This window comes from Celerinatantimonas yamalensis, from assembly GCF_046054155.1.
In the GTDB taxonomy this organism is placed as follows: Bacteria; Pseudomonadota; Gammaproteobacteria; order Enterobacterales; family Celerinatantimonadaceae; genus Celerinatantimonas; species Celerinatantimonas yamalensis.
In genome coordinates, this window is sequence record NZ_JBEQCT010000005.1 from 57,672 (window position 1) to 115,342 (window position 57,671).

General features: G+C 44.6%; 51 protein-coding genes and 1 pseudogene (2 of these 52 cut by a window edge). 36 read left to right on the forward strand and 16 right to left on the reverse strand.

What is annotated here, in order from left to right:
• The 5 genes from csy2 to ABUE30_RS11465 form a co-directional block, all read right to left on the reverse strand.
• Positions 1 to 608, reverse strand: the 5' portion of a protein-coding gene (csy2, locus tag ABUE30_RS11445) for a type I-F CRISPR-associated protein Csy2 (protein WP_408623914.1). It extends 373 nt beyond the left edge of the window; only the first 608 of its 981 coding nucleotides appear in the window; the start codon lies at positions 606 to 608; the stop codon falls past the left edge of the window.
• A complete protein-coding gene (gene csy1, locus ABUE30_RS11450) occupies positions 605 to 1,900 on the reverse strand; it encodes a type I-F CRISPR-associated protein Csy1 (protein ID WP_408623915.1) in 1,296 nt (431 codons plus the stop codon). Before csy1 ends, csy2 begins: the two co-directional genes overlap by 4 nt.
• A 12-nt stretch (positions 1,901 to 1,912) precedes the next feature.
• The gene (cas3f, locus tag ABUE30_RS11455; RefSeq protein ID WP_408623916.1) at positions 1,913 to 5,314 is read right to left on the reverse strand and encodes a type I-F CRISPR-associated helicase Cas3f; all 3,402 of its coding nucleotides are present in this window, start codon (positions 5,312 to 5,314) and stop codon (positions 1,913 to 1,915) included.
• Positions 5,311 to 6,363 (reverse strand): type I-F CRISPR-associated endonuclease Cas1f, encoded by a 1,053-nt coding sequence (gene cas1f / locus ABUE30_RS11460; RefSeq protein ID WP_408623917.1) that lies wholly within the window; start codon positions 6,361 to 6,363, stop codon positions 5,311 to 5,313. The genes cas3f and cas1f overlap by 4 nt, the downstream gene beginning before the upstream one ends.
• Before the next feature lie 120 nt (positions 6,364 to 6,483).
• A complete protein-coding gene (locus ABUE30_RS11465) occupies positions 6,484 to 7,284 on the reverse strand; it encodes a helix-turn-helix transcriptional regulator (protein WP_408623918.1) in 801 nt (266 codons plus the stop codon).
• Positions 7,285 to 7,770: 486 nt separating this feature from the next.
• On the opposite strand from ABUE30_RS11465, the gene ABUE30_RS11470 reads away from it, so the two are divergent.
• The gene (locus tag ABUE30_RS11470) at positions 7,771 to 9,396 is read left to right on the forward strand and encodes a methyl-accepting chemotaxis protein (RefSeq protein ID WP_408623920.1); all 1,626 of its coding nucleotides are present in this window, start codon (positions 7,771 to 7,773) and stop codon (positions 9,394 to 9,396) included.
• Between the two features lie 290 nt (positions 9,397 to 9,686).
• Here the strand turns inward: ABUE30_RS11470 and hutC are convergent, their stop codons facing one another.
• A complete protein-coding gene (gene hutC, locus ABUE30_RS11475; RefSeq protein ID WP_408623921.1) occupies positions 9,687 to 10,427 on the reverse strand; it encodes a histidine utilization repressor in 741 nt (246 codons plus the stop codon).
• 113 nt (positions 10,428 to 10,540) lie between these two features.
• Positions 10,541 to 12,073: a histidine ammonia-lyase gene (gene hutH / locus ABUE30_RS11480; protein ID WP_408623922.1), complete on the reverse strand. Its 1,533-nt coding sequence runs from the start codon at positions 12,071 to 12,073 to the stop codon at positions 10,541 to 10,543.
• 280 nt (positions 12,074 to 12,353) lie between these two features.
• On the opposite strand from hutH, the gene ABUE30_RS11485 reads away from it, so the two are divergent.
• Positions 12,354 to 12,989: an RpiB/LacA/LacB family sugar-phosphate isomerase gene (locus ABUE30_RS11485; RefSeq protein WP_408623923.1), complete on the forward strand. Its 636-nt coding sequence runs from the start codon at positions 12,354 to 12,356 to the stop codon at positions 12,987 to 12,989.
• A gap of 225 nt (positions 12,990 to 13,214) precedes the next feature.
• On the opposite strand, the gene ABUE30_RS11490 is transcribed toward ABUE30_RS11485, so the two are convergent.
• Positions 13,215 to 13,745 carry a lipocalin family protein gene (locus ABUE30_RS11490; RefSeq protein ID WP_408623924.1) on the reverse strand — a complete coding sequence of 177 codons (531 nt, stop codon included), beginning with the start codon at positions 13,743 to 13,745 and terminating at the stop codon, positions 13,215 to 13,217.
• Positions 13,746 to 13,974: 229 nt separating this feature from the next.
• On the opposite strand from ABUE30_RS11490, the gene ABUE30_RS11495 reads away from it, so the two are divergent.
• The 9 genes from ABUE30_RS11495 (at position 13,975) to ABUE30_RS11535 (ending at position 21,276) form a co-directional block, all read left to right on the forward strand.
• On the forward strand, positions 13,975 to 14,673 hold the full coding sequence (locus ABUE30_RS11495; protein WP_408623925.1) for a GntR family transcriptional regulator: 699 nt from the start codon (positions 13,975 to 13,977) through the stop codon (positions 14,671 to 14,673).
• A 104-nt stretch (positions 14,674 to 14,777) separates the two neighbouring features.
• A complete protein-coding gene (gene phnG / locus ABUE30_RS11500; protein WP_408623927.1) occupies positions 14,778 to 15,227 on the forward strand; it encodes a phosphonate C-P lyase system protein PhnG in 450 nt (149 codons plus the stop codon).
• Positions 15,227 to 15,841 carry a phosphonate C-P lyase system protein PhnH gene (gene phnH, locus ABUE30_RS11505; RefSeq protein ID WP_408623928.1) on the forward strand — a complete coding sequence of 205 codons (615 nt, stop codon included), beginning with the start codon at positions 15,227 to 15,229 and terminating at the stop codon, positions 15,839 to 15,841. The genes phnG and phnH overlap by 1 nt, the downstream gene beginning before the upstream one ends.
• Positions 15,826 to 16,947 (forward strand): carbon-phosphorus lyase complex subunit PhnI, encoded by a 1,122-nt coding sequence (locus ABUE30_RS11510; protein ID WP_408623929.1) that lies wholly within the window; start codon positions 15,826 to 15,828, stop codon positions 16,945 to 16,947. The genes phnH and ABUE30_RS11510 overlap by 16 nt, the downstream gene beginning before the upstream one ends.
• The gene (locus ABUE30_RS11515) at positions 16,940 to 17,794 is read left to right on the forward strand and encodes an alpha-D-ribose 1-methylphosphonate 5-phosphate C-P-lyase PhnJ (protein ID WP_408623930.1); all 855 of its coding nucleotides are present in this window, start codon (positions 16,940 to 16,942) and stop codon (positions 17,792 to 17,794) included. Before ABUE30_RS11510 ends, ABUE30_RS11515 begins: the two co-directional genes overlap by 8 nt.
• Positions 17,787 to 18,563, forward strand: a complete 777-nt coding sequence (phnK, locus tag ABUE30_RS11520) for a phosphonate C-P lyase system protein PhnK (RefSeq protein ID WP_408623931.1) — start codon at positions 17,787 to 17,789, stop codon at positions 18,561 to 18,563. Before ABUE30_RS11515 ends, phnK begins: the two co-directional genes overlap by 8 nt.
• Before the next feature lie 11 nt (positions 18,564 to 18,574).
• Positions 18,575 to 19,270 carry a phosphonate C-P lyase system protein PhnL gene (phnL, locus tag ABUE30_RS11525; RefSeq protein ID WP_408623932.1) on the forward strand — a complete coding sequence of 232 codons (696 nt, stop codon included), beginning with the start codon at positions 18,575 to 18,577 and terminating at the stop codon, positions 19,268 to 19,270.
• A 16-nt stretch (positions 19,271 to 19,286) separates the two neighbouring features.
• Positions 19,287 to 20,423, forward strand: a complete 1,137-nt coding sequence (gene phnM, locus ABUE30_RS11530; RefSeq protein WP_408623933.1) for an alpha-D-ribose 1-methylphosphonate 5-triphosphate diphosphatase — start codon at positions 19,287 to 19,289, stop codon at positions 20,421 to 20,423.
• 157 nt (positions 20,424 to 20,580) lie between these two features.
• On the forward strand, positions 20,581 to 21,276 hold the full coding sequence (locus ABUE30_RS11535) for a pirin family protein (RefSeq protein ID WP_408623934.1): 696 nt from the start codon (positions 20,581 to 20,583) through the stop codon (positions 21,274 to 21,276).
• 73 nt (positions 21,277 to 21,349) lie between these two features.
• On the opposite strand, the gene mtnA is transcribed toward ABUE30_RS11535, so the two are convergent.
• Positions 21,350 to 22,375, reverse strand: a complete 1,026-nt coding sequence (gene mtnA / locus ABUE30_RS11540; RefSeq protein ID WP_408623935.1) for an S-methyl-5-thioribose-1-phosphate isomerase — start codon at positions 22,373 to 22,375, stop codon at positions 21,350 to 21,352.
• A gap of 118 nt (positions 22,376 to 22,493) precedes the next feature.
• Here mtnA and mtnK point away from each other — a divergent pair, with 118 nt between their 5' ends.
• From mtnK to ABUE30_RS11565, 5 genes are all read left to right on the forward strand, one after another.
• On the forward strand, positions 22,494 to 23,693 hold the full coding sequence (gene mtnK, locus ABUE30_RS11545; RefSeq protein ID WP_408623936.1) for an S-methyl-5-thioribose kinase: 1,200 nt from the start codon (positions 22,494 to 22,496) through the stop codon (positions 23,691 to 23,693).
• 526 nt (positions 23,694 to 24,219) lie between these two features.
• The gene (locus ABUE30_RS11550; protein ID WP_408623937.1) at positions 24,220 to 24,633 is read left to right on the forward strand and encodes an ExbD/TolR family protein; all 414 of its coding nucleotides are present in this window, start codon (positions 24,220 to 24,222) and stop codon (positions 24,631 to 24,633) included.
• A gap of 4 nt (positions 24,634 to 24,637) precedes the next feature.
• A complete protein-coding gene (locus ABUE30_RS11555; protein WP_408623938.1) occupies positions 24,638 to 25,546 on the forward strand; it encodes an energy transducer TonB family protein in 909 nt (302 codons plus the stop codon).
• A gap of 34 nt (positions 25,547 to 25,580) precedes the next feature.
• Positions 25,581 to 27,881 (forward strand): TonB-dependent receptor, encoded by a 2,301-nt coding sequence (locus ABUE30_RS11560; protein WP_408623939.1) that lies wholly within the window; start codon positions 25,581 to 25,583, stop codon positions 27,879 to 27,881.
• Positions 27,882 to 27,947: 66 nt separating this feature from the next.
• Complete coding sequence (locus ABUE30_RS11565; RefSeq protein WP_408623940.1) at positions 27,948 to 28,628, forward strand: MotA/TolQ/ExbB proton channel family protein; 681 nt, start codon at positions 27,948 to 27,950, stop codon at positions 28,626 to 28,628.
• Between the two features lie 127 nt (positions 28,629 to 28,755).
• Here ABUE30_RS11565 and ABUE30_RS11570 read toward each other — a convergent pair whose 3' ends face one another.
• The 3 genes from ABUE30_RS11570 to ABUE30_RS11580 are packed head-to-tail and all read right to left on the reverse strand — an operon-like array spanning position 28,756 to position 30,594.
• Positions 28,756 to 29,307 (reverse strand): 1,2-dihydroxy-3-keto-5-methylthiopentene dioxygenase, encoded by a 552-nt coding sequence (locus ABUE30_RS11570; RefSeq protein ID WP_408623941.1) that lies wholly within the window; start codon positions 29,305 to 29,307, stop codon positions 28,756 to 28,758.
• Between the two features lie 13 nt (positions 29,308 to 29,320).
• On the reverse strand, positions 29,321 to 29,989 hold the full coding sequence (mtnC, locus tag ABUE30_RS11575) for an acireductone synthase (protein ID WP_408623942.1): 669 nt from the start codon (positions 29,987 to 29,989) through the stop codon (positions 29,321 to 29,323).
• A complete protein-coding gene (locus ABUE30_RS11580) occupies positions 29,986 to 30,594 on the reverse strand; it encodes a methylthioribulose 1-phosphate dehydratase (RefSeq protein WP_408623943.1) in 609 nt (202 codons plus the stop codon). The genes mtnC and ABUE30_RS11580 overlap by 4 nt, the downstream gene beginning before the upstream one ends.
• Before the next feature lie 136 nt (positions 30,595 to 30,730).
• On the opposite strand from ABUE30_RS11580, the gene ABUE30_RS11585 reads away from it, so the two are divergent.
• The 4 genes from ABUE30_RS11585 (at position 30,731) to ABUE30_RS11600 (ending at position 35,331) form a co-directional block, all read left to right on the forward strand.
• Positions 30,731 to 31,888 carry a pyridoxal phosphate-dependent aminotransferase gene (locus ABUE30_RS11585; RefSeq protein ID WP_408623944.1) on the forward strand — a complete coding sequence of 386 codons (1,158 nt, stop codon included), beginning with the start codon at positions 30,731 to 30,733 and terminating at the stop codon, positions 31,886 to 31,888.
• 425 nt (positions 31,889 to 32,313) lie between these two features.
• Positions 32,314 to 32,922 (forward strand): sigma-70 family RNA polymerase sigma factor, encoded by a 609-nt coding sequence (locus ABUE30_RS11590; protein ID WP_408623945.1) that lies wholly within the window; start codon positions 32,314 to 32,316, stop codon positions 32,920 to 32,922.
• A complete protein-coding gene (locus ABUE30_RS11595; protein ID WP_408623946.1) occupies positions 32,922 to 33,101 on the forward strand; it encodes a zf-HC2 domain-containing protein in 180 nt (59 codons plus the stop codon). Before ABUE30_RS11590 ends, ABUE30_RS11595 begins: the two co-directional genes overlap by 1 nt.
• Positions 33,102 to 33,603: 502 nt before the next feature.
• A complete protein-coding gene (locus tag ABUE30_RS11600) occupies positions 33,604 to 35,331 on the forward strand; it encodes an ABC-F family ATP-binding cassette domain-containing protein (RefSeq protein WP_408623947.1) in 1,728 nt (575 codons plus the stop codon).
• A 134-nt stretch (positions 35,332 to 35,465) separates the two neighbouring features.
• Here the strand turns inward: ABUE30_RS11600 and ABUE30_RS11605 are convergent, their stop codons facing one another.
• Complete coding sequence (locus tag ABUE30_RS11605) at positions 35,466 to 36,821, reverse strand: sigma-54 interaction domain-containing protein (RefSeq protein ID WP_408624124.1); 1,356 nt, start codon at positions 36,819 to 36,821, stop codon at positions 35,466 to 35,468.
• A 234-nt stretch (positions 36,822 to 37,055) separates the two neighbouring features.
• On the opposite strand from ABUE30_RS11605, the gene ABUE30_RS11610 reads away from it, so the two are divergent.
• The 6 genes from ABUE30_RS11610 to ABUE30_RS11635 all read left to right on the forward strand — a co-directional run bounded on the left by ABUE30_RS11610 (position 37,056) and on the right by ABUE30_RS11635 (position 42,644).
• Positions 37,056 to 37,937, forward strand: coding sequence for an MBL fold metallo-hydrolase (locus tag ABUE30_RS11610; RefSeq protein ID WP_408623948.1), 882 nt, complete (start codon positions 37,056 to 37,058; stop codon positions 37,935 to 37,937).
• Between the two features lie 74 nt (positions 37,938 to 38,011).
• Entirely contained in the window at positions 38,012 to 39,595 is a 1,584-nt protein-coding gene (locus tag ABUE30_RS11615) for a TIGR01244 family sulfur transferase (RefSeq protein WP_408623949.1), read from the forward strand.
• Positions 39,596 to 40,014: 419 nt separating this feature from the next.
• Positions 40,015 to 40,614, forward strand: coding sequence for a pentapeptide repeat-containing protein (locus tag ABUE30_RS11620; RefSeq protein ID WP_408623950.1), 600 nt, complete (start codon positions 40,015 to 40,017; stop codon positions 40,612 to 40,614).
• Between the two features lie 68 nt (positions 40,615 to 40,682).
• Positions 40,683 to 41,156, forward strand: coding sequence for a GNAT family N-acetyltransferase (locus ABUE30_RS11625; protein WP_408623951.1), 474 nt, complete (start codon positions 40,683 to 40,685; stop codon positions 41,154 to 41,156).
• A 145-nt stretch (positions 41,157 to 41,301) separates the two neighbouring features.
• On the forward strand, positions 41,302 to 41,778 hold the full coding sequence (locus tag ABUE30_RS11630; RefSeq protein ID WP_408623952.1) for a LabA-like NYN domain-containing protein: 477 nt from the start codon (positions 41,302 to 41,304) through the stop codon (positions 41,776 to 41,778).
• 506 nt (positions 41,779 to 42,284) lie between these two features.
• Positions 42,285 to 42,644 carry a TfoX/Sxy family protein gene (locus tag ABUE30_RS11635; RefSeq protein ID WP_408623953.1) on the forward strand — a complete coding sequence of 120 codons (360 nt, stop codon included), beginning with the start codon at positions 42,285 to 42,287 and terminating at the stop codon, positions 42,642 to 42,644.
• 113 nt (positions 42,645 to 42,757) lie between these two features.
• Here ABUE30_RS11635 and ABUE30_RS11640 read toward each other — a convergent pair whose 3' ends face one another.
• Positions 42,758 to 44,224 (reverse strand): leucyl aminopeptidase, encoded by a 1,467-nt coding sequence (locus ABUE30_RS11640; protein WP_408623954.1) that lies wholly within the window; start codon positions 44,222 to 44,224, stop codon positions 42,758 to 42,760.
• A gap of 1,046 nt (positions 44,225 to 45,270) precedes the next feature.
• On the opposite strand from ABUE30_RS11640, the gene ABUE30_RS11645 reads away from it, so the two are divergent.
• From ABUE30_RS11645 to ABUE30_RS11690, 10 genes are all read left to right on the forward strand, one after another.
• Positions 45,271 to 45,891, forward strand: a complete 621-nt coding sequence (locus ABUE30_RS11645) for an FMN-binding negative transcriptional regulator (protein WP_408623955.1) — start codon at positions 45,271 to 45,273, stop codon at positions 45,889 to 45,891.
• Between the two features lie 672 nt (positions 45,892 to 46,563).
• Positions 46,564 to 47,169 carry an HD-GYP domain-containing protein gene (locus ABUE30_RS11650; RefSeq protein ID WP_408623956.1) on the forward strand — a complete coding sequence of 202 codons (606 nt, stop codon included), beginning with the start codon at positions 46,564 to 46,566 and terminating at the stop codon, positions 47,167 to 47,169.
• A gap of 1,156 nt (positions 47,170 to 48,325) precedes the next feature.
• Positions 48,326 to 48,940, forward strand: coding sequence for a peroxiredoxin (locus ABUE30_RS11655; RefSeq protein ID WP_408624125.1), 615 nt, complete (start codon positions 48,326 to 48,328; stop codon positions 48,938 to 48,940).
• A gap of 327 nt (positions 48,941 to 49,267) precedes the next feature.
• Positions 49,268 to 50,479 carry a winged helix-turn-helix domain-containing protein gene (locus ABUE30_RS11660; protein ID WP_408623957.1) on the forward strand — a complete coding sequence of 404 codons (1,212 nt, stop codon included), beginning with the start codon at positions 49,268 to 49,270 and terminating at the stop codon, positions 50,477 to 50,479.
• Positions 50,480 to 50,648: 169 nt separating this feature from the next.
• Positions 50,649 to 51,137, forward strand: coding sequence for a GNAT family N-acetyltransferase (locus ABUE30_RS11665; protein ID WP_408623958.1), 489 nt, complete (start codon positions 50,649 to 50,651; stop codon positions 51,135 to 51,137).
• A gap of 170 nt (positions 51,138 to 51,307) precedes the next feature.
• Positions 51,308 to 51,964, forward strand: coding sequence for a glutathione S-transferase family protein (locus ABUE30_RS11670; protein ID WP_408623959.1), 657 nt, complete (start codon positions 51,308 to 51,310; stop codon positions 51,962 to 51,964).
• A 67-nt stretch (positions 51,965 to 52,031) separates the two neighbouring features.
• Positions 52,032 to 52,580, forward strand: coding sequence for a GNAT family N-acetyltransferase (locus ABUE30_RS11675; protein WP_408623961.1), 549 nt, complete (start codon positions 52,032 to 52,034; stop codon positions 52,578 to 52,580).
• A gap of 333 nt (positions 52,581 to 52,913) precedes the next feature.
• Complete coding sequence (locus tag ABUE30_RS11680) at positions 52,914 to 53,132, forward strand: DUF6500 family protein (RefSeq protein WP_408624126.1); 219 nt, start codon at positions 52,914 to 52,916, stop codon at positions 53,130 to 53,132.
• A 739-nt stretch (positions 53,133 to 53,871) separates the two neighbouring features.
• The gene (locus ABUE30_RS11685; RefSeq protein ID WP_408623963.1) at positions 53,872 to 54,411 is read left to right on the forward strand and encodes a GNAT family N-acetyltransferase; all 540 of its coding nucleotides are present in this window, start codon (positions 53,872 to 53,874) and stop codon (positions 54,409 to 54,411) included.
• A 498-nt stretch (positions 54,412 to 54,909) separates the two neighbouring features.
• A complete protein-coding gene (locus tag ABUE30_RS11690; protein ID WP_408623965.1) occupies positions 54,910 to 56,022 on the forward strand; it encodes a methyl-accepting chemotaxis protein in 1,113 nt (370 codons plus the stop codon).
• A 271-nt stretch (positions 56,023 to 56,293) separates the two neighbouring features.
• Here ABUE30_RS11690 and ABUE30_RS11695 read toward each other — a convergent pair.
• Together ABUE30_RS11695 and ABUE30_RS11700 are read right to left on the reverse strand one after the other, a co-directional pair.
• A pseudogene (locus tag ABUE30_RS11695) lies at positions 56,294 to 56,593 on the reverse strand (transposase); the annotation flags it as partial.
• Positions 56,594 to 57,534: 941 nt separating this feature from the next.
• Positions 57,535 to 57,671: the 3' portion of a putative quinol monooxygenase gene (locus ABUE30_RS11700; RefSeq protein ID WP_408623966.1), read on the reverse strand. It continues 163 nt past the right edge of the window; 137 of the gene's 300 nt are visible here — the last part of the coding sequence; its start codon lies beyond the right edge, outside the window; its stop codon occupies positions 57,535 to 57,537.

Here is a 57,671-nt window from a genome sequence, read left to right on the forward strand (position 1 = left end):
TCAATAAGCGCTTCGATGGCATCTACCCCATTTCTCATGGCGTCTACCATGAGTTCTCGTCGCTCAATCAAGACATACCCTGGCATCAAGGCGCGTTTTACTTTGTTCATGTCTTCATCATTGCCTTCTTCACACACAAGGCAAAATGGTTTCTTAAAGCCTTGTATGTCGCCACCCGCTATTTTCATGTGGGCGTTGAGCAACTGGGTGACGGCGGCAAGAAAGTCTTCTTGTTCGTCAATGGTGATCTTATCGAATTGAATGACCAAGCTGACATCAAGGTGGCAACGAGCCTCTTCGATGAAAGACGATCTCGCGCCTGTTTTATCCAGCGGGTTGCCCGTGCCAATAATGGAGTGGACGAAGTCATTTTCACCTTTGTGGGTTTGCAGATTAAGTTCATGGCAGACAACGCCTGTCGAGATAAAATCGACGGGCATGCTTTTCCCATTAAACTGCCTTCCATTAAGTTGTCGTTGCAGTGCGTGAACGGCCCCAAGCCATGCTGTCATAGCGGGAAAGCCGATGGTAAATGGGCTGGATAACGCATTGGCATTGTGTACGCGCAAGTGCGGGATCATTAATAGCTTCTTGATTTCTCCACTCATCGCAGTGCCTCCTTGTTATTTGCGGCTACTTTTTCCATCTGGCGATACTCAGCGTTACCTAATTTGATGGCTTTTTTACCAAGCATTTTTTCGTAGCCATAGAATAAGTAAGTGGTAATCGATGCGACGATTTCATCTAGCCAATCGTCTGTGGTTTCTCTTAGCATTTTTGTTTGCTCGCATAGCCAAGTGGTTTGCGTTTTGCTTAGCTGGCTTGCTGTTTCTATGTATTGCTCGCTTGATATCGCTCGCACTTGCCACATCTTTTCGATGAGATGATCAATAATCTGTTGATACAGCTCGTCTCGATCAGCCCGAACATGCATGTTGTTCTCATTATGCTTATAGAGCGTATGCAGCCGATAAAATTGCTCTTTGCACTGGAAGTAATTCACACTTTGTTGGAAAAAATCGACGGTAGGAAAATGCGTATGACGATTTTTTAAAGCAGGAGGCACACTCATTAATAGATGCGCTTTACCGCCATTTTGATTATTCAAAACGCTGATATTTTGCGGCTTGGTACCGCCATAGCCGATGGTAGTGAGATCGTATATTTCACGAAAACTGTCGTGATATTCGTCTGCTTTTTTCTTTTCTCGGGCAAGCTTGATCTCCTCGCCAAAGCGCATGGTATCGAGGCGCTGACGCAGCTCAAAAACGATGCCGGATGCAGTTAATAACGACAGCTGGTGATATTCGGTTTCGCCTTGCTGCTTGAATACAGGAAAATACACTTGTTTGATTTTGGAACTGGTGATCACTTCATCATCGGCTGCTGACATGGCTAAAAAGCCTTGTTTTAATGCCTGATAACTGAGGTCTTCATCGGCATTTGGCAAGGTGAGCAAGACTTGCGCTAATGCTGAGTCTTGCTCCAAATGTTGCAGCACGCTTTGTCCATCGTCGGTGATGAGCGTTAGAAACTTGTATACATCAAGAGCGGCAGCATTACCAAGGGCATCCGCCGCTACGGCGACATTGCCTGTTCGTAAAAAACCATCATTACTCTTTTTCCCATAAAATATTACTGGGTTCACAAATGTATAATTTTTCTTATTCTTATCTCCTATTCCTGTACTCGGGTGGCTGAACTTACTAGGGTGTGTCGAGATAGACATTTGCCCGGCTCTTTTGGCCGCATTCGGCAGCCAGTTTTTTAGTGCAAACACACTCTCGCATTCTTGCTCTTTTTCTTTGACTTCCAGTTCTGACATGGATGTGCTCAGGTTTTTCTTTAGCCAAGCGGCTTTTCTTTCTTCAAAGAAAGCGTCTATCGCTGAATCCTGCATATTCTCCCTCCATTAAATTTTGACCAATCCCAATTGGTCGTTGTAGGCATAATGTTTCTTTTCGTCATGAGGAAAGTTCAGCTCTCCATAACGCATTGAAGCAATTCTTTGGCTTAACTCTTTTTCTGCCGCTAACTCAGCACAACTTTGATCAAAATCACGTGTTAACCAAAGCCTTGCCATGGAGGAATCGTCTAACGATTCTCGCCGAATATTGAGTACGGCTTCTCGATTAATCGCATAGCCTTCTTCGTCTTTCTCACAGAAGAAGCTCGCTTGGTGCGGTTCACTAAATACCAGATAAGCATTTAAGCTGGCTTGGCTTTGACGAAATGGCGTCAGCACTTGCGGCAAGGCGGTCAAAAACCAATGATGATTCAACCAACCCTGTAAAGTATGAGGGCCTGTCTGCGCATCATTGCCTGTGCTCTTATAGTTTGCCAACCATCGCCAAGTAGTAATGTGTTCGAGTTCCGACAAGCTATCGGTTTCTATTAAGCCACGCATGTATTTGGCGGTTAGGTGGTCTGGCTGCTGAATCCTTGGTATCGCATCCAGACGTTTGGCGATTTGCGCCACATCAAGCAGATCATCAAGGTTATGATGTTTAAGGGTGATGTTGTCTTCAAAGCCTGGGCGGTTAAATACCTTTTGGCCTTCTTGTTGAGCGTCGCGAATGCCCTTCCAGTTGTATTGCATTAGAGCAACGTTAGCTTGTTCCACTTCGCCTTCTCGGTGACGCTTTACACGCCCTGCCAGCTGAATAATGGCGCGATAGGAAGAAGGCTCAATCACCGCCCAATCGAAATCATGGTCTCGGCCCACTTCTTCGACTGGCGTGGCGACTAGAATAAAGAGCACATTGTTCACTTCTGGTTGGTTTTGCTGTACGTGCTTTAAGTGCTTTCTAATGGTCGGATTTTTTAAAGCATCCGGTAATTCGCCCGGTTTTTCTTTGCGCTTGAGTACTTCGTCCAAATGACGCTCTTGCTCAGAACGCAGCAACATCACTTGTTGGCTGTGATACGCCATAACACGCACGTCGGTATTAGTAGGCAATGCTTTGGCGAGTAGATATTTGGTCAGAGCAACGCAAGGCGAGATGTTCGCCACACGCACCACACCAAAAGACACTTTTAACTGGGTTTCTGGGTCTTTAAAATAATGGCCTTTATGCTTTAGCCATGCTTGTTGAAAAATACTATCAAAGTAGGCCGTTTGCTTGTTCTCAACCACTTCTGCATCTTGCTGCCTTTGCGTTTTATATTGCTCAATAATGGCTTGGCAAGAGGCTATATCCGCTTTGCGTTTTGCTGGTTGTTTGGTTAACTTTTCTACCCGTTTTTTAATGAAACCTGCGTGATGTTCTCGATATAGAGGAATGGCGTCTTCAAGCTTTTCTGCGCCATGGCTGGACACCTCGGTCGCAAATTCATCGATCCAAGCGCAGCCGATCACGGGGCTGGCGTCACGCGTTTTGCAATATAAACGCCACCCATCGCGATAGGCTTTAAAGTAGCCTTCTGCCATATGTGGTGGAATCGTGGCGGAAGAGATCATGACCTTTCGGCCTAACATGCCCGCTAAGTGGATCAATCGACCAATAGCAATTAAATCGTCTCCCGTGAAATCATCAATTTCATCGATCACGAGATCGGAAGACATAAGCCGTAAGGTCGGCAATATGTAACGCCCGCCCCGTTTGGTTTCCGTCGCCGACATGAGATGATCGATCGTACAAGCAAGCACGGGCGCATAAAGAAACTGTTTGTCTCGTTGCTTGGTCAACACGGTCGTTAATGTGTGCTCAGGAATGGCACAATCAAAGTCTATGTCTTCGTTTAACAGCGACTCTTGTGACTCTGATCCGCGGCTCTCATGGGTTTCTTGATCTTGGTTCTTGAGCGCATGGTTTCTCTGGTCTAATTCCATAACCGCTTGAGAACCGATCAGCACGGCCAGTTCGCTGTTGTCTAAGCCCACGCGCTCTCGATACTCTCGGCCTGTTTGTATCGTTAAGGTACGCAGCCCTAACGCCAAGACAAAACGTAAGCTTTTCTGATCCAGAGATAAGGCTCTCATGACCTTAGCGTTGGCAAAGGTTTTACCACAGCCTGTGCTGGCCATATTGACGGCAAAAAAGCCTTGTTTGAGCTTATTGGACTCAATGCTTCGGTAGTATTCGGTTATTTTGTTAACGGCCTTATCTTGCCACTGGAATCCTTTGGGGCTGGGTTTTCGTAACGCCTGAATATCTTCCGCAAGAGGCGGCTCTTTTTCAAAGGCGGGGAGCAAGTGGGCGATTTTGGCCGCGTGGCTTGCCACGCCAACAAGATGTTCATCCAATTTTTGCTTGAAGGTTTGAGTAGTTTTGTCTGTATTGGCAAACAACCCTGTGGTGTCTTTCCAGCCTTTGGCGGCGTCTTGTGAAGAGTAGTAATGATCGCCCAACATTAAACACAAACGAGCATGGCTCAATACCAAGCGATAGCTGCCATTTTCGATACTTTGAAGCGCATAGGTTTTATTTTCGATGAGATGTTTGGACCATCGCTTTATGTTTTTCAACCATTGATTAGAGTGACTTAACAGTCCATTCGGAAAGCTAAAACATCCTTTTAAGCGCTTTTGATATTCCGCTTCGTCTTGGCGGTTTTCGTAGCCCCATTGTTGGGAAATACGTTGCAGCATGGTGTGCATGGTGTCCGCTTGCTCAGCCTTGTAAATACCAGATTGATCTTTCGATAAAAAGGGCAAGCGATGGTGAGAGACAATTAACCACGCAACCAGTTGAGCAATCGGCGGCAGGTCCGCCATGGGCGTTAATACTGAGTGTTGAATCAGTGTCTTTAGTTGTGCTTCGTCAATATTGCCTTGATGAAGCTTTTCTAACCATTCGTCATCCGTCGCGCTATTAGTCGTTTGGACAAAAGCACGCAGCAATAAGAGCGAGATCCATTCGTGTCGAATCGGGTCACCTTTGTACTTATTTTTGCTCTTTGGCGATAGCTTTTCCTGAAACAGCTTAGTCGCCTTCCCCCAGTCGTGTAAAAGCGCCGCAACACTGGTTAGGGCTTTAATCAATGACAAATAATGCCAATCGTTTTCTATTTCGCTTTTTAATAAATTTCTCCGAGTCGTATTCACCGGCACAATGCCCTGCTCGTTAAATTTCAATCGATTTCCCACTATCCATAACAACTCGCTTCTGGCACGGGTTCTTATCCAGTGACAACTCACAGCGGTGTTTTTGCTGGCGGTTTTACGCAGCATTTTTTTGACAGTGAGTAAGCCATCCTCAGTAATAAGAGTTTGCCATGTGTTATCACCTATACGGTTAGCGAAGGCATCCAGTACGCGTCGTGTTTTTTTGAGCGAGTTTTTTTCGCATTGGGAAACAAAGGTCACCATCATAGTTCGGTATCCTCGTCGTTTTGTCGCTCTAAAGAACGATCTACAAGTGTCTCTTGTTCTTCGAGGTCATTTTGCTTATTTGATGAACCACCAAAATTTAATGCCATGTTTTTAACAGTATCAAACATAAAATCTAACGCTTTATGGTCGGTGAATTTTTGTAGGATTTGCTGGCGAAATTCTTGTTCTGTGGCGTTTTCTTTGGCACAGATAAATGCCCAAGGCAAAACGATGGCGTCTTTTATCAAGTCGGCTACATCAAACACCAAGGCCCCGCGACGCGTTTTGCCATGCATGACGGCAAAACCATGAGGAATGCCGAGCACCCACAAACAGCAAGCCGCTAAGCCATAGGCAAGGTAGTTACCATGGTTTAGAAAGTCGTTGGCCTTGTCATTTGAGTCCTGTTGGCGGGTAAAGTCTTCAATACGAACGGTATTAGCTGCGTATTTATACAAAGCTTTGGTGAGTTGCGCTTCGGTGAGTAATAAATCGGATTGTTTCGTAGCGGCATCGGTTCGGTTATGAAAGGTTTCAAAAGACGATTGTAATACCGCATCTTGCAGGGCGAAGCCTTCGCCTTTTAAGTCTTTGTCTTTTGTCCAAATATGTTCAAGGTAATCAAGGCGCGCTTTCTGGAAAGTTTTCGCTGCATCAAGGCGTTTGTCGTCATCAAACCAGAATTGCAGCCAACCATGAAGGTATTCCGTTGGTCGATATTCGCTTTGCGGGGTAAACCATTCTACTTCGCATGCCATATACAACGGCGTTCCACCGCCACCGCAAAATCCGACTAACACGCCTGCTTGAGCAAGCATTCGCATGGCGGCTTGAGTAATCGACGTACCATTACCCAGTAGAAGTACTGTGGTATTGGCAATCGGTATATTAAAATACTGGTTTTCTCCTGACTTATTATTAGAAATCGCTTCCGTAAGATACAAGACTCGACCATCTTTTTGCATCACTCGACAGTATTCGAGGTAATACATATTGGCTCGTTTGGAGTGCAATATGGTTTTCATATCACTGGGTGAAAAATCGTCCATGCGGGGCGTTCCTTGTGCTGATAGAGAGGCCATTTAGCCGCAAAATATCGGGGGTTGCTATATGGTTATTTGTACAGGTCAACGCAGTTGACGTGATCGACAGCGGTTGGCGGGCTGGCGCTAATATAACCACTGTTCGATGTCGCGTTTGTTGACAAGCACCAATTGCTGAGCATGTGGGTCGGCTGCCACAATGTGTGGATGAATGCTCATTGCTTTGAGTTGATAGTTGGCGAGCGGTGCACGAACGCGCAAGGTGAGTACACCATCCGTCATGCCATATTCGTGTGCCAGCAGTTGTTGATGAGTGGTGCTTAGTCGTGAGTCTGGGCTAAATTGCAGCTCAATAAATGTGTGCCAATGGCTATCTTGCGTGGCTGGTGGGCAGGGCTTTTGCTCATCTAAGCTGGCATAGGTAAACCGTGATAACACAAAGTCTCGATATTGCTGGCGTAAAAAACACCAAGCGCGAAGGTGCCAACGACCAGCCGCATAAACCAGTGTGTGCGGGGCGATGAGCCGTTCTTGCGCTTCACCACTGATGGCATTGTAGTGACAATCAAGGGCTAAGTGCTGCGCAAGCGCTTGAGTCATGGGGCGCAGCACATTCACTGCAATGCTGCGTTGCGGCTGTTCAATCAGTTGTACATATGGGGCGTTGTGGCTGCCGACTAGTGATTGCAGATAGGCTTGGCTGTCAGGCGTATATTGCTGACATTGAAAATGAGAGGTGGCTTTGTAGCAGTGCTGATGATGATCAAAGGTCAAGTTATCAGGGGCTAATTGGCGATAAAGACTGAGTGTTTTACTAGCTTGTTGACGTGACAGACCAAATTGCTGTGCTAATTGGTTAACATTGATAAGTCCATTCCAAAAGGCGATTTGTTCGATGAGTATCATCCGCGCGTCTTGAATGTCCATAGTCCTTGTTGCTCGTATCCTTCATTGGTTTATAGCAGGGTAAATCAACCTGTTAGCGATGTTCAATGATAAATCTATTAAAAATTGATATGGGTGCAGTAAATAAGGTTTTATAGGCGGGTTTTCCCGGATTCCACATGCGTTACATCCGGGGGACGGCGAGCCTTGTTCAAACTGAAAACGCCCAATGTAGCCCGGTAGCAGATGCTGGGACTACAATAGCTATCAAATTTGTCTATATTCTTTATACGAAACTTTGCTAAGTCTCTTATAAATTTACCATAAAAGTTTTGCGATACGGCACGTTACGCGAATGGATGGCCTTATTTTTCCTCAAGAATTTTTAGAGCAGACGATAACTATGAAATGAGTTTATATTTTTTTTGTCATGAGAATTATCGTGAATACATTAGCTTTGAAGGCATAAACGCAATTCAATATCACGCGACGACTTGGAATGTAGTTTAAATATAGAAGGACATTTGTATGAATTTTCGCAGCTACCACATGCGTATATTATTAGCGTTCATTTCGGCGTCGATACTTTTTGCCATTGCCCTTGGCGTTTCTATTTATGAGAATAATAAATTAAGTCAAGGTTTTACACATTTAGAGAGCAAAGAAAATACATATATGAGTGCACTCAACCATATGTTTAATAGTGGCTTATTTGGTGGCATAGCAGTGCGGAACAAAGTGTTCAAACCTGCCTTAACGAAACCTGCCGCTGTGGTTGAGCAAACCGAAAAAGACTTTCAGACTGCTCTGAGCAATGCACAGCGCCTAACCACCGAGAATGATCCTGCGGCGCTAAAATTACTCGATGATATTAAAGAGCGCTGGGCAATCGTTCAGAAGGCTCGCCGACAGGTGATGACTTTAGTTGAGCAGGGTGAGCAAGCCAAAGCTATTGAATTGTTGACCACTGTTGAACACCCCAGCTGGCAAAAAATTAGAGTTGCATTGCAAACTTTAATGCGCCAGCAAGAGCAAATCGTCAAACAATTAAGCCAAAAGGTACGCCGTGATTCGGCAACAATGCAGCAAGTCAGTATCGCAGTAGGTGCTTTAGCCTTTGTGGTTGGTTTTGTACTCTTTTTCTTGGTGCTGCGCGGTTTTCGACAAGCGATGCGTCATATTACCCTAGCGCTAGATAGTATTGCTGATGGTGAGGGCGATCTGACGCTGCGTCTTGATGAAAAAGATGGGAGTGAATTGTCACAAATTGCTGATGGGTTTAATCGATTCATCGACAAAATACAAACCTTGGTCAAAGACGTGGTGGTTTCCACTGAACAGTTAGCCTCTTCTGCAGCTCAGATGTCGACGATTACCCATCAATCTCGCCAAGATATTAAAAGCCAGCTGCAAGAAACCGATATGATTGCAACCAGCATTGAAGAGTTGGCAACATCGGTGCGGGAAGTATCACGAAATACCAGCGCTGCAGCCGATCAATCGCGCGATACTGAAACTGAATCAGCCGAAGGATTTAAGATCGTTCAATCAGCAAGTCAGGCGGTAGAAACACTTTCCAGTAATATGAGTGATTCATCGAAAATTATCCACTCATTGGCGCAAGAGAGCGACCACATTGATAGTGTGCTCACGGTGATTTCACAGATATCAGAGCAAACCAATCTGTTAGCACTTAATGCAGCGATTGAAGCGGCGCGGGCCGGTGAACAAGGCCGTGGTTTTGCTGTGGTAGCCGATGAAGTCCGTACCTTGGCTGGACGCACTGGAAGCGCCACTTTAGAGATCCGCGCAATGATCGAAAGGCTACAGCAATCATCGGCTAATGCGGTCGAATCGATGCAAAAAAGTAGTGATAATGCCTCTGAGAGTGTGATGAATGCTAATGCGGCGTTAACGGCTTTAACCAGTATTCGAGAACGTGCTAAAACTCAAATGGAGCAAAGCATTCAAATTGCTGCTGCAGTAGAAGAGCAAGAGGTTGTTGCCAAAGAGATTAGTCACAATGTGAATAATATCCGCACCATTACCAATAACGCGTCGACAAATTCTGAGCAGATCGCCTTATCTGGGGATCAACTCGCCCAGTTAGCCAGCCAGTTACGAGGTATTGTCAGCCATTTTAAAGTCGTTTGAAAAAAGCCGCGCGGATAGGCATTTTAGTAAATTGGGTATTAATCGGCTGGATTTGCCGGATTCCACATTCGTGACATCCGGGCTACGGTAAGCCTTGTTTAAACCTAAAAGGGCTGATTGTAGCCCGGTAACAGCACAGCAGATGCCGGGGAATGGCGGTTATTCATCCTCAAACTCTCATATTTCAAGTGCGCTGAATGGGCTGGATTTGCCAGATTCTACATTCGTAGCATCTGGGCTTCGGCGGGCATTGTATTTTTATCTGCGGCCTCGCCGTTGATCTGGGCGGGTTATCCTGCGGCGTGCTCGGGTGATACTCTCATACGACCGCCAAGTCGATAACGTGATGAAGGATGTAAAAAACGCACATAGGTGACGATCTGCTCTCGCAGCCAAGTGCGACGCATCAGCATCAAACACGGTTCATCCGTGGAAATTTGTAATTGCTGAGCTTGCTGTTCATCGGGCATGGTGGCGTCGACAATGTGTTCCATTTCTTCAACCGGCAGTTGGCCCAGTAGATATTGCGAAGGTGGCAGTTGGGCATTAAATTGCTGATCAATAAACTCGCGCGCAAGCGCTGGGTTGACATAGCGATCTTCAAGTTGCACCGGTAACTCTTCTTCATAGTGAATACAGATCGCGTGATATACCGACTGCCCAGTGGCTAAGCCTAAGGCTGCGGCAATCTCAAAGGAGGCTGCGGTGCGTTGTAGTTTGATAACCTCACAGCGGTATTGGTGGTCACGGGCACGGATTTCATCACCAATATTAGCGATCATCAAAAGGCTGGATTGCGGCTTGCGATCGGCAACAAAAGTGCCAACACCTGCCACGCGGTTGATAATACCTTCTTGAGATAACTCCCGTAGGGCACGGTTTACGGTCATCCGCGAGACTTTAAATTGCGCGACTAACTGATGCTCGGAGGGGACAAGTCCACCGGGTGACCATTGGCCTGCCTCTATCTGTTTTTTGACATAGAGTTTAACTTGTTGATAGAGGGCTTGGGGGGATTTGTTACCCGACATGGGGTTCTCCAAAAGTGAATGTCTAAATTGCGCGCTGGCAAGATCGCTGCCAGCCCGACATTTTAGCAATGAGCTGGCAGCAATCAAACTACTTCGTCAACATCACTGCACTCTTAGTCGTTATAGATCGCGGCGACATCAACCCATTGATACAGTGCACCTTGCTCAACCAGTGCGCGAATTTTCGCTAAGTCAGGGGCAAAAAAGCGGTCTTGATCATAACTGGCCACCTGTGAGCGAATAAGCTGCATGACTTCTTGCAAGGCGGGACAGGGTTGTAGCGGTGCATGAAACTCAATGCCTTGGGCCGCGGCGAGCAGTTCAATGGCGACTATTGCCGCGCTGTTACCCGCCATTTGGCTTAGCCGCCGTGCCGCATAGGTGGCCATCGACACATGATCTTCTTGGTTCGCCGATGTAGGAAGACTATCAACACTGGCCGGATGCGCTAAGCTTTTATTTTCAGACGCCAAAGCCGCTGCGGTGACTTGCGCAATCATAAAGCCTGAATTAAGGCCGCTCTCTTTGACCAAAAAGGCGGGTAACCCTGACATGGCTGGATCAACCAACTGAGCGGTACGTCGCTCACTCAGCGCTCCCATTTCGCTGATCGCAATCGCGAGGTTATCCGCGGCGATGGCAACGGGTTCGGCATGAAAATTTCCGCCCGAAAGCACCTCACCTTGTTCGGTAAAGATCAGTGGGTTATCCGAAACCGCGTTCGCTTCGCGCAAAATAATGCCTGCGGCATGGTTGATTTGTTCTAAACAGGCACCCATCACTTGCGGCTGGCAGCGCAGCGAATAGGGATCTTGGACTCGGTCACAGTTGGCATGGGAGCGATGAATATCACTATCGGTTAGCAGCGCTCGGAAATGATTGGCCGAGCGAATTTGCCCCAATTGCCCACGCACGGCGCTAATCCGCTCATCAAAGGGGACATATGAGCCTTTGAGCGCTTCGACACTGAGTGCTCCAGCGGTCACCGCCGCCGCATAGACTTGTTCGGCGCCAAATAAACCGCGTAGCGCCAGGGCTGTTGAGGCTTGCGTGCCGTTAATTAATGCCAGTCCTTCTTTGGGGCCTAATTCAATCGGAACCAGACCCACTTCGGCTAAGCCAACCTCTGCGGGTTTGATGCTCCCATTCATGCGTACTTCACCCACACCAATCATGGCGCAGGCCATATGGGCAAGCGGAGCGAGATCGCCGGATGCCCCGACTGAGCCTTGTGAAGGAATGCATGGATAGACCCCGTGGTTGTACATCGCGAGGAGGTGATCAATCAACTCGCGGCGAACGCCTGAGTAACCGCGTGCTAATGAACCTACTTTGAGTGCCATAATTAAGGCAACGCTGGCATCATCAAGCAACTCACCGGTGCCGGCGGCATGTGAGAGTAATAAGTTTCTTTGTAATGTGGCAAGTGAATCGCTTGCGATGGAGGTGCGAGCAAGCAAGCCAAAGCCGGTATTAATGCCATACACGGTTTGCTGATTGTCTAAGATTGCTTGTACTTGCTGGTGGCTGCGCTCAACATCGGCATAGGCTGCATCAACTAAGTGCAGTGTAGGGCGTGACAGGTAAATTTGGCGAAGATCCGCTAGGCTAAATTGGCCAGGCTGAATACACATCGATATGGGCATGTTGTCCTCTTATGTATGGCTGTTATGTGCTTATAGGGTTAATATAAATACATGTATATACAACTGCAAGTGCTAACGTTCATTAATGCGGGTGGTCTGTTTTAACAATCGCTTCGTCAGTAAAAAGGTGAAATAGATCAAGTTAAGTGGATCTCTTTTGCATAAATAGGTTTAGGCATTCAAAATTGTGTGGTAGTTTAATTGAAACGATGTTTTACTTATTGTCATGTAACGAACTAGTCATTTGACTGACTAGTACTGACTAAAATAGGAGCGAACGATGAAAATCGCGTTAATGAATGAGTTCAGCCAAGCGGCTAAAAACCCGATCATTGTCAAAGAACTGGAAGCGGTTGCTGGCGAACAAGGCCACAGTGTTTTTAATGTTGGGATGAATGGCGACAATGACCACCGCCTGACTTATATCCATTTAGGGATCATGGGCAGTTTGTTACTCAACTCAAAAGCGGTTGATTTTGTTGTTGCTGGCTGTGGTACTGGCCAAGGCGCATTGATGTCACTGAACGTTTATCCGGGTGTGGTTTGCGGCTATTGTATTGATCCTGCTGATGCGTATTTATTCGCACAGATCAACAACGGTAATGCATTGGCTATCCCATTCGCGAAAGGCTTTGGTTGGGGTGCTGAACTTAACTTACGTTATATCTTTGAAAAAGCGTTCACCGGTGAAACTGGGTTAGGTTACCCAGCATCAGGGCGTGAGTCGCAAACGAATAACGCTCGCATCTTAGGTGAAGTGAAACGCGCTGTTGGTAAAGACTATCTGGATGCACTAAAAGCTATTGATCCTGAATTAGTTAAAACAGCTGTGGGCGGTGAGCGTTTCCAGAAATGTTTCTTTGATAACAGCCAAGATGCGGCATTAACTGATTTTGTACGCAGTGTTTTGGCGTAATTGAACGTTAATATGCGTATGTCGGCTTTATAAATGTTAGATACATAGTATTCGCAGTGGTGTCGGTGAGTTAGCCGTTATCTCGTTGATTGAGATAACGGTTTTTTTATGCCCGTAGTGTGTTGTAACCGGTTGTGTCCACACACTGATGGATGTCTGCTTGGCTTATGCGGCAGTGGATTTTTCGTTGCCATTAAGCTGCTTGATACATCTCAGCGCTGAGCCTTATTGCTGATTACGCTGCTGATTGACCATCACGAGTTTACTGGTATCAAACCCTAACGATTTGGCTTTGTTGATCAAGCGCTGCTGAATGGCTTGTGGCAAGGTGGGCGTGCGAGACAATATCCACAAATAGCTTTTATCAGGCCCTGCGACCAATGAATACTGGTAGTTTTTATCCAAATCGATCACCGCATAAGTCCCATAGAACGGCCCAAAAAACGAAACCTTCAGGTAGCCTGTGTCAGTGGATTTAACAAAATAGGCTTTACCTTTTGCTTGTTTCCATCTCTCTTTCTCCGGCGAGTAACCGCGGTTGATCACCTCCAATCCACCATCATTGCGCAGACTATAGGTGGCGGTGACATCGGTTAAACCTTTCTCAAAGTGATGATCAAGGCGAGCAATTTCATACCATTTGCCTAGATACCGTTGGCTACTGAAATTTTGCACCGGGCTCACCCCATCCGGCAAACTGGTGCATCCTGTTAGAAAGCTCGCAAACATGGCCGCCATGGCCCATCGTTTGATCATTGATCTCTCCTGGTTCATTGTTAACTTGCTACGTTATAGCGACTATAGCATTTAGGAGAGTCTCATTGTCACTCAACTGACATATCTAGACAACTGAACTGTCATATTGGCCGCTTATCATTCACTTATCTAGACAACTTGCGCTGCATCGATTTGCCATACCTTCAGCGAGGTGTGAAATCTTCTCGCTCTTGCATGGCCATCAAAGCGCTGTACCCGATGAGTGAAAATGAGCCGTTACCAACATATAGCCAAGCAGCTGCGCGAGTCACTTCGTGCCAGTTATACCCCCGGTCAACTGTTGCCAGCAGAAACAGCACTTGCTCGCCAATTTTCGGTGAATCGCCATACGTTACGCCGCGCCATTGATGAATTGGTGCAAGATGGCCTGGTGCGTCGCCAGCAAGGAGTAGGCTGCCGAGTACTGGCAACGCCTATTGATTATGCGCTGCATGAACGCGCGGCATTTTCTTATAACCTCAATGAGAGTGGCTTAGCGTTTTCAACCCAAGTGCAAAGCCTTGAGCGAGTCACGCTGCCGGAAGCCATTGCTGAACGAGTAAATGTTGAGCGCGATACGCCAGCGATTCAGTTGCAGACCAAACGCTTTATTGAGCAAACCCCAGCCTGTTTGATTCGCCATTATTTGTTTGGCTTTGATATCAATGTGTTGATCCATTTTACCGGCGGCTCTCTACACCAATTTTTAGCTGAGCAATTCTCGTTAAGTCTTCGTCGTGGCTTGACTTCGCTGCGGGCGCGATTACCCAGTTTGGATGAGTGCCAACAGCTACAGATTGATCGCACGACCGCGTTGATGGAAGTCCATACCCAAAACTTTGAGCGCGCAGGCGATACGCTGCGTGAATACTCGATTGCTCGCAGTCGCGGTGATCTATTTGAATTTAGTGTGATGCCCAAAGAGTAGGGGATATCTCAAACTATGAACGATGAGCGAGTGACGGCCGATCAACCGATTTTTGACTTGCCCGGTTCAAGGCCAATGAGAGAAACAACAACAGGAGTCGAACTATGGAAGAGCAGATTTCGAGTCGTCAGCGATGGCTCGGATTGTTAGCTAAGGCATCACCTGAGTGGCTGATCGAGCAAGCCGAAAGTTGGGTGAACCCAGTGGCATTTACGCTGATTCGGCCCGCCGAAATAGGCCTTGCCAAGGTGCAAGGGCGAATGGGGGGAACAGGCTCGACGTTTGTGCTAGGTGATATCACGCTGACGCGCTGCGTGGTGCAAGGCCCTGAGCAGCAAGTCGGTATGGGGTTTGTCCGCGGGCGTAATAAGGGCCATGCGCTGTGCATTGCCAAACTGGATGCATTGCTACAACTCAATGATTATCACGACGGTATTGAACAAAAATTGCTAACCCCACTTGAACAGCAGCTTATGCAGGCTGCAAAAGTTAAGCAACAGGGTCAAGCGGCTACCCAGGTCGACTTTTTTACGTTGGTCCGAGGAGAGGCCTGATGAGTTTTTTACAGCAAGGATTTCGCGAACCAGTATTTGATGCTCAGCATTGCTTTCGGCAGATTTTAACTGCGATGAGTGAACCCGGGCGCATTGTGAAGCTGGATCGCAGTAATGCGATTGGCGTGTTGCATCGAGCCAGTATTGCACTGTGCTTAACACTGCTTGATCGCGCCACGCCGCTATGGATCGGCGAATCACTGCAAAGTGCTGTGGTTGCGCAAAACTTGCGTTTTCACTGCAATGTGGCGCAGGTGAGCGACCCGGCGCAAGCTGAATTTATCTTAACGGATCACACATCCTTGCCTGACCTTATGTCCTTACCGGTCGGAACGATGGAATATCCCGATCAAGGGAGCACCCTCTGGTTGCAGGTGGATGCGTTAGGTCAACCCGGTAAAGTACAAGGCACGCATCTGCAATTAAGAGGCCCTGGCATTGAAACTCAGCGAGAGTTAGTTGTCGATCTATTAGCTGCGCCAGTTTTGGATTATCTAACAAAGCGTCCCCATGCTTTTCCTCTGGGGCTGGATATCGTATTTATCTGCGATACACAAATCGCGGCGATTCCTCGCATCACTCATGTGGAGGTTTTATCATGTATGTCGCAGTAAAAGGGGGCGAAAAAGCGATTCGCGCAGCCCATCAGTTACTCGCTAAGCAGCGCCGCGGCGATCCACAGCAGCCAGAGTTGCAGGTCGGCCAAATCGATCAGCAGTTAGCCTTAGCGGTTGACCGGGTGATGGGTGAAGGTGGGGTGTACGATCGTGAGCTGGCTGCATTAGCTATTAAACAAGCCGCCGGCGATCTCTTTGAGGCTATTTTTCTGCTACGCGCCTATCGCACGACTTTGGCACATTGGTATGTCAGCAAGCCTTTAGATACGGCGAATATGCAAGTGAGCCGGCGTATTTCGGCCACTTATAAAGATTTGCCTGGGGGTCAACAGCTCGGAGCAACTTTTGATTACACGCATCGGTTATTAGATTTTAAATTACTTGCTGAAGGCGAGGTGAATTCTACTAATAGCCATGATGATGCCGAAGCTGGCACAGTACCAGCAGATGATGCGGCTCTCGCTCAGTTGGTTGATTACCCTCGGGTGCTGGCGATGCTTGAGCGTGAAGGGTTGATGGTCACCGAGACGGATAGCGGCCAGCCAGCCCAAGATATTACTCAAGATCCGCCAAATTTCCCTTATTCGCGCAGTGCCCGTTTACAAGCACTCGCACGCGGTGACGAGGGTTTTTTGCTGGCACTGGGCTACTCAACCCAACGCGGTTATGGGCGCAACCACCCGTTTGTTGGCGAAATTCGTATCGGTGAGGTCGAGCTTTGGATTGAACCTGAAGAGCTTGGTTTTGCCATCTCGATTGGGCAGGTGCAATTGAGTGAGTGTGAGATGGTGAATGGCTTTGCCAAGCAAGCCGATGGGCAATTGCAGTTCACCCGTGGTTATGGCTTGAGCTTTGGCCAAAGCGAGCGCAAGTCAATGGCGATGGCGCTGCTTGATCGTGCTTTGCAAGCTGATGACTATGATGAGCCCCAAACGTCCCCCGCTCAGCAGCAAGAGTTTGTGTTATCTCATTGTGATAATGTCGCTGCCGCAGGCTTTGTCTCGCATCTTAAATTGCCGCACTACGTGGATTTTCAAGCCGAACTAGAGCTGTTGCGTAAAGTGCGCAGCAACGTTAGCGATGAGGAGCGCGCTGATGACTAATGCCACTGTTCGTGATGGATACAATTTTGCCTACCTAGATGAACAAACCAAACGGATGCTACGCCGCGCACTTTTAAAAGCGGTCGCGATCCCCGGTTATCAGGTGCCCTTTGCTAGCCGTGAGATGCCCATGCCCTATGGCTGGGGCACCGGTGGCGTGCAGTTAACCGCCGCTTTGATTGGTCCCGATGATTGCTTAAAAGTGATCGATCAAGGGGCCGATGACACCACCAACGCGGTGAGTATCCGCACCTTTTTTGCTGACTTAACGGGCGTTGCCACCACCGAGCACACCGAGCAAGCCAGTTTGATTCAAACCCGTCATCGCATTCCCGAACAGCCTCTTCAAGCGGGCCAAATTATCGTCTTTCAAGTACCGATTCCTGAACCGCTGCGCTTTATTGAGCCCAGCGAGCAACGCACGCGGCAGATGCATGCGCTGCAAGAATATGGACCAATGTACATTAAATTGTACGAAGATATTGCACAGCTCAAAGAGATATCCACCGCATATGCGTATCCGGTGCGGGTGAATGGCCATTACATCATGGATCCCTCACCGATCCCCAAATTTGATAACCCCAAACTTAATCGGTCACCGGCATTGCAACTATTTGGCGCGGGTCGTGAGCAACGTTTGTATGCTTTGCCGCCGTATACGCAGGTCGAAAGCCTCGATTTTATTGATTATCCATTCGCTATTCAAACGTGGTCACAAAGCTGCGCCATCTGCGGTGCAACCCATAGCTATTTGGATGAAGTGATTATTGATGATAGTGGTCAGCGCCAATTTATCTGCTCAGATACCGATTATTGCCGAAGCCATCAGGAGGCTACTCATGACTGAGCACGCGATCTTAACAGTGTGTGGATTAACCAAGCAATATGCCCCAGGGCAAGGCTGTTTGGATGTGAATTTTAGCTTGCACCCAGGTGAAGTGTTAGGGGTTGTGGGTGAGTCCGGTTCTGGTAAGTCGACATTGCTGCGTTGCTTAGGCGGGCACATTGGTAGCGATCACGGCGTGATTAATTATCATAACCGGGATGGCCAGCAGGTCGATATGTGTCAACTGATGCCAGCCCAACGGCAACTATTACTGCGTCAAGAGTGGGGCTTTGTCTATCAACATGCCCATGAAGGGCTGCGCATGCAGGTATCCGCCGGAGCCAATATCGGTGAACCTTTGATGAATAATGGCAAGCGTCACTATGGTGAGATTCGCGAAACGGCTATGCGTTGGATGCGCGATGTTGAGCTGGATGCTCGGCGCATTGATGAGTACCCCTGCGCTTTTTCTGGCGGAATGCGTCAGCGGCTGCAAATTGCTCGAGCGTTGGTCACCCAACCGCGCTTGATTTTAATGGATGAGCCCACCGGCGGGCTGGATGTGTCGGTGCAGGCGCGCTTATTAGACCTGTTGCGGCAACTGGTGTCGCAGTTGCAGCTTGCGGTTGTTATTGTCACCCATGATTTAGCGGTAGCGCGATTGTTAGCCCAGCGCTTGATTGTGATGCGTGACGGTAAAATTGTCGAAACGGGTTTAACGGACCAAGTGCTGGATGACCCGCAGCATCCCTATACCCAGCTATTAGTCTCTTCGATATTAACCCCTTAATGGAGCAGATCATGACGGTGATGATTGAGGTCGAGCGCTTGAGTAAACAATTTAGGCTCCATCAACAAGGTGAGATGATCTTACCTGTGCTAACCGATATTAATTTATCAGTGCACCGCAGCGAGTGTGTGGTGCTCGATGGGGCCAGTGGCAGTGGCAAAAGTACGCTGCTGCGAGCGCTATATGGTAACTATTTGGCAAGTTCAGGGGCCATTTGGGTCACTCATCAAGGGGCGCGAGTTGATTTGTGCTCGGCCCACTCGCAGCTGCAGCTGGCCATTCGCCGCGAGACGATAGGTTATGTCAGTCAGTTTTTGCGGGTGATTCCGCGTGTGGCAACCATCGATGTTGTGAGTCAGCCGCTGATTGATCGCGGCGTAGCGCCCGAGCAGGCTCGGCAAAAAGCTGGCGAATTACTTCAGCAACTGCATATTGCAGAACGGTTGTGGACTTTGCCTCCGGGTACTTTTTCAGGCGGTGAGCAGCAACGGGTCAATATTGCGCGCGGACTGATTGCCGACTATCCGATTTTACTGCTCGATGAGCCAACTGCCTCATTGGATCGTGCCAATGCCGAGGTGGTCGTGGGCCTGATTGATGCGGCTCGATCGCGCGGTAGTGCCATTATCGGAATTTTTCATGATCACCTATGTCGTGATGCCATAGCCGATCGCTTGTTCACTGTTAAAGCGCAGGCTCAAGCTTAAGCGCAGGGGAAAATTAATGATCTTAACGAATGTACAATTGGTGCTTGCCGATGAGGTGATGCGCGGCACGATCGTTGTAGAAGGCGGGCGCATTCAGGCTATTGATAGCACCGAGAGTCATCTACCGGAAGCTATCGATGGTGAAGGGGGCTTTATCTTACCAGGGCTCGTCGAGCTACATACCGATAATATGGAAAAACATTTTAGCCCGCGCCCAGGTGTGCGCTGGCCATCGACCGCTGCGTTTAAAGTACATGACGCGCAGATGATCAGTTCGGGGATCACAACCGTTTTTGATGCGATTTCGGTTGGCGATGTGATCGAACACAGTGAGCGCATCAATAATCTACGCATCATGGTTAATGCGCTTAAATCGAGCCGTGAGCATGGGTTTTGCCGCGCCGATCACCGCTTGCATTTGCGCTGTGAGTTGAGCCATGCCGATACATTAGCGAATTTTGAGCAGCTTTTTGCACTGCATCGCCCGCAGTTGGTCTCGGTGATGGATCACTCGCCAGGGCAGCGACAATATGTCGATCTGTCGGCCTATCGTCGCTATTTTCAAGGCAAATATCATATGTCAGATAGTGAAATTGATGCTTTTATTATTCGCCAAAGCGCCGCCAGTGAGCGCTATTCAAGCAGCTATCGCCAGCAGATTTGTGATATCTGTCATCGCTATGCGATCCCACTGGCGAGCCATGATGATGCAACCGATGAACATATCCAGCAGGCGTTAGCTGAGAACATTCAGATCGCCGAATTTCCAACAGCGTTGAGTGCGGCGAAAGCGGCTCATGAACATGGCATTGCGGTGGTGATGGGCGCGCCGAATGTGGTACGTGGTGGCTCTCATTCGGGCAATGTGGCCGCTCATGAACTGGCGCAGCAGGGACTCTTAGATATTCTTTCCAGTGATTATTACCCGGCGAGTCTGTTAGATGCGGCTTTTAAGCTGGCTGATGATGTTTCTAATCCGTATGACTTGCCGCAGGCGTGTGCCTTAGTCACGTGTCATCCCGCTGAACGGGTTGGCTTAACCGATCGCGGCCGACTTGAAGTCGGACTGAATGCCGATCTGATCTGGTGTCATCAACGAGCTGGACAAGTGCATATTCATCAAGTGCTGCGCGCCGGCGAACGGGTCTTTTAGGCCTATCGTGTTGCGAAACGCTACGGTGGGGTAAGCGGCTTGGTTGCAATAAATTGAACGAATAGCTCACTATTATGTGCTGTTTTCGAAAGGGTGTGGTGGTTACACTATTTGTTAAATAGACGTGAGATGATCACCCGTGATTTAAGGAAACATTATGCTTGAGAAACGACCTAGCACGCAACGCGGTCAAGTGGATATGGGATGGCTCAATAGTCACCATAGCTTTTCATTTGGCTCTTATTACGATCCGGCACAGATGGGGCACTCGGTATTGCGGGTGATTAACGATGATCGCGTTATCCCAGCCGCTGGCTTTGATACTCACGGGCATCGGGATATGGAGATCATCAGTTATGTACTGAGTGGAACCATGGTTCATCGTGATAGCGAGGGCAATGAGCAGCGCTTACCGGCAGGTGAGTTTCAATTGATGTCAGCGGGCGCTGGTATTTATCACAGTGAGTTCAACGCATCAGAGCGTGAGCTGCTGCATTTTTTGCAAATATGGATTGAGCCTAATGTGCAAGGTCAACGCCCAGGGTATCAACAAAAAGATTTTGGCTTAAACCCAGGGCTGACACTAATTGCCTCACCGAGCGGTGAACAAGGTACATTGCAGATCAAACAAGATGCCAAACTGGCGCAGCTAATTTTAGCCCCTGGTCAGTCGTTATCTTACCCACTGGGCGTTGATCGTCATGGGTATGTGCACCATATTGAGGGCGATCTAACCGTCAATGAGCAGCAACTAGCCCCGGGCGATGGCGTTAAAATCACTGAAACAGCCGTGTTAAGTTTTAGCAACCACAGCCAACAGTCGGCGCGGGCATTGTTGTTTGATCTGCCTTAAACTTTGATTCAATTGGTTTGTTAACGACCTAGCCCACACGCTTAGTGCATGCTAGGTCTAATGTGTGGTGTGCCTATTTGCTGGGCTGAAAAAATCCAGCGGCTACTTGTGCAGGCGTGACAACGCCGGTGTCGAGTACCCAACCGCTAATGAGCGAAGCGGGCGTGACATCAAACGCCGGGTTATAAACTTTTGCATCAATTGGTGCCCATTGCACAGCGCCAAAACTGCCTGTTACCCCGGTTACTTCTTGATCAGCGCGCTGCTCAATCACAATCGCATCGCCATTGGGGCAAGCTGGATCATGAGTGGTACTGGGGGCTGCCACATAAAAAGGAATGCCGTGAAATTTGGCTAATACCGCGAGGCTATAAGTGCCAATTTTATTGGCAACATCGCCGTTGGCCGCGATGCGATCGGCACCGACCCAAACGGCATCCACTTCGCCCTTGGCCATTAAGCTGGCAGCCATTGAATCACAGATCAACTGATAAGGAATGGTAAGCTCGCCTAATTCCCACGCAGTTAAGCGGCCGCCTTGTAACAGCGGGCGAGTCTCATCGACCCAGACCTGCTTAATCAGTCCCGCTTCATGTGCTCGGCGAATTACGCCCAGAGCCGTTCCCACGCCTGCCGTTGCTAGTCCACCCGTGTTGCAGTGAGTTAACAGTCGGCTGTTAGGCGTCACCCGTGCAAGCCCTGCTTGGGCGATGCCCTCACAGAGCTGTTTGTCTTCGTCAATTAAACGCAGCGCTTGGATGCTCATGGCGCTGACAAAATCAGTTTGTTGCATCGCTTGGTGCATACGCGCCAAGTTATTCATCAGATTCACCGCGGTGGGCCGTGAGGCACTAAGTGCCTGCATTGATGCACCAAGCTGCGCCAAAGGCATACCTTGCTCGGCTTGCAGTGCTAATAATAGGCTGGCAGATAATCCGATGAGCGGCGCGCCGCGAACGCGCAACTGCAAAATGTGATCGACCAGTTGCTCAGTGCTCTGTGCGTTCAGCCAGTTTTGCTGTTGGGGCAGTGCTTGCTGATCGAGGATCAACAACTGGTTATTGGCAACCCGTAAGCTGGTGGTCTGAATATTTTTCATTTTTGTTAAATCGATGTTGAGTTGATGGGGTATATTGTGTCAGGATATAGCTGAGATGTATAGACGTCCAAACGTATTTACATCTTTAAGGCCGTTATTATAAAGGGAATGAATCACCATGTCGCAATATCAAACATTTACTGCCGAGCAAGCGGTTGCTTATGCCAAAGAGCATAGTGGCTTGGTTGACCCCTCTGAACTGGTGCGTGCCGAAGAGATCGGTGATGGCAACCTTAATCTTGTGTTTAAAATTTATGATACTCAGAACGTTAGCCGGATCATTGTTAAACAAGCATTGCCTTATGTGCGCTGTGTCGGTGAATCATGGCCCTTGACTCTTGATCGAGCTCGACTTGAAGCACAAACCTTAATCGAACATTATCAGCATTGTCCTGAGCACACGGTGAAAGTGATCCATTATGACCCTGAACAATATGTGATTGTGATGGAAGATTTGAGCGATCATCAAATTTGGCGCAGTGGCTTAATCGCGGGGCTACATTATCCGCAAGCTGCCCAGCAGTTAGGGGAGTATCTCGCGACTGTTTTATTTTATAGTTCTGATTTTTATCTGCACCCACACCGGAAAAAAGAACTGGTCGCACAGTTTATGAACCCGCAGATGTGTGAGATTACCGAAGATCTATTTTTTAATGATCCTTACATGGAGCATGAGCGAAATAACTATCCTGCGGCTATTGAAAAAGCGGTGCACGCGCTTAGAGACAATAGCGATCTGAAAGTTGCGGTGGCCGAGCTTAAACAGCGCTTTTTCTCCTCGCCACAAGCGTTATTGCATGGCGATATTCACAGTGGCTCGATTTTTGTTAAGTCCGGCAGCTTAAAAGTGATTGATGCCGAGTTTGGCTTTTTTGGCCCAATGGGATTTGACTTAGGTTGCGCCATCGGTAATTTACTGCTGAATTATTGTGGGGCAGAAGGGTTATTTGATAAGCCAACAGCACAGCAGGCTAAAGCGCAGCGTTTGGGCGATATTGAAACGTTGTGGAGTACTTTCACCGAGCGTTTTAGTGTGTTAGTTAAGCACCACGGCAGCGATCAAGCGCTCTGTGTTGATGGATACGTGTCGCTATTTTTACGCAATATCTGGCGTGATACACTGGGATTTGCAGGCACCGAACTCATTCGTCGCAGCATGGGTTTATCGCACGTGGCGGATCTCGATACGATCAGCGATGAAGCACAGCGTCACGCGAGTTTATGCCGAGCCATCCACTTAGGCCGAGAGCTCATTTTGCATACTGACGTCATTACCGATGGGGATTCTCTTAGCGCTTTTGTTCGCCGCGCGTTTTAACGACTACCTCATTTTAAGTATGTCGGTTACTTAAATGAGGTATCCCGTTTACTTGCAACTAGCATCTTTTCATTTTCCATCGACGCAGCCATGTTTATATGAATGCGTCAGTTCTACTGCCTTAATGTTTTAGTTTAAACTGGTTTTCACTGCTTAACCTTATGCACGAATACTCTTCGATGCATCCCTTTTCCCAGTATAAATTTAAAAAATTAAACAATTCATTTAACAAAATTGAAACGTATCTGTATTTTATCCGTCATTAAATTGTCGCAAATAGAGTCTATTCTAAATTCATGGATGAATAGTTGATATTAGGGATGAATAAATTGCGTTATCTATTAAAAGAATTTAGCTTATTTATATTTAGGCCCATCTCAGTGTGAATTAATTATTTATCGAAAATGTTATGCCATAAATGTCATAACAAATATCCTATAGATAATATGGGATTTTTTCTTATTCACTTTCATAATTCATGATGGTGAGGATATCTATTTTTTTCATTGAAAGGTATAAGTGAGCTATGCGTAGTTGGGATCAGCCAAATAAAAAACGTCTTCATATTGAAATAATACCCATGATTGATGTCATGATGTTTTTATTGGTATTTTTTATTTTAATTAGTTTAAATGTGATACCTGCTCTTGGTATAAAAACAAAGCTACCTGGGGCAAATCATTCTCAAACACTTAAACCACAAAATAATGCCATTCTTACTCTAGCCTTAAATAATCGTCTTCAACTTGATGGCAAAGATATCGATGAACAATCAATTGTGAGCCAGTTAAATGAGTTGAAGGATAAAAAAAATAACTTAGTTGTTATTATTAGAAGTGATAAAGGTGTGGAAGTGCAACGCTTAGTGTCGATTATGGACCTTCTCAAAGGTAGTGGCTTTAATTCCATCTCTATTGCAACCCATAATAAAAGATCATAATTCTATGTTTTTTATCTATAAAAATCGTCATGCGGTTGCATTACTGCCTGTCCTTGTTGTTTTGTTTTTATCTTATTATCTACTTAGCCAACCTGCGCTAAGTATTAATAAAAAATATGATCAATCAACGGTGGATATAGCATTAGTTAGTCAAGAAGATTTAGTTAAGCCAGCACCTAAGGTTAAACCAGCACCTAAATCTGAAGAAGTGAAGCCGATTCAAAAAGTTGAACCCGATCTAGTTCAGCCCAAGGTTGAAGAACCGAAGCCTGTTCTTCCAGAAGAGAAAGAATCACCCATTGTTGAAAAGATCCCAGTACTTAAAAAAATAATTAAGCCTATTGAAAAACCAAAACCAAAACCAAAACCAATTAAAAAGATTAAACCCAAAACTAAACCGAAGGTTGTCCATCATCCAGTTAAAAAAATAAAACCAAAGCATAAAGTAAAAAAGGTCACAGACCCTAAACCAATAGTTAATAAGGTCAAAGAAAATGCGCCAACGAAGAGTCGTGATGATGTTGCGAGCAAAGCAAGCTACGTTAAATCCTCTACTCAGGCAGTGATCAATAAAATAAATGCTCAAAATAATGCACGTCGTATTGCATCACTTGAAGCGCAATATATTGCCAGTATTCGTGTCGAGCTTAAAAACTATAAACAATACCCTCATGGACGGGCAGCGTCGCTACAAAGACCACAAGGAAGTGTGGTGATTTGGTTGAAAGTTGATCGAGCAGGAAATGTGCTTGATAGAGGAATTGAAAAGAAATCGCATAGCATATTACTTAATCGCGCCGCTTTTCAAAGTTTAAGGCGAATAGAACATGTCAAGCCATTTCCTAAAGAGAGTTTTTCCGGGCATGCGTACTACCGATTTACAGCTACGTATGTTTATTCCATAGAACAGTAATAAATCATTTTTGATAGTAAGGGAGCACTATTTAATGAAGATCCGTAAGATTTACCTTGTGCTGTTAGGCACCGGGATGATGGGAGGAGCAGTGAATGCTTTAGCCGCTGACACAGGCACAGTGGATGTCGGCAAAGTCACGGTCATTGCAAAAAGTAAAGACAGTGGGCAAATGGTTCAAGAAGATGCCGCTAAAGCGCGTTCAACCGTTACGCATGATGCGCTAGTTAAACAAACTGGCACTGCCAATGGTATCGACAAACTTAAATATACCCCTGGGGTGTCAGTGGCGAGTAATGATGAAACTGGTCTAAGCGGCTTTAAGTTTACTATGCGAGGGATGAGTGGTGATCAAATTGGTGTCACCATGGATGGTGTGCCGGTTAATGATTCGGGCAACTATGCCATGTATCCGAATTTATTAGGCGATCCTGAAAACTTAGAAGAAGTTTTTGCAACGCAAGGTACCTCAGATAACGATGCGCCGCATATTGGTTCAAGTGGTGGGAATATTGGTTTGGTATCACTTCGTCCAACTAAAAAATTTGGAGTGTTCGCGAAACAAATTTTTGGCAGCAATGATTTGACCAAGACCTTTCTGCGTCTTAATACAGGAAATATAAATGGCTTTCAAAACTATATTTCTATGTCACACACTGAAGCCGATAAGTGGAAAGGGGCAGGCAAGCTAAAAGCCAATAAAGTAGAACTTAATTCACTTTGGCAAAATGATGGTGGTGACAGCGTTAGTACTATCATTAAATGGCATAAACAAGAAAATATCGCATACGTTACGCCGACATTAGCTCAATATCAAAAAGATCATAAATTTGATATTTCATCGAAAATGCAGACTTGTAAAGCGGGTAATGGTGCCACCTATATGTGTGGCAGTTATTACAAGGAAAGTCAGAACCCATTTGAAAATATTACCGCATCAATGACTAGTCGATTTCATCTGAATGACTCATTGTTATTAACTATCGCGCCTTATTACTATGTTTCGAATGGTGGTGGGGCTGGATCTTATGTTCAAAATCTAAATAATAGTTCGAACAAAGGCGGTATTTATGATCTGAGTAATCTCAACAGCCGCACCGATTATCAACAAGATGGTGTCCTGACTTCGGGAAGCTATTATCGTCCTTCTTGGACAGAAACTTGGCGTCCAGGGATTACTACCAAATTAGATTGGGCTATTAATGAAGAACATAACCTGCAGGTGGGTTATTGGTATGAACGCGCTAGACAACGGCAAAGTAAGCCTTATGTTACACTCAATAGTGATGGTAGCCCATCAACCATATGGGCTAACTATGATGGGTCACATCAGGTTAAAGATGCCAATGGTAATACAGTTCAAGGACGAAATTACTTTACCGTTACGCCTGCTCAAAAATTGTTCTTAAATGATACGTGGAATGCGACAGCTGATTTAACCTTATTTGGTGGTATTAGTTACTCACATGTTCAACGCGAAGGACACAATAGAGGTAGTTTGTATGATCAGCCTAGTAATCCGTCTGCTTCTTATTCTCGGTTCTTACCAACGGGTAATGTTAAATATCAAATAAATAATAAAAATTCAGTATTCTATAACATCTCAGAAAATATGCGAACGCCTCAGAACTACGCACTATATAATGCAGGTGATTCGATCAGTACGAAACCAGAAATAAGTTGGAATAATGAGTTGGGATGGCGCTATCAAACTGAAATGACCAGTATGAGTGCGACCATTTACCATTTAGCATTTAATAATAGACAAGTTTCAACCAAAAACAGTAGTAATGAATATATTTTGAAAAATATAGGTAAGGTCGTCAATTCAGGTATCGAACTTGAACTGGGTGGAAAATTACCCTACCAATTCAACTATTATGCTTCTTATAGTTATACTAAATCGGAACAAAAAAACAATATAACGACGGAAGGAATAACATTACCAACGAAAGGAAAACAAGTTGCGGGTGTTCCTAAAAACATATTGAACTTAATTTTAGGTTACGATAATGGTACCTATTATGGTTCACTCGCTGACCATATGGTAGGTAAACAATATGGTGATATGACTAATGATCAGTCTATTCCTGGATTTAGTGTTTTTGATTTGTCATTAGGTTATCGCATTCCTTACACATTTATGGGTGTGAAAAAACCAGTGGTTCGTTTAACAGTGAACAATCTGTTTAATAAAAATTATTTATCCGGTGTTGATTCAACCACTTTCGCATCTAAAAAATATAGTAATAATGGTAAGTCCTTCAGTAGTGCTCCCCAATATCTGATTGGTGAGCAGCGTTCACTTGAGCTGTCCTTTGAAGCGAGTTTTTAAATTGTTTTCATCCAATCGGCTCGCCATTTGAGCCGATTGATTTTTTAACCTGAAGGGCGTTATCTTATGAGTATGAATCTTATTCATGAAATTATTTTTTATATTATGTACTTAGCTGCAGCAATTGGCGCTTTTGTGATTGTTGAGCGCAGCATCTATTTTTCGTTCACACTGCGCCAAGCGCGAAAGTTGGAACAGGTGTTAAGGCAGCCTATTGGGCAGTTCTCGGATATTCCGGAGTCGCTCCGGCAAAAAGACTGTTTACCTATTCGTTTGCTGAGTGATTTTTTTGCAGGCTGTGACCCCCTGAGTACGCACAATGAACTAGAAGATCTCAGTCAGGCTATCTATATCTCGATGCGCGGGTTGTTGGTGAAGCGATTATGGTTACTCGAAGCGATTGTTGCCGGCGCGCCGCTGCTGGGATTGTTAGGAACCATCTTTGGAATTATAGACACTTTTAAAGCATTGGCCGAGTCAGGTGTATCTGATCCGAGTCTCGTGTCTAAAAGTATCGGTACAGCGCTTTATGCGACAGCTCTGGGGATTGGTATCGCAGTGGTAGGGCTAACCTTTAATCACCAGCTACAAGATCGCCTTGAACTAATTAATGATCATTTAAAGATTTTATTATTGCGTGCAGGTATTACCAGTAAAGCAGCGATAGCTGATGTTAACTCTTATGTTGAATCACCCATTCACGATGATACTCACACCTCGAACATGTCCCAACGTGTATTTGTCTAAGGGCGTTGGCTGCATTCTGATCATGAGTGTATTACCAGCATGAGTTGATATACACACCGTTGGAGCTCTTTGGTGAGCTCCAAACGCTGTGTAGTTGACCGTTAAAGTGGTTTAATCAAAGTTGTTGCTATAAAAAACACGAATCCATCAATGGGTAGTTTTTGGCAATATCATCCCCAGTAAATTGGGCGACCCAGCCTTGCGGATTGTTAAAAATGCGGATGGCAGTAAATAGTGGTTCGCTCCCCATATCAAACCAATGCCGGGTACCTGCAGGCACTGAGATTAAATCCTCTTTTTCACACAACACTTGATATACCTTGCCTTGTAGGTGTAGGCAAAATAACCCTGAGCCCTCCACAAAAAAGCGGACTTCATCTTCGCCATGAGTATGCTCATCTAAGAATTTACGACGCATCGTCTCTTTTTGTGGATTATTGGGGCGAATGCTGGCGACATCCCAGCTTTGGTAACCTTCGTCGGCAACCAGTTTATCAATGGCATGCTGGTAGGCTTTGATGACGGTTTCTGCATCAGGGTCATCGCCAAGTACTTGGTTCGCTTGCCAGCGCTCAAATCGTACGCCAATGTCAGCTAGTTGAGCGATAATCTCATTTGCATTATCGCTTTGCCAGTCAATGGTTTGGTCAGTATCATTATAAATCGTTAGGGTACTCATTGGCTTACTCCGTTTAAATTTGTGAGAAATCGCTAACCTGTGGATGCTGGCTTTGCGCATCTGCCTCGCCTCTAATGAGCTGTAAGGTCTGCCAGCCAGCTGCTTTAGCGGCATCGAGTTCTTGATGGATGTCTGATAAAAATAACAGTTGTTCGGCAGGCAGATCGATCTGTTTAGCGATTTCGATATATGATCCAGTTTGGCGCTTATGGCCGACATGTGTGTCAAAATAACCGCTTAAAAATGGGGTTAGATCGCCTTCATTGCTATAACCAAATAATAATTTCTGAGCTGCAATTGAACCTGATGAATAGATATAAAGAGGTATATTCTGTGCTCGCCAGCGCTTGAATGCAGGCAATACATCTGCATACAGATGGCCCGTAAAATCGCCGTTTTCATAGCCGTAGCGCCAGATCATCCCTTGTAGTGCTTTGAGAGAGGTAGATTTGAGATCTTCATCCATAAACTCAAGTAAGGCATCAGTGACTTGCGACAATGAGGCTTCAGACTGGTCTATCTCTTGGCGAACACCATCAATGGCGGCGCGAACCTCTGAGCGATGTTGTTGAGCATTGATAAATTCGGCTAAACGCTCGCGTGCATAGGGAAATAGAACTTGATGGACAAACTGAATGTCAGTGGTTGTCCCTTCGATATCAGTTACAATCGCGCGGATCATTGTTTCTCCAAAGCGCGAAGGCGCAAGTCACATTCAAATAAAAACTCAAGCCCTTCTAATTGACGCCGTGCTTGCGCGACGGTTTCACCCCAAGTAGTAAGACCGTGGCCTCGCAGTAAAAAGCCGTAATGGAGCGCGTTGCCAGATTGTGCAATCCGTTTGGCAAGCGCGTCGATATCCTGATCATTATCATAAATCGGTAGTGAAACGGCGTCTAGATGGCTGGTTTGCCCCTGCAGGGTTTTTTGCATCTCATAGCCTTGTAACGTCAGTGTGTCGCGCCGCTCAAGGCGAGACAAGACCGTGGCATTAACGCTATGCACATGCAGTACTGTCGAAGCTTGTGGATAAAGCCGATAGAGTAGCGTATGCAAGCCGGTTTCAGCTGATGGCGTACGCCCACTTGACGCATGATTGTCTGCTATCCGCACGGATATAAAGTCATCGCTCTCCAGCGAGCCTTTATCTTTGCCTGATGCGCTAATCCAACACCAGTCGGCATCAGCGCGTATCGACATGTTTCCGCCTGTGGCTGGCGCAAAGCCACGCTGACCCAGCCAATGACAGGTGTTAATCAGCTCATCAAGGTGTGTTGGATGTTTCATAGTTGTCCTTTTTTCAGCCGTCAAATGGGCCTTTCACTCGCACGGGCGACGTATAGACGTCTATATGTCTTTATTGCCAAATAGTAACATCGTGCTATAGTGACGGCAACATATGCTTTACTTTGGACCATTATTGATGAACCACCGCCTTGCGTTAAAGAGTAAACTCCCGGCACTTGGTACAACTATCTTTTCGCAGATGAGTGCTTTGGCCGAGCAATATCAAGCCATTAATTTATCTCAAGGTTTTCCTGATTTTGATGGTCCAGAATATTTGCAGGGGCGCTTGGCTTATCATGTCGCGCAAGGCGCAAACCAGTATGCCCCGATGACGGGTGTGGTCGCCCTGCGTGAGGCGATCTCCGAGAAAACACAGGCTTGCTATGACTATGCGCCCGATGTGAACGCTGAAATCACGGTCACGGCCGGAGCCACCGAGGCGTTATATGCGGCGATTACCGCATTAGTACGCTCTGGTGATGAAGTGATCTGCTTTGATCCGAGTTATGACAGCTATGCCCCCGCCGTTGAGCTTTCGGGGGGGGTGTTAAAACGTATTGCTCTGCAGCCTCCTGAGTTTACTATAAACTGGGAACAATTTGCCGCGCTTGTGAGTGAGCGGACTCGTTTGGTGATTTTGAATACGCCGCATAACCCTACCGCGACTTGTTGGTCAGCTGATGACTTTGCAGCGCTTTGGCAGGCGATTAAAGAACGCAATATTTTTGTGCTTAGTGATGAGGTATACGAACATATCTGCTTTAGCCATGATGGTCATGCCAGTGTATTAGCCCACCCACAATTGCGTCAGCGAGCGGTTGCCGTGTCATCTTTTGGCAAAACCTATCATATGACGGGTTGGAAAGTTGGTTATTGTATTGCGCCAGCTGAGATCAGTGCTGAGATCCGTAAAGTACATCAATACTTAACTTTTTCGGTGAATACACCTGCTCAGTTAGCTCTGGCTGATATGCTGCGCTACGCCCCTGAACATTATCAGCAGCTTCCTCATTTTTATCAGGCCAAGCGTGATCGCTTTATCAAAGCACTTGCAGCAAGCCGTTTTAAAATATTGCCTTGCCAAGGGACCTACTTTTTATTAGCCGACTATAGCGCCATCTCTGATTTAGATGATGTCGCATTCTGTCGGTGGTTAACTCAAGAGGCTGGAGTGGCGGCCATCCCACTCTCTGTTTTTTGTGATCAGCCTTTTGCGCACCGATTGATTCGACTCTGTTTTGCCAAACAAGATGCGACCTTGGATGCCGCCGCTCAGCGTTTAGTCTCGCTATAGTGCCCAATTTAAACCTGTGAGCTCTAACATGGCTTCATTAAAACTGTTTATTGGTTCATTTAATCAGATGATACGCTGGATGAGTATATTGACGTAAATGATGAATGGATAACGAGCTGTCAAGAAATTGCGTTGTTATTGGCGTTTAGGACGATGGCATCTTGAAGTAGGATATGCTGCTCAATTTGCTGCTGGACTATCCTAGATTTCTTGTACGAGTCATCCGTACGGTTTGGAAAAATCTATTTTTAGTTGATCAGTCCACTATGAGCGTATGAGCGAGTACATTAATTTCATCTGCCGCGTGTTATAACGAGAATCAATTTAGCCATGTGTCACTATGCTGCTTTTGTAAGTTAAGCTGAATTGGGGTAATTAGCTAATCTATAGCTCTGTTAGAAATATGAATCGGGTGGGCGACGGGTATGGATGAAGTGGCTGATGTGGAGCCTTCGGTTATCGTCGATGAAAAGGCATTACTTGAGCTGCGCCAGCAAATGCTTAAATTTGCTCGCCAGCAGATCCGCGATGCTCAGTTGGCTGAAGATGCGGTGCAAGAGGCTTTGATAGCCGCTTATCAGCAAGTTGAAAAATTTGGGCGACGCGCTGCATTTAAAACATGGGTATTTGCGATATTAAAAAATAAATTAATTGATGTGTTACGTAAAGAACGTCGTCACACGGCCGCTGAAGATCTTCAACATGGCTCAAATTTAAGTGGTGATGAGCTGATGGATGTTTTGTTTAAAGAGAATGGGCACTGGAACCCCCATGAAACACCGCAAACATGGCACGAACCGGATGGCGGTGTTTATTCAGAAGATTTTTGGCGTGTTTTTGATGCCTGTTTGAATGCATTACCTGAAAAATATAGCCGTTTTTTTATGATGCGCGAATTCTTAGAATTATCCACCCAAGAAATTTGTCACAATGAATCATTAACCGTATCCAATCTCAATGTTATTTTATATCGTGCGCGGATTCGTTTGCGTGAATGTTTAGAAGATAACTGGTATCTCGAAGGAGTCGATTGATGCACTGTAAACATGCGACGCGGTTGTTGTCGGAACGATTAGAGCGGCCTTTAACATTAATCGAGCGTATGCGCTTGCGCTTTCACTTGTCTATTTGCAATGGTTGCTCGCGATTTTCTGAGCAAATGCTGCAGCTACGCCACATTGCCCATACCTTTTCTCGAGGTGGCAAGCAGTAAGTTTTGAGCATTGCCTCACATCGGCTCATTTATTTTATCAGGTAAAGCGACTGATTTTAGGTTGTTTATCGCGTTGGCTATATTGAACTTATCTGTTTATTTGTAGCTCGGACCGATTCAGCGTAGCGGTGTGCATCATCGGTTATGGGGATCACAAGATGGGTTGCCAAAGAGCCATCGGCTTGGGTGCCTCAGGTTATCAGTGCAATATGATAGGGGTTGCCTTTGGCCTCGACTTTTGTACAATGTCTGTACTCATTCACCCGCAGCGTCGCTGCTTATTTAAAGGAGACCGTCTATGTTAATGTGGAATCAGATCAATCCACGTTTATTTGGTATAGATGCTCGCTCAAGAGTTTGTGATATCGCGCTGCGATAATCTCGACTTGAGCGAAACCATTACGTTACCTCTTTGTTTGTAACCGAGTGTCTTTACTCGAGCTTTGAGAATTATTGTCAGCAATTGACAACGGCCTCTTTGGCCAAAATTCTTGAGTAAACCATGAGTACTTATTTATCAGCCCAATCTCTTTCAACTGCTTTTAGTTCTGAACCTTTGTTTGAATCGGTGAGTTTTACTATTCATCGCGGTGACAAAATTGGTTTAATCGGCCATAACGGCTGTGGTAAAAGCACCTTACTAAAAATTCTCAGTGGTCAGCCTATCGGCTACAGCGGGCAAATTGCCTTATCTAAGCAATGTCTTTTGGCTTACGTGGAGCAATCACTGCCGACATCCTTGTTAAGTGTGTCACTGTTGCAAGCTTTAGCCGAGCAAGTGAGTGTGGACGCGCTTTGGAAAGTTGAGCGACTACTGAGTGAGCTGGGTTTTAGCCCGAACCAGTGGCAACAACCTGTGCAAGAGCTGAGTGGGGGTCAACAGATGCGCTTATTGTTAGCGCGTGCGGTGATCAATCAACCCGATCTATTATTACTCGATGAACCGAGTAACCACTTGGATCTGCCAGCGTTATTATGGCTAGAGTCCTATTTGCGTAGTTGGCAAGGCTCGTTTGTACTGGTCTCACACGATGATACATTGCTCGACAAAGTGACGCATTGTACTTGGATCATGCGTGATAAAACCCTGCATCACTTTAACTTATCGTGCAGCGCAGCGCGCCAAGCGTTGATTGAGCGCGATGAAACGGACCGACTCCGTCATCAAAGTGAGCAAAAGGAGATCGATCGCTTAGCTCACAGTGCCAAGCGTTTGGCGACTTGGGGCAAAGTCTATGACAATGAAGATCTCGCCCGAAAAGCCAAGACGATGCAAGCACGGAAAGAGCGTCTTGAAGCGCAGCAAACCCAGCTATCGGATGGCGCTCCGTGGACGTTGCGGCTGCAAGGCGATACTTTACCCGCTAATCGATTACTTGCTATCGAGCAGTTCTTCGTTAAGCCAGCGAGCGACTCGAGCGCGCTGTTTAGCGTTGATTCAAAGCAAGTTAAAAGTGGTGATCGTATCGCGATTATCGGTCGTAACGGTACTGGGAAGTCTACTTTTCTAAATTGCCTTTATGCGCTCTATCAGCAGCAAGAAGAGGCGTCGGTGCAGTTTCACCCGAGCTGTCAGCTCGGCTACTATGACCAATCCCTCCATCAACTCCATGACGACGACTCCCTCATCGACGCTTTGCAGCCCTTTGCGCCGATAGGCGATGAACTGCGCAAACGAGCCCTGATCAGTGCTGGGTTTGAGTTTCAGCGCCATCAGCAGAAGATCGCATCGTTAAGTGGCGGTGAGCGATCTCGCTTGTTGTTCGTCGGCTTGACGCTGGCGCGTTATCACCTTGTGTTGCTCGATGAGCCGACCAACCACCTTGATCTGGAAGGCAAAGAGGAGCTTATTTCGACCTTGCAAGACTATCAAGGGGCGGTGTTGCTAGTGAGCCATGATCGGCGTTTGATTGAGCAAAGTTGCAATCGCTTCTGGCTCATTGATGAGGGACAATTAAGCGAATATCTCGATATCGAAGCTATCTATCGACGCTTGTCGGATGATTCGAATGAGTTAGCCTCTGATAGTGATGCACAAAGCGCTGCGGCGTCTGCAACTGGCACGCCTGCTCATCACTGTGATGAGGAAGTGTTGTTGCAACAGCTTATAGAACTCGAAGCGTGTCTTGATGCTGACTGTCGACGTAAAGCAAAACACCAAAAACCGGCATTGCAAGCAAAATGGCGCCAAGCGATTATTCAATTGAAAACGCGCTTAGAGCTTTTTTAAGCACCAGTTACTATCGGCTAGTCTGACTATAAAGAGCACTTTGCTGCTCTTTTTCTCAAGATTGATTGGCCTGTCGTTTCGTTTTTTATGATAGTGAAATCTTCATCTATAACCAAATATGCAGGTATTGCTATTTACTCTATTTTTGCTGTTAAGCCATTGAGTTTGCGATATAACGAGCGCAGGCTAATTCCCGCCACTTTGGCGACATGTTCTTTGTCGTGGTGATAAAAATTCATAAGATTGGATAAGTAGCGCGCTTGCGCGGTTTTTAGGTCGACCCAATTTCCATCTATTGTCATCGCGTTTGATTGGGCGAAATCGGTCGCTATTGGCCAGTTAGGGCGCTGGTTAATATGGATACATTTTTCAATGGTATGTTGCTCAATCAGATTGGTATCGGTCAAAATAACGGCGCGATTAAGAATATTGCTTAGTTCGCGTATATTGCCGGGAAAGGTGTATCGTTTGAGTGCATTAAGCGCTTCATCAGTTAAATGGTATTCCTTTTGTTGATCAATTCGTTGCAGTAATGTTTTGATCAATAGATGCAAATCATCGACTCGCTCACGCAGGGGGGGCAGATAGATAGGAAAGACATTAATCCGATAGTACAAATCTTGTCGAAATTCACCGGCTTTGACCATCTGCTCGATATTTTTATGTGTGGCACAGATTAACCGAAAATTGGTATGTTTTATCGTCGAACAACCAACGGCGCGAAACGAGCCTGTTTCAATCAAGCGTAATAGTTTCACTTGCATCGATAGCGGTACATCGCCGATTTCATCTAAGAACAGTGTGCCTTCATGTGCCAATTCAACGAGTCCGGTTCGATTGCTATTGGCGCCGGTAAATGCGCCTTTTACATGGCCAAATAGTTCACTTTCAAACAATGAGTCGGTCAGTCCCGCGCACTCGAGTGTAACCAGTGAGTGATTAGCTCGAGAACTGCTCTTATGAATGGTATGTGCAACTAATTCCTTACCAGTGCCCGATTCGCCCAGTAGTAACACCGATGCGTCGCTATGACTAACGCGGACGATCTGCTCAAGCATATGATTGAATGCGTGACTTGAACCGACCAGTGCTTGCGCGTTACTCATGGTGTTTGCAACCGGAATGGCGCGCAATAATTCAACAAAAAATCTTAGCTGTCCTTGTAGGTTATGAATGGGCACAATTTGGACATCGACATGGACTTGACCGTGAGGCGTTTGATGTACATGTAAGGCGCGCTCTTTGCGCCCTGAGTGAAGTGAGGTGAGTAGCGGACAACTTTCACCGACTTGGTCGCAAGGCACCGACGCGCCATGAGAGATCTCAAAACAGTGGGGCCGATTGTGAAGAAAAACCTCGCCAAATTGTGCTGTATAGCTCTGGTTGATGGCTAAGATTTGGTAATCCAAAGAAACCAATAGCGCAGGACAATCATAGCCCTCCAGCATATCAGCAAAGCCTTCAAAAGAATCATTGCAAGACACAACCATATCCATAACAAATTTGCTACATATGACAAAAGTTATGTCAAATGTGGCGTAAATTGGTATATTAGTCAAACCTAATTTAATGGCGAAAAATAAAAAAACATGTAAATCAAATAGATCAATTATTGATCATGGAGTTGGTACGATTTCTGCCCTTACTTTAGCCAGTATTCAACAAGATAATGATTCAATCACACAAATAACTGATTGATTATATGCATAATAGTGAGGTGTGAAATGGTTACAACTGATATGGTAAAGCCCGATGTGGTCGCCTTTTTTGATAAGGATAGCCATACCTTTTCGTATATTGTCAAAGACCCACAGTCGACTAGCTGCGCGATTATCGATAGCGTCTTGAATTTTGATTATGCCTCTGGCAAGGTCTCGTTTATCGGTGCTGATGAAATCATCGACTATGTAGTCGTGCATCAGTTACAAGTCGAATGGTTAATTGATACGCATGTCCATGCTGATCATCTTTCGGCGTTACCCTATCTGCAAGAACAACTGGGCGGGCAAACGGCGATAGGTCAGCAGATCACGATTGTGCAAAATACGTTTGACACAATTTTTAATGAGAGTGATGACTTTTATCGCGATGGTTCGCAATTTGATCATCTGTTTCATGATGGTGAGACTTATCAGATTGGCTCACTTCAATGTAAGACACTTCATACTCCTGGGCACACCCCAGCTTGTTTTACGCATGTGTTAGGGGATGCAATTTTTGTGGGCGATACCCTATTTATGCCCGATGCTGGCACCGCACGTGCTGATTTCCCCGGCGGCGATGCCGGTGTTTTGTTCGATTCGATTCACAAAATTTTTGCTCTTCCCGATGATTATCGTATCTTCATCTGTCACGACTATTGCCCTAATGGGCGAGCCTTGTCCTATCAAACTAGCGTACAAAAGCAACGCGAGCAGAACATTCATATTCATCAATTGGTGAGTAAATCCGCCTTTGTTGAGCTGCGAGAGAGTCGAGATAAAACCTTGGCGATGCCTCGGCTTATTCTACCCTCTATACAAGTCAATATGTGCGCTGGGAATCTGCCAAAAACTGAGAAAAATGGCTTGGCCTATCTAAAAATTCCATTGAATGCGTTTCACTAACGTGCGTGTTCTATTCTTAATAGTATGTGAAAAAAAATAAAAAAATAATAAATTAAACAAGCGAGAATGACCCTATGATACGTAAAAAAATTACTGAGCAGTATTCGGTATCTGAACAACTAACCCCTGAGGATGTCGACGTACTGGCACGCGATGGCGTGACACATATCATATGTAATCGACCCGATGACGAAGAGGCAGGGCAGCGACCATTTACTGAAATTGCAGCTATCGCCAAAGAAAAAGGGATGCAAGCTATTCATATTCCATTTGTTGCCGGAGGCATGCAACCGACTCATGTTGCAGCGTTTAAAGAAGCGATGCGAGACGCAAAATGTGTGCACGCCTATTGCCGCAGCGGTAATCGCAGCCACAAAATCTGGCAAGCGGCCCAGCAAACGGACAATCATGCAAGCGTCGGTCAACACACTCATCAATATGATGTTGTCATTGTCGGAGCCGGTTCGGCAGGGATTTCTACAGCCGCTAGTATATCAAAACGCAATTCATCGCTGCGGATCTGTTTGATTGATCCCTCTGTGGACCACTTCTATCAACCCGGTTGGACGTTAGTAGGCTGCGGCGTTTTTGAATCCTCTAAAACCCGGCGAAATATGGCGGATGTGATCCCTAAAGGCGCGAAGTGGCTCAATGAATCGGTTAAGACATTTATTCCTACCGAAAATAAAGTGCTGCTTGAAAACGGACAGATCATTGATTACCACTTTTTAGTGATTGCTGCTGGTATTCAACTGAATTGGAATGCAATTGAAGGGCTGAGTGAAACACTCGGGCAAAACGGTGTGACTTCCAATTATCGCTATGATTTGGCGCCTTACACATGGAAACTCGTGCATGAGCTTAAAGGGGGAAAAGCAGTATTTACCCAACCGCCGATGCCAATTAAATGCGCCGGTGCGCCGCAAAAAGCGATGTATCTGTCTTGTGATTACTGGCTTAAACATAATAAACTGCATAACTTTCAGGTGTCATTTTGTAACGCTGGTGGCGTGTTGTTTGGCGTGTCTGAGTATGTGCCAGCGCTTGAAAGCTATGTCAGAAAATATAATGCCAAGTTGCATTTTGGTCAGACCTTAGTTCGCGTTGATGGACCTAATCATCGTGCTTATTTTGCCACTAAAAATGAACAAGGTGAGCCCAGTGAAGTTGAGGTCGAATTTGATATGTTGCATGTTTGCCCGCCGCAAAGTGCACCGGATTTTATCCGCGAGAGCCCGCTGGTGGATGAGTCAGGATGGGTGGATGTCGACCGAGATACCTTGCAACATAAGTCGTTTGACAATGTTTGGTCGTTAGGCGATGTGTGCAATGCGCCGAATGCCAAAACATTGGCAGCGGTGCGCAAACAAGCGCCTGTTGTCGCGCAAAATATTGTGGATGCGTGGGCTGGTAAAAGCCTTCGGGCCACTTATGATGGCTATGGCTCATGCCCTTTAACCGTGGAGCGAGGCAAGATTGTATTGGCTGAGTTTACCTATGGCGGCAAGGTTGCACCCACATTCCCTAAATGGGTGAATGATGGCACCAAGGCGACTTCCTTTGCGTGGATTTTGAAAAAAGATATTTTGCCCCCTTTTTACTGGCAAGGAATGCTCAAAGGCTATGAGTGGTTTGTAAAACCGAAAATGCGTTCGTAACACGCTAGCAGACGTTTGGCTCTCAATGGGCCAAACAAAGTATTTTGATCAGCGCGCCGAGTGAAAAGCTTCGGTGCTTTAGATAATGGCTCCTGCAATATCACCCCTTCAATACGGTCACAGTCCTAGCGTTATCGATAGAAAAGCGATACCGTGGCGGCGTCATTGAATAAATCGCTAATATGATACTTGGCGAGCCTAAGGTAAGTGTGAGGTGGTTTAATTTACCATTGGCTTCATGTGACAAACATTGATATCGGCCGCTAAGTAGATTTTACGAGGTCTCTATTCAGAGTCTGTCCTCTTAAATAGAGTCGCTTGAGCTTTGTCATCCTAAACGTGCTTGCAGTCAGTCATCAACTGGTAGTCAATACACCATTGACTGCAAAACTGCCACTTGCAATCATATTGGAGAATATATGGAAACGTTAAAAGATGGTGAGCTGTACTTTGATCGCCTATTTACCAAACTGAAATTACCTGAAGCTAACTATGAACGCATTGAATTTGAAGACTGCTGTTTTTCAGAATGCGATTTCTCTCAGTCAAAATTCCATTACTGTCAGTTTATTAATTGTGAGTTTAATGGCTGTAATTTAAGCTTAATTGATCTATCTAGCACTCGATTGTTTGGCGTTTCATTTGAAGCTAGTAAATTAGTTGGCGTTGATTGGACCAAGGCGCATTGGCCTATTTACCACCGCGATTTCGAGTTAACTTTCTCAGATTGCAATTTAAGTGACTCTTCTTTTTTTGCTCTAGTGTTAAATGAACTTAGTTTAAAGACGTGTCAATTGCACGATGTTGATTTTAGGGAAGGTCATTTTAAAAACTCAGTGATGAGTGATTGCGATTTCAGGGGCAGTCTGTTTATCCAAACAAACTTGGAGCATGCTGATTTGAGTGGCTCAACCAATTATGCAATTAATGTATTTGAAAACCGAGTGAAAGGGGCCAAATTTTCAAGGTTTGAGGCCTTGAGTCTGCTTGAGTACTTGGGTGTTGAGTTGGTTGATTGAACGATCAAAATACACATTTTATCTTGTTAATCATTCATATTGGAACATGACTTTTTTAAGGCTTTATTATGAAGATACGCATGGCAAATGACGATGATCGCGATGGAATCTGCAAGCTAGCAGACGAAATAAATATGGAGCACTTTAACCATATGCCAAGGTATTTTGCCAAGCCCAAAGCGGATAGGAGTGATTGGTGGTATTGGCAATCGACATTTCAAAAAGAGGATAGATTTATGCTGGTCTGTATAATGGATGAAACAGTGGTTGGCTTTGTCAGCGCTTCCATAGTTGATACACCAGACTTGCCATTTTTAGTCTCAATGAAAAGGTGCCTAATTGGTACAATTGTTGTCGCCAGTCATTATCAGCGAAAAGGGATCGCAAGTCAGCTTGTTGCGCGTGTCTGTGAAGTTGCCAAAGAGAAAGGCGCTATTGATCTAGGTCTTGAGGTTATGGATTTTAATCGCGGGGCTCGTGAGTTCTATCGCAAGCTTGGTTTTGGTTGTTTCTCTGAGCGTCTTTCAAAGAGTTTAGACTAACAAAAAAGCCAATAGAATAGATTAAACTGTGCGACTTATATGCCAGCTTCGCCAGTATACCTTAGCTGCTTATTCGCTATGCTCATTTACCCCACAATTTTTCGCCGATTTTTAAGCTGTTAGGCGAGCGACAGGAATGATTTAGATGCAAAAAGTTGTACTTTTGGTTGATGTGCAAAATGTGTATTACACCACTCGGCAGGTCTTTGGCTGTCATTTTGATTACAACAAATTATGGTCTATTGTGAGCGAGGGGCGAGATGTCGTCAAAGCGATAGCCTATGCAATTGATAAAGGTGATAAAAAGCAACGAGAGTTTCAAAATATTTTAAAAGCCATTGGTTTTGAAGTGAAGCTCAAACCTTTCATTCAGCGATCTGACGGTTCGGCAAAAGGTGATTGGGACGTTGGTATTACCATTGATGCGTTAGAGTACTCAGAAGGTGCGGATGTCGTCATTTTGGTCTCAGGTGACGGTGATTTTGATCTACTTGTTGATAATTTGCGAGTCAGTAAAGGTAAAATTGTTGAGGTTTGTGGCGTTGCCAAATTAACTGCTGCATCGCTAGTCCATGCTGCTAATAAATTTATCCCTATCGAAAATGAACTTTTATTAAAATAGTGGTTATGTATGTGTCGAACCATCGTTGACCTGGCGCTTTCGATTGTCACTCAGTGATCGCTCTGTGTCAAAGATGATGCGGTCTATTTTTTGACTCCACTAATCGCTGTGTTTGATCAATATTAAGTGCATATTGGTAGTAGGACCCAATTGACGATAGAGCATGGTATCGCGTGTTGTAAAACACGATATTGATGGCTCGAATCAGTTTAAACGATCGATACATCTTTATTATTTTGTTTTACCGTTCGGTGAGCACACTGAGCTGTTTGACCGACTAAGAATTGACTCGTCAGATCGACGCATGAATACTTTAAGTATCCATGCAAGAGGATGAAAGCTGCATTTGTAAGTATCAGTATGACTTGGTCGTGTGTATTCTAAAAGCGAAGCCCGTATCAAAAGATTTTTATCCAATCTGTGTCCGATAAAGTATTTTTGGCAAAATGTTTATCCTAGGATAGCTATCTACGGGATCCTAGCAAGCCGTCAGCGAAGGAGTTCAAATGGCCTCAGATTTAGATTTTGTTCAGTATGTGGTAGAGCAGATATCTGATCAATGTGGAATATCATTCAAAAAGATGTTTGGTGAATATGCTCTCTATTCGCATGAAAAAGTAGTTGCGCTTATCTGTGATAATCAGCTTTTTGTAAAATCAACTCAAGCAGGGAAGCAATATATCGGGGACTTTGTCGAAGCGCCAGCGTATCCAGGCGCAAAGCCTTCGTTACTCATTGATGGGCAGATAGATGATTCAGAATGGCTCTCAGCATTAATTATCATTACTGAAAAGGCGCTTCCAATACCTAAGACTAAACACAAAAAACTAAAAAATAATGTGCAGGACATATACAAAAGTAATTAAATTGGATATATCGCAGCTTTTGTCATTGTTAGGCAGTTCGTTAACCTGTGAGGCACCTAAAAAAGGCCAATCAGTTTACCTGATTAGCCCTTGTAATAGGATCGTATTGTGACTTAAGCTTCGAATTGCTCTTTGATGAGACGATCTAACAGCCGAATGCCGTATCCAGTGGCACCTTTAGGCTTGTTGGGCAAGTGCTCATGGGCCCATGCTGTCCCGGCTATATCGATATGGACCCATGGGGTGCCGTTTTCGATAAAGCGAGCTAAGAACTGAGCAGCAACACTGGCACCGCCAATCCGCAGTTTGTTCCCGTTATTGCGCATATCTGCGATTTCACTGCTAAGTAGGCGATCAAATTGCCCGCCCATTGGCAAGCGCCAAACAGGCTCAGCCTCTTTTTCTCCCGCAGCCGTTAATTGCGCGGCTAATTGGTCATCATTTGAGAAAATACCGGCTATTTCATCGCCCAGGGCGACAAGAACAGCACCTGTTAAGGTGGCGAGATCAAACATCGCTTTGGGCTGAAAGGTGCGTTGGGTATAGGTAAGTAGATCACACAAGACCAAACGACCTTCGGCATCGGTATTCATCACTTCGATGGTTTGCCCCGACATTGAATGTACCACATCACTCGGACGTTGGGCTTTGTCGCTTGGCATGTTCTCAACCAAACCTAATACACCGATGGCATTCAGATTGGCTTTGCGTTTTGCAAGTGTAACCATTAGGCCAGTGACGGTCGCCGCACCCCCCATATCTTCTTTCATGGTGTTCATCGACGAGTTGGGCTTCAGTGATAAACCGCCGCTGTCAAACGTGACCCCTTTGCCTAAAAATGCCACAGGTGCTTGGTCAGCTGCAGCTCCTTGATATTTTAAGATAACCATCAGACTTTCATGTGCAGAACCTTGCCCAACGCCAAGTAGTGCACCCATTCCCAGTTCACTCATTTTTTGGCTATTGACGATCTCAATCTCCAAACCATGGTCGCTCAATGTTTCACAATATTGTGCGAAGGATTCGGGGTAGATGACATTAGCCGGTTCCCATACGAGATCGCGGGTAATCTTGACCCCTTGTGTGATGGCGTGCAGTGGTTGATGCAACAGCTTGGCTTGGGCTGGCTGCGCGGTAAGCATCGAAACTTGCTCGAGAATACAGCTCGCTTGCAGTTCTGTGCGGGTTCGATACTTATCAAAGCGGTAGTTACTGAGCTCTAAACCATATGCAAAGTGAGCCGCTTGCTCATCGCTATCTGCAACCACAAAAATGGTGCTGAGCTGATATCGTTCAACCGATTGAACCAGTGTGTCACCGGCTTGTTGAATGTCGAGCTCAGTGCCCTTGCCGATGCCGATTACAATGATACGGTTTAACTGCGTGTGAGCAGGCGCGGTGAGGTTCATCAAACTATTTTTTTTACCGCTAAATTGTTCAATTTCAATGGCCCGAGTTAAAGCCCCTTGTGTTTGGTTATCCAGTTGCTGAGCGGTATTTGAAAGCGATGCGTTTTCACTGAATAAAAAAACAATGTTACCTGTTTCAGGTATGGTTAGAGGGGAAAAATCTATGTTCATCTATTCGTTACCCTTACTTATTTTTAGGTTGCTAGCTATATCGATGGAGCAAAAGCGGCGCTGTCGTTATGTGAACATTGTGATGTCGCTTCTTGTGGAAAACGTTGGATGGCTATCGGTGAAAATGCAATTTAGCATGCTTGAAATTTGCATTGGCGACATGAGAGCATCTTTTCGCTTATCAATCCATCATGTTGCTCTTAGGGTAAGTGATGCCCTGAGAATGATCAACTGAAAGCCAAGCGCTAGGGCATAGTCGGCCAAGGTCTATCGATTACCTTTTGGCTCGTTTAACGTTTAGCAATATCAAGCAACATGAGCGAAGCATAGGGTATCGATGCACAATGAAAGACAAGCCAAGTTTGTCCCTTTGCGCTTTTAATTAGCCCAATCGCGGCTAAATGTGCGGCTTGAGTTTGCAGCATCTCGATCAAATGGCTAACAGATCGCCATTAAATTTCATCTCAGCGATAAGCACGGGTATCGATGCCAATAATATGGCGGCTAGAAGCATGGGAGCGTAATGAAAAAGGATGATTCCGGCAAAGAAAGTCGCAATCAAGTAGTGCCCAATTTCAGACGATTTTTTCAGAATACTAAGTGGGCGGGTCTCGCTATTTCTACGCGTTTGTATAATGAGATCACCTATACTAGGGTCTTCCATTTGGCTAGGCAAACCATTTAGGGCGTCTATAGGTGATTGTTTTGACGCTAATTGTTGTTTGTTTAATGCGCATAAATTGATTGAAAAATGTTTATGCGATCGCTCTGCGATTTGGGTATAGTGGGTCATCAGTTGAGTGAATTTAATCGGGATGGCTTACAACGTCAAACGGGAATTGCGTATCCGACGGGCGTGTGAGAATGACCGGTAAAATCTGCCCAAAGTGGACTATATGAGCATTTTATAGCGCTCAAGAGCGTTAATTCGTGGCGTTGTAGGCATAAAAATTTTATAAATATAACGCATTGGATTAAATAGAGTTTGTTTAATCCCCATTGTTAAAAACTAGGGCTATCTAGCCATGTGAGTAAAGAGGCGTTGCATGTACATCCCTAAACAAATGGCAATGACTGGCCAAAATACGATTTCAGATTTTATCTCAAGCCACAACTTCGGCGTATTGATTTCATCGGATTTAAATGCGACTCACCTTCCTTTTGTTTTTGCCGCCAATGAAGGTGAAAAGGGGGTGTTATATGGTCATGTTGCCAAGGCAAACAGCCATTGGCGTACCTTACACAATGAACGAGTGCTCATTGTATTTAATGGGCCACATTCTTATATTTCACCCACTTGGTATCATCAGCAACCCGCTGTTCCAACATGGAATTATGCCGCTGTTCACTGTTATGGGACGGTTCAATTACTAGGTGACGCTGACACACAAGACGCCATGCAAGCGCTCATCACCCAACATGAGGCTAGCTTACTGACCAACAAAGCGTTAATGCCTGATGATTATCAGCAAAAATTAAGGCAGGCGATCGTTGCTTTTAAAGTGGTGGTGGACGATATTCAGGCGAAAGAGAAATTAGGTCAGCACAGAAAAGCGGGTGATCAGCAAGGTACTTATCACGCGCTTAGAGAAAGCCATAACCGCGATTCAAATGAATTGTCTGACTATATGGAAAAGCGAAACCTTGGGTTAGGCCACTCACAATAGCAAACCCCTAGCGCACATTTTGTTGCAAGGGGATAGTCACAAGGGCCGTCGTATGATCATTGAGAGCGCGCGCTTAAAAGATGGCTCTCATTACAAATACAAAGAGCGATTGACCTCCTGTTTCGTTTACAGTTTGAGCCAAATGTTATTTCATTCTGCTTTGAACCGCCGAATGTTGAGGTCATTGAACAGAAATTCAAATTTAGGCTAATACCGTGGGAATCGCATCTGGTGTCTTGGTTGTGTTTGGACATTTCCAACAAAGAGTCAGGTAGTACAGTCGAGAGCACGAATTTTTCTGTGTCCAACCAGATTGCAGAATTAGGTCATATGTTGTGACCCGAATTTTATGGTCAATAATATGCTACGGAGTCTTTGAATGCTAAGATCAATTGGGCAATATTTCAGCATCAAATCAATCAGTATCAGGCGGCAGTGACCTAAGGCTCTATTGCGTTAGAGCGTGTATTGGTTAAATGTGGTTTTAAATTTATGAGCATTGTGCCTGATGTTTATGAAATAGCTGGTCAGTGATTGATATGCCGATCTTATTTATCAATATCGGGGAAAAGTCACATAACCAAAGAAACCAGATAGAAAAATGAATCGTTGGCATCCATAATTTTCTACTCGCTGGGGTGTTAAAATTTTATGAATTGATGAGATATAACGATGAAACTTGATGATCCAGCATTTGATGCATTATACCAATATACAAAGGCGCTATCGGTAGCCTTGGGGTATCGAGATCCGCTAACACGCCTACATTCTGAGCGTGTCCAAATTTTGTCTACTGAAATCGCTACGAGCTATGGACTCCCCCTTGAGACGATTAATCTGCTCAAAATCGCGGCTTCTTTTCATGACATTGGCAAAATTGGCATCCCAGATAATGTGTTGTTAAAGCCAGGTTTATTTGACATGTTCGAATGGCAGATCATGCAAAAACACTCGATTATCGGCGAGCAAATCATGTTAGCTACAGAACTTGAAGGCGCCAAAAAAGTTGCCGTTATCATTCGTCATCATCATGAGCAAATGGATGGACAAGGCTATCCTGATCAGCTTGTCGGCGATGACATTCCTTTATGTTCACGGATCATTTCCATCGCAGACGGGTATGATGCTATGGCTGTTATCAGACCTTATCATGGCGCGCAATCGCATTCTAAAATCATGAATATACTGCATAGTGAAACAGAGGGTAAATATGATAAGGATCTTATGGCGACCTTTGAGACGATTATTGAAAAAAGTGCATACAAAAGTCCATCTTAATTATTTTGCCATTAAAGATAATGGTTAAACCAGCTAGTTATAAAAAGACTTAATTTATCAATAATCTATGACAAATATGATAATCAGCTTAAAGTTGCACGCCGATTAAGTGCAGTTAATGAAGCCGCTATCAGATATTTACATACAGGAGTAAAACCTGGACGTTACATTCTAAAACTGGAAAATAAGTGACATTAAACTTCATAAAAATTTTATCTGTGTTGCTTTATCGGATCATCCCGATGATCCGATGCGTCCGCGTTTTATATTAAAAAATCCGCAAGTTTCCGCCTACTATAAGCCTTCGAAAATAAATGAAAATATAGATATTATGGCTTATGTTGGTGAAGCGCTAGCAGGATTTATATAACTGAGAGTAAAAGACTCTGTTACTAAAGAATTCGTTGAATTGTCAGCATTAGCCCTATCGTTTTTTTCTCAATAGTAAGCGAAAGGGATTAGTTTAGGGCGACTAAATTAACTTGATAACTGAAGCCCTGTTAGTGATGCCTTCAGCCCAAAGCAACGTTGTTCATCAATCGCGAATTCAACTATTGCAGGCAAGAAATTAGTATCATCAGGATATTTTAAGTCATATTTGATAATTTATTTTAAAATTTCCATTATTATTCATCCCATCTAAAAAATAGTAAAAGTAGAAATAACTGCACTACTATTATAGTGGTAGCTACCATAAACTACTTAAAGTTATTAAAAATTAATAGATATTTCTAATAATGAATGGTGTTGTCGATTTGTTATTGTTTTACTTGTATAAGGGGCTTAATCTGAATTAGCTATGCCTAGCTATTCTATTTTTCTTCGCTATAGGTTAGCTCGCTAAATTTCTACTCTCATTGAGGCACTGAATTGCATACCACATTGTGAAAAGTAGACAATGTAAATAAATGGAATGAGTGTGAAATGCAATTATTTTAAAATATATGTGTTTTTTCCTATCAGATTAATAGGCATGAGTTATTGTACAAGTAAATTAGATTAAACTAATGTACTTAAGGTACTGAAACAGACTAAAAGACTGTTTAACTATATGAAGGATAAAGGTATGAGTTGTGATGTAAAGCTTCAACCAATAAAACTTAAAAAAAATACACAATATAATACTGAAACTAATATTCCTGAGGAGAACAAAATAATGAGCTCAACAATGGTGCGCAGGGAAATGCCAGAGTTTAAAATGCAGGCGTATGACTCAAAAACTGGTCATTATGTCACTGTGTCTAGTGACGATTACAAAGGCAAATGGGTCGCGATTTGTTTTTATCCTGCTGATTTTACGTTCGTTTGTCCAACTGAAATTGCAGCGATGAATGCGAAATATGATGAGTTTCAGAGGATGGGCGTAGAAATTCTACCTGTTTCCGTTGATTCGAAATTCTCTCATAAGCGGTTTGTAGAAACAGAGCCTGTATTGGCCGGATTGAAGCTGACTATAGGTGCAGATACGACTCAACAAGTGAGTCGTGATTTTGGTGTGTTGGTAGAGGAAGAAGGGGTCGCTCTTCGAGGCCGTTTCCTTTTTAACCCTGATGGTATTTGTGTTGCACAAGAAGTCCAAGCAGACTCTGTGGGTCGTAATGTGAATGAATTCTTGCGTCAAATTGAAGCTTGGCAGTATGCAACCGCAACTGGCGAAGTTTGTCCAGCAGGTTGGCGGCCAGGTAAGAAAACACTGCCTGTAAATACTGATGCTGAGCAGATGACTGGACGCGTGGGTGATTACATCACTATCGAAGAAATTTTAAGCTGATAGGCGGGAATACAAAGCGCTGTAGATCCCTTGTCTTATGCTTAGAAAAGTATGGGGAGTTGAACCTTTTCGGATAATGACTTAGTTGACCTGATGACCCGTTATGGGCGTATTGTTAGATCGTATAAATCACTTAGCTATGAAGTCACTGACGAGGAAGTCTATTTTATTTTGTTCCGACTTCCTCATCACACACATGTTGCACAGCACAACAACCTTTAGCGCCCTTAAGTCAGTAAAGTGATGAAGACGCAGGCGCTACGTGAGGGATATAGTGAACATATGACGATGACATTTTTATGTTTAATAAGACGCCAGATTTAACTTATGATCGAACTCAAATGTCCCCAAGACTTGGCTCGACTTCGGCGTATTGCCTTAGCCTCTCAAGGTTTACTGCAGGCGCAGCCATTTGGCAGTGGTTCGGCAGGTGCGCGTAACGCGGTGAATCATTTAGGTTATATTCAGATCGATACCATCTCTGTGGTAGAGCGAGCGCATCACCACGTTCTTTATTCTCGCGTGCCTAACTTCGAGCCGGCGATGACTCATCAAATGTTGCTCGATAGCGATGTGTTTGAGTATTGGTCACATGCTGCAGCGTTTTTACCGATCAAGGATTTTCGTTTTTCCCTACCTTATAAACATGCCATTAAAAATGGTCAAACTCATTGGTATAAAGATCATGATACCAAGCTGATGATGGAACTTTTAGCGCGCATTATTTCCGAGGGGCCGCTGCGCTCACGAGATATAGCAACAAAAACCCGCAATCGAGCTGGCTGGTGGGATTGGAAGCCAGCCAAAAAAGCGCTTGAGCAGCTGTATATGCAAGGCGATCTTATGGTGAGCAGCCGTGAAGGTTTCCAGAAAATTTACGATTTAACTGAGCGAGTGTTGCCTTCTGGTGTGGATGCGACAATGCCCACTATGGAAGAATTTGCGACCCATCTTGTTGATCAACAATTGCGCTGCCATGGGCTTGTTTCGCTTAAAGGGCTGACCTATCTACGCCGTAATATACAGCTACGAAAAGCCGTCAAGTACTTGGTTGATGAGCGATTGGCGCAGGGAACGTTAGAACAAGTTCAAATTGGTCCTGGTGATATATTTATCATTGAAGCAGGGGCACTGGAACGTCGTTTGCCTCGGCTGAATCATCGTCTGTTAATTCTGTCGCCATTTGATAACAGTGTTATCCAGCGCGATCGACTCAAAAGTTTGTTTCACTATGATTATCAGATCGAATGTTATGTACCAGAGGCCAAGCGCCAGTATGGCTATTTTTGTTTACCACTTCTGTTTCGCGGTGAATTTATTGGCCGGATGGATTGTAAGGCTCATCGAAAAACGCGTCTTCTAGAAATTAAGTCCTTGCATTTGGAACAATATCCCCTTGACGACGATTTAGTGATGGACGTTTTTGTGGACGCTATTTCAAGTTTTCGTCATTTTCAGAAATGTGATTCGGTCTTGTTAACGAACGTCTACCCCAGCTATTTCCTTGCGCCTTTGCAAACAAGGTTAAATCAGGTTTAATTTTCAATTTTAAACAACTTCATTCTGTGGTCTTTGTATAAATTAAAATGTATAAGTAGTAGTTTATGTGGTGAGTCTGATGATCTGACTTCATCACGAAATCAGTAATTAGACCGCCTTATGCTTTGAATAAGCCAATAATGATGGGATTGCAGATAAAGGAATAAATATGCTTGTACTTAGAGCGATGCAACAAGCGGAATATTCGGCTTACTGCCAGTATTTTGTCGATGACTACAGTCAAGAAATAGTGAAGAATTATGGCGAGTCCTTAGAGCTTGCCATCGAGTTGGCTAAAGCGGCGTTACATCGCAGTTTTGCTCATGGGTTAGAGAGCAGTGAACATACCTTGTTATGTATAGACGCTGATGTCGATGGGAAATTAATGTTGGTTGGATATCTCTGGCACTCAGTTAATTTCAACGAGCGTTCAACCTTTATCTACGACTTCTTTATCTTTAGCGAATATCGTGGTCTTGGCTTTGGTAAGCAAGCTATATCTGCATTAGAAAACCAGCTCCAAGCGGTGGGTGTTAATCAGATCAAGCTCAGAGTGGCCTATCATAATGAGCGCGCCCTTAAGTTGTACAAAGACGTCGGGTTTGTCATTACTGGCATCAATCTGTCTAAAAAGATTGGCGTTCAGTCGGCTTCATGACTTTGTAAACCTGTTGCGATATACCTTACTGCTGTGTGCTGATTATCTATCCGTGCGGTGATCATCCTACTAATAATTGTTCTACGAAAGCGACTGTTAGCGGGTGTATTGGGTCAATGTGCTGACAATGACAGATTGATTTATTTAAATCGTTACCAATGGAGTTAACTATGTATCAACTTTACTATTACCCTAACAACGCGAGCTTAGCGCCTCATTTTTTACTCCATCATATGAATTTAGCGTATGAACTAGTACTTGTTGATAAAAAAACAAATGCTCAGAAGTCGGCTGACTACTTAAAGCTAAACCCCGCCGGGCGGATACCCACATTAGTGGCTAATAATCAGCCTATTTTTGAAAGCCCCGCTATTTGTATCTATCTGTGTGAATCACACCCAGAGTATGCGCTAATGCCAGCCGTTGGTGATCCACTTCGCCCAATTTTTTTTCAGTGGCTTGCTTATCTGAATAATACCTTGCAAGCAGAGTTGATGGTTCGTTATTACCCACATCGACACACCAATGATGAAAGTACGATTACTCATGTTGTTGCGGCTCAAGATGAGCGTATTGCTGACGCTTTATCACTTATCAATGCACAGTTAGAACACAATCAGTATTTACTAGGTAGCGACTTGACTGCGTGTGACTACTTCTTATTCATGTTGGCACTGTGGTGCCTTCCTCTTAGCCAATCCCCTTTGGCATTTGTTCATTTGGCTGCGTATTTACAGCGCCTCAGTCATATTGACACCATAAATATTGTTTGTGAGCTTGAGTGCATCGATTTAACGCCATTTAAATCATACATCGAGCCAATATGAGTAACGGAGCACATTCTCCGCATCTTAAGTGGCCCGATGGGATGGGCTATGCTTCTAAGAGGAACTTATGTTTACATTAGACGTTAAGCAAGGATTAGAACTGGCACTGGTTCATCCTAAATTTGCAAAGCAATATCTTAAAATTGTTTCAAGAGAACGTGATTATCTCAGCCAGTGGCTAGCTTGGCCGATGCATGCTTATGACGAAGATTTTTTCCTTAGTTTCATTAAACACTCGCTGCATGATTATGCTGATGGCAAATCACTCTCTTGCGCTATCATCTTTGATGGTGAAGTAGTTGGAAATATTAGTTTCAACAGTATTAATCATGAACTTAAAAAAGTGGCAATCGGTTATTGGCTGAGCTGTGATCTTCAAGGAAAAGGTATAGTGACTCGATCAGTTGCAAAGTTAATCGACATCGCATTTGTTGATCTTGGCATGGAAAAAGTACAAATATCGGCAGCGGTTCATAATCAACCTAGTCGGAGCGTTTGTGAACGGTTAGGGTTTAGCCTTGAGGGGATTATTACGCGAGCCGAGAATTTAAACGGCAATATTGTGGATCACGCTGTTTATGGGCTTAGTCGTACAACTTGGGTCGAAAAATCATAATGGTGGCCACAATCTCACTACTTTCGATATTTTGGTCGCGTGGTGAGTATCGGGTTAACTTGCGGCTTGATTGATGAAAACTCAAAGGTTAATACGGTAATACCTTCGAAGTAAGAGAACACCCCATGTTTAAGTTAAGGATGAAGAGGCGCAGCATGCGGGTTGATGATGAAGCGCTATTTGTGGCGATTAGCAAGATGTGCCGTATTAGCGTTTTTATGATGAGTCAGATTGTAACCCTAAAGCGACTGTATATAACTACCGTGTTTTGGTTGTTTTTTGTTACCCGTGTATTGTATCTGTATGTCGTTCTTAATTAAACCAAAGGTTGAAATGCGTCATTCATTGCGAGAGAAAGTCATCAATGTATGTACTAAGAAGATAGAGCAAAAAGGTGACAATGTCGGCGTTTCTTTTTACGCGTTTTTTGCTAACAAAAATGAAGATCCAGCGTTATTAATGGAAGCTGCAACTTGGTGGATAAAAACCCATAGGCTTGATCATTTTGAGAAAGCGAAGAAAATTATTGCCATACTTGAAGCTGGCCAATAAAGAATGGTTAGCTTGATGTTAGCGCTTTAAATAGTTCGTTGTTACAGCCGAAATCGGCGGTCGAAAGATCTAAGATATTTCGCTAAACTATTCATTTTTACCATGCCACTCTGGTATAGGTGAGCGAGTACTGCATACGATTTATACATGACGTTCTTTCTTAATGGTTAATCGGCTTGTTTTCCCATTTTATAGCTGACTGAACAGTGAGGTATATTATGCATAAACACTCATGAGGTTGCCCTGCCTACTATTCCCTCTTTGACGAGCTATCGCCAATAGATTCGTGTTTTATAAAATATTTGGAAGTGACACGATGAGCGGACGTTGCCACCATGGCAGAAAGTCATGCGTAAACTGCCTCCAAAAAATGAGCAAGTCTAGTTTGTCTGAGCCCCGTATCAGTATGACGTTATTTACTCTGGATCATTTTTCGAAGAACAAAATTTACCCATTCAAGAGCGTTTCTTTAGGTGCCATGTTTTGGTAAATTAACTTTTATTGGTTAATAAACGGGTTGGTGTTTGAGCTTTTGCCACTTCATTCGGTAGGCGCAAACATACAAAAAGTATTTCGTAAACTCAGGCAAGCAATCGATTTAATCGGGTGTGTGAGGCGCTTGATGCTCGCGTTAGACCTTAAACTGTTTTATGTTGACTCTTGATTTATGACCGCTGTATATAGATAACATGAGATGACTATTTACAGGGTCGACTATTTACGGGGGAAATGATTAATAATGGAAAGTAATCGGCTTAATTTCGCAGCGCCATCGTTAGCGCATCAACCTTTGATGCTCGCTGCTATCCGAGAAAGTCAGACTGATTTGGCGCAGTTTTTACCTTGGGTTGCATCAGCTCTTAGTGAAGAAGAGTCGGTTAATAGCACTCAGCAAGCTATAGAGAATTTCAATAATTTTGAAGGGGAATTGCGTTTTTCACTTTTTGATAAAGCATCGGGCCATTTTGTTGGGGCAATTGGTTTGATACTTCGCAATAAAGATATTCCGTATTTTGAAATCGGTTATTGGTTAAAAAGTTCGTGTGTGGGGATGGGGTATATGACAGAGGCGGTCAAGACACTCGAAGACTATGCGTTTAATGATCTGAACGCGAAACGTGTAGAAATTAAAGCCGCTGAGGGTAACTTGAAGAGTCGGGCTGTCGCTGAGCGTTGTGGGTATGAGTTTGAAGGTAAACATTGTAATGACCGCATTCTTCCAAGCGGTGAGCTGAGTAGTACGGTGGTCTACGCTAAAACCAGCGGCGTATCACGGTAAGAAATAGCGGCCTTTCTCATTGGTGTGGCAAATGAGAGTCTCTATTATAGAAAACACCACTCTTGTTGCAAGACAATATCGGTATGATAAATTTTACCATTGAGCAATGGCCGAGGATTTGATGCTCCTATTCTGTGTATACTTGCTATGCTATTCAAAAGGCATACGATACAGCGATTATAGTCACCATTTCATCCCATCCCATTTAAGCAGCTTTGTGGTTGTGTTACTGATGGGAATGCACCGGAAGCTGTGGCATACCTTCCAACGAAGCTGCTAACAATATGATGTTTAAAATCAAATTGTTCGCTCGTTAGAATAAAAATTTATAGATGTGTATTTCGTATTATCGCCAGTTAGTGAGAAATTCTATAAAAGCGTAATAGTTATTAGGTTGTTGAATTGACAATTGAGTGAATAAATATTGTCTAATAGACAAGTTAGGTATACCCATATCGAATAAATGGCATTTAACGGTAATTTATACTAGGAATGGTGATGGGACTATTTAGTGGAAAAAATAATAGACAAAAAATTGAGCATCTAATAGATGAAAACGCTGCATTGAAAGCAGAAAATATGGATCTAAAAGTTAAACTTGAAACACTTCAGCAACAGCTTTTTATGCCATCTCAAGTGAATGAAAGGGAAGTGCAGCTTGATGAATTGATGGGTTATCAGAATAAAAATAGCAAGACTTGCTTAGTCAATATTCAAAAAAGTCTTGCTGACGCAGTCACCTTAGCGAAACACATCGCTGAATCTACGTCATCGATTCATCAAAAGTTCGATGTATTAAATATACAAATCAAGGAGATGATGTCTGGTTTTATAGCACTAGAGCAAATTGCAAGAAAATCGTCAGAGTCTGTCGAGCTCCTGTCATCACGCGCAGAGGAAATTAGTTCAATTCTCACCTTCATTAAAGGTATTGCTGATCAAACGAATTTACTGGCACTTAATGCGGCCATCGAAGCTGCAAGAGCCGGGGAGCAAGGCCGAGGCTTCGCGGTTGTTGCCGATGAGGTTAGGGGATTGGCAAGTAAAACTCAATTAGCCATTACAAACACCAGTGATATTATTTCTGCGATGCAAGGCCATGTTCAATCGGTGTCTTCAGATTCTCAAACGGTTTGGACAACCACCACTAAAATTGGTGAAATATCTCGAAGTTTACAAGCGGGTATTGACGATGTTAATCATGTTGTGAGTGAACATGTTAAAGACGTCATTTTGGTATCAGATCGTGTTTTTATGAGTTTAGCCAAATTAGATCATATGTTATGGAAAACGAACACGTATCTTTCAATGAACCAAAAAGAACCTGTATTTGACTTTGTGGACCATCATCATTGCCGGCTGGGGAAATGGTATGATGAAGGTGATGGGAATGCATTTTTTGCAGCAGCTGCTTCATACCGATCGTTAGAGAAACCACATTCAAAATTACATAATGGTACTCAAGCAGTTTTTGAACTCATTAAAGAAACACCTTTAAATTATTCAAAGTTATTAGCCGCTTTTAATCAAATGGAAGAAAATAGCTTAGAAGTTTTTGAGATATTAGATAAAGTTAATCAAGAAATAGAAAAAAGATTTAATAATAAGTAATATAATTTTATAGAAATTGCTTTTATTGTCATTATAGAATCTGATCGTGAAGAGACATTCGGTCAACATGGACTGAATTGGAGGCTGTTCATAATTCTGTGTCAGGCCTATTTTTATAAATCCAGATATTTATCCAATCGGCCTTCGAAGTGGATGCTCAACTGAGATAATATCAGATTCCAGTTCTGTACCGGATGAGTCCATTACATCTCAAGAAGATACTCACGGATGCTTTTATAGCGATTTCCAAGCGCAAACAGAGAAATGATATTGCGCTTCATCTCATCGGTTAACCGAGTCTGATATTTCTTCACGGTTTGAGGTTCAAAGGAGCCGTTGCGATCGCGGGGCGTATCCAGTTCAAAGGAGCCGTTGCGGTTTTGATGGTTTTATAGGAAACACCATTTTTTCGGTTAGGTTGACTACCTTGGGCCAAACGCTCATCTAGCTCAGCACCCAACGCCGCTTCAGTGATCTGTTTAATCAACAGTCCATCTTTTCCGTTGAGGTCTTGGCCTGATTGAAGCACCTTAGCAAAAGCCTGAATATCAATTTCGTATTTATCGGACATTGATGTGTCACTCCCTGTTGAGGGTTAACTATAGAAGTGACACAGATTTTTGAACACTACCTTTTCCTCTAGCCTTGGTGTTCTGCCGAGTTATTTTTATAAGGATTCAAAGCCCTTTTCGTGAGGGCTTTCATCGCTACTGTGCTCAGCTTTCAGTCATTGAGCTTTGGTGATCGTTGACTAGCATTGGCCTCGCTAACTACGCAGAGAGCGCTTAGCCATTTGTGAGGCTTGGTTTATAGACAACCGCACAGCTTTTACCAGCTTGTTTGGCAAATTACATTGCTGTATCGGCGTCTTTGATTGCTCAGTCACCTGAATACAAAAAATGACGAAGTCGTTGAGTTATTACCCCCACAAAGTCGAGCACCACCTCAGATAAGTCTGTTTGCATAAAAGTCGTTCATCATCATAAGCAATATTCAGAGCTGGTTTACACAACAGCGGGAAGCGCTTTTTCTGAATTATGTAAAAACAGTTGATTAATAGACGAAAAATAGCCGACTTTCACTCCCTTAAGAATATTAAACAGATGTCAATATGGAAAATATGAGGGGGCATGTATTTTGATTTTAGGAAAAATGACGTTTTATTTTACCTATACTCCCTAGCCTCTGCGGGCATGATGAGAAAAGCCGGCTTTCAGGTTATTGATACCTTTCATGACTCAGACAAAAGATCATCAGGCTCAAGAAATACCGCCATTTTACAATGCAAAATACGTTAACCGTTCTGCCAAAGTGCAAGGAAATCCCATAGTGAATCTCAGTATCCGAACTGCCATCCTCGAAGACTTTGAGTCTATTCAAGCCGTTATCAATCGTTCAACTCGTGAGCTTCAGCGTAGGTTTCATGAGGAGTCAGATGGAAAATAGTATCGTTTTTCATCTGCCCCCAAATTACTGAAAATCTGACTTGCTACAAAGAAGCTAAAACGGATATTAATCCATTAGTGATCTCTCATTAGCGGCATCATATTTCATGACGTCACTCTTCAATCGGTTCATCCACTTATCAAAGAATGCTGTCATCTCGGGTGTTCCTAAATGGTCATTCAGTGAAGCCTGATCTTGCCAGC

Coding starts and splice junctions, on each gene's coding strand:
- csy1 (WP_408623915.1), bottom strand. CDS start 1,900: ATGCAGGATTCAGCGATAGACGCTTTCTTTGAAGAAAGAAAAGCCGCT.
- cas3f (WP_408623916.1), bottom strand. CDS start 5,314: ATGATGGTGACCTTTGTTTCCCAATGCGAAAAAAACTCGCTCAAAAAA.
- cas1f (WP_408623917.1), bottom strand. CDS start 6,363: ATGGACGATTTTTCACCCAGTGATATGAAAACCATATTGCACTCCAAA.
- ABUE30_RS11465 (WP_408623918.1), bottom strand. CDS start 7,284: ATGGACATTCAAGACGCGCGGATGATACTCATCGAACAAATCGCCTTT.
- ABUE30_RS11470 (WP_408623920.1), top strand. CDS start 7,771: ATGAATTTTCGCAGCTACCACATGCGTATATTATTAGCGTTCATTTCG.
- hutC (WP_408623921.1), bottom strand. CDS start 10,427: ATGTCGGGTAACAAATCCCCCCAAGCCCTCTATCAACAAGTTAAACTC.
- hutH (WP_408623922.1), bottom strand. CDS start 12,073: ATGCCCATATCGATGTGTATTCAGCCTGGCCAATTTAGCCTAGCGGAT.
- ABUE30_RS11485 (WP_408623923.1), top strand. CDS start 12,354: ATGAAAATCGCGTTAATGAATGAGTTCAGCCAAGCGGCTAAAAACCCG.
- ABUE30_RS11490 (WP_408623924.1), bottom strand. CDS start 13,745: ATGATCAAACGATGGGCCATGGCGGCCATGTTTGCGAGCTTTCTAACA.
- ABUE30_RS11495 (WP_408623925.1), top strand. CDS start 13,975: ATGAGCCGTTACCAACATATAGCCAAGCAGCTGCGCGAGTCACTTCGT.
- phnG (WP_408623927.1), top strand. CDS start 14,778: ATGGAAGAGCAGATTTCGAGTCGTCAGCGATGGCTCGGATTGTTAGCT.
- phnH (WP_408623928.1), top strand. CDS start 15,227: ATGAGTTTTTTACAGCAAGGATTTCGCGAACCAGTATTTGATGCTCAG.
- ABUE30_RS11510 (WP_408623929.1), top strand. CDS start 15,826: ATGTATGTCGCAGTAAAAGGGGGCGAAAAAGCGATTCGCGCAGCCCAT.
- ABUE30_RS11515 (WP_408623930.1), top strand. CDS start 16,940: ATGACTAATGCCACTGTTCGTGATGGATACAATTTTGCCTACCTAGAT.
- phnK (WP_408623931.1), top strand. CDS start 17,787: ATGACTGAGCACGCGATCTTAACAGTGTGTGGATTAACCAAGCAATAT.
- phnL (WP_408623932.1), top strand. CDS start 18,575: ATGACGGTGATGATTGAGGTCGAGCGCTTGAGTAAACAATTTAGGCTC.
- phnM (WP_408623933.1), top strand. CDS start 19,287: ATGATCTTAACGAATGTACAATTGGTGCTTGCCGATGAGGTGATGCGC.
- ABUE30_RS11535 (WP_408623934.1), top strand. CDS start 20,581: ATGCTTGAGAAACGACCTAGCACGCAACGCGGTCAAGTGGATATGGGA.
- mtnA (WP_408623935.1), bottom strand. CDS start 22,375: ATGAAAAATATTCAGACCACCAGCTTACGGGTTGCCAATAACCAGTTG.
- mtnK (WP_408623936.1), top strand. CDS start 22,494: ATGTCGCAATATCAAACATTTACTGCCGAGCAAGCGGTTGCTTATGCC.
- ABUE30_RS11550 (WP_408623937.1), top strand. CDS start 24,220: ATGCGTAGTTGGGATCAGCCAAATAAAAAACGTCTTCATATTGAAATA.
- ABUE30_RS11555 (WP_408623938.1), top strand. CDS start 24,638: ATGTTTTTTATCTATAAAAATCGTCATGCGGTTGCATTACTGCCTGTC.
- ABUE30_RS11560 (WP_408623939.1), top strand. CDS start 25,581: ATGAAGATCCGTAAGATTTACCTTGTGCTGTTAGGCACCGGGATGATG.
- ABUE30_RS11565 (WP_408623940.1), top strand. CDS start 27,948: ATGAGTATGAATCTTATTCATGAAATTATTTTTTATATTATGTACTTA.
- ABUE30_RS11570 (WP_408623941.1), bottom strand. CDS start 29,307: ATGAGTACCCTAACGATTTATAATGATACTGACCAAACCATTGACTGG.
- mtnC (WP_408623942.1), bottom strand. CDS start 29,989: ATGATCCGCGCGATTGTAACTGATATCGAAGGGACAACCACTGACATT.
- ABUE30_RS11580 (WP_408623943.1), bottom strand. CDS start 30,594: ATGAAACATCCAACACACCTTGATGAGCTGATTAACACCTGTCATTGG.
- ABUE30_RS11585 (WP_408623944.1), top strand. CDS start 30,731: ATGAACCACCGCCTTGCGTTAAAGAGTAAACTCCCGGCACTTGGTACA.
- ABUE30_RS11590 (WP_408623945.1), top strand. CDS start 32,314: ATGGATGAAGTGGCTGATGTGGAGCCTTCGGTTATCGTCGATGAAAAG.
- ABUE30_RS11595 (WP_408623946.1), top strand. CDS start 32,922: ATGCACTGTAAACATGCGACGCGGTTGTTGTCGGAACGATTAGAGCGG.
- ABUE30_RS11600 (WP_408623947.1), top strand. CDS start 33,604: ATGAGTACTTATTTATCAGCCCAATCTCTTTCAACTGCTTTTAGTTCT.
- ABUE30_RS11605 (WP_408624124.1), bottom strand. CDS start 36,821: ATGGTTGTGTCTTGCAATGATTCTTTTGAAGGCTTTGCTGATATGCTG.
- ABUE30_RS11610 (WP_408623948.1), top strand. CDS start 37,056: ATGGTTACAACTGATATGGTAAAGCCCGATGTGGTCGCCTTTTTTGAT.
- ABUE30_RS11615 (WP_408623949.1), top strand. CDS start 38,012: ATGATACGTAAAAAAATTACTGAGCAGTATTCGGTATCTGAACAACTA.
- ABUE30_RS11620 (WP_408623950.1), top strand. CDS start 40,015: ATGGAAACGTTAAAAGATGGTGAGCTGTACTTTGATCGCCTATTTACC.
- ABUE30_RS11625 (WP_408623951.1), top strand. CDS start 40,683: ATGAAGATACGCATGGCAAATGACGATGATCGCGATGGAATCTGCAAG.
- ABUE30_RS11630 (WP_408623952.1), top strand. CDS start 41,302: ATGCAAAAAGTTGTACTTTTGGTTGATGTGCAAAATGTGTATTACACC.
- ABUE30_RS11635 (WP_408623953.1), top strand. CDS start 42,285: ATGGCCTCAGATTTAGATTTTGTTCAGTATGTGGTAGAGCAGATATCT.
- ABUE30_RS11640 (WP_408623954.1), bottom strand. CDS start 44,224: ATGAACATAGATTTTTCCCCTCTAACCATACCTGAAACAGGTAACATT.
- ABUE30_RS11645 (WP_408623955.1), top strand. CDS start 45,271: ATGTACATCCCTAAACAAATGGCAATGACTGGCCAAAATACGATTTCA.
- ABUE30_RS11650 (WP_408623956.1), top strand. CDS start 46,564: ATGAAACTTGATGATCCAGCATTTGATGCATTATACCAATATACAAAG.
- ABUE30_RS11655 (WP_408624125.1), top strand. CDS start 48,326: ATGAGCTCAACAATGGTGCGCAGGGAAATGCCAGAGTTTAAAATGCAG.
- ABUE30_RS11660 (WP_408623957.1), top strand. CDS start 49,268: ATGATCGAACTCAAATGTCCCCAAGACTTGGCTCGACTTCGGCGTATT.
- ABUE30_RS11665 (WP_408623958.1), top strand. CDS start 50,649: ATGCTTGTACTTAGAGCGATGCAACAAGCGGAATATTCGGCTTACTGC.
- ABUE30_RS11670 (WP_408623959.1), top strand. CDS start 51,308: ATGTATCAACTTTACTATTACCCTAACAACGCGAGCTTAGCGCCTCAT.
- ABUE30_RS11675 (WP_408623961.1), top strand. CDS start 52,032: ATGTTTACATTAGACGTTAAGCAAGGATTAGAACTGGCACTGGTTCAT.
- ABUE30_RS11680 (WP_408624126.1), top strand. CDS start 52,914: ATGCGTCATTCATTGCGAGAGAAAGTCATCAATGTATGTACTAAGAAG.
- ABUE30_RS11685 (WP_408623963.1), top strand. CDS start 53,872: ATGGAAAGTAATCGGCTTAATTTCGCAGCGCCATCGTTAGCGCATCAA.
- ABUE30_RS11690 (WP_408623965.1), top strand. CDS start 54,910: ATGGGACTATTTAGTGGAAAAAATAATAGACAAAAAATTGAGCATCTA.